The 57,671-nt window shown below is 47.1% G+C and carries 46 protein-coding genes and 2 pseudogenes (2 of these 48 cut by a window edge); 22 read left to right on the top strand and 26 right to left on the bottom strand.

The features are described 5' to 3' along the window. From LEPBO_RS0131860 to istA, 6 genes and pseudogenes are all read right to left on the bottom strand, one after another. Positions 1 to 588, bottom strand: partial view of an ABC transporter permease gene (locus tag LEPBO_RS0131860; RefSeq protein ID WP_017291657.1) — the 5' portion only. It extends 381 nt beyond the left edge of the window; 588 of the gene's 969 nt are visible here — the first part of the coding sequence; the start codon lies at positions 586 to 588; its stop codon lies off the left edge, out of view. Positions 589 to 599: 11 nt separating this feature from the next. Continuing rightward, complete coding sequence (locus tag LEPBO_RS0131855; RefSeq protein ID WP_017291656.1) at positions 600 to 1,646, bottom strand: ABC transporter permease; 1,047 nt, start codon at positions 1,644 to 1,646, stop codon at positions 600 to 602. Then, positions 1,633 to 3,141: an ABC transporter ATP-binding protein gene (locus LEPBO_RS0131850; protein WP_263970853.1), complete on the bottom strand. Its 1,509-nt coding sequence runs from the start codon at positions 3,139 to 3,141 to the stop codon at positions 1,633 to 1,635. Before LEPBO_RS0131850 ends, LEPBO_RS0131855 begins: the two co-directional genes overlap by 14 nt. Positions 3,142 to 3,214: 73 nt before the next feature. Further along, complete coding sequence (locus LEPBO_RS0131845) at positions 3,215 to 4,276, bottom strand: BMP family protein (RefSeq protein WP_202806927.1); 1,062 nt, start codon at positions 4,274 to 4,276, stop codon at positions 3,215 to 3,217. Between the two features lie 876 nt (positions 4,277 to 5,152). Beyond that, a complete protein-coding gene (gene istB / locus LEPBO_RS43735; protein ID WP_071596253.1) occupies positions 5,153 to 5,857 on the bottom strand; it encodes an IS21-like element helper ATPase IstB in 705 nt (234 codons plus the stop codon). Beyond that, positions 5,739 to 7,412 (bottom strand): annotated as a pseudogene (gene istA / locus LEPBO_RS44965) (IS21 family transposase); the annotation flags it as partial. The gene istB and the pseudogene istA, both read right to left, overlap by 119 nt. 250 nt (positions 7,413 to 7,662) lie before the next feature. Here istA and LEPBO_RS44165 point away from each other — a divergent pair. Together LEPBO_RS44165 and LEPBO_RS40540 are read left to right on the top strand one after the other, a co-directional pair. Further along, positions 7,663 to 7,899: a hypothetical protein gene (locus LEPBO_RS44165; RefSeq protein ID WP_017291653.1), complete on the top strand. Its 237-nt coding sequence runs from the start codon at positions 7,663 to 7,665 to the stop codon at positions 7,897 to 7,899. A gap of 75 nt (positions 7,900 to 7,974) precedes the next feature. Further along, positions 7,975 to 8,577, top strand: a complete 603-nt coding sequence (locus LEPBO_RS40540) for a transposase (protein WP_144056420.1) — start codon at positions 7,975 to 7,977, stop codon at positions 8,575 to 8,577. Here the strand turns inward: LEPBO_RS40540 and LEPBO_RS0131825 are convergent. The 4 genes from LEPBO_RS0131825 to LEPBO_RS38995 all read right to left on the bottom strand — a co-directional run bounded on the left by LEPBO_RS0131825 (position 8,554) and on the right by LEPBO_RS38995 (position 24,323). Next, positions 8,554 to 12,126: a PAS domain S-box protein gene (locus LEPBO_RS0131825; protein WP_017291651.1), complete on the bottom strand. Its 3,573-nt coding sequence runs from the start codon at positions 12,124 to 12,126 to the stop codon at positions 8,554 to 8,556. The genes LEPBO_RS40540 and LEPBO_RS0131825 overlap by 24 nt on opposite strands. A gap of 37 nt (positions 12,127 to 12,163) precedes the next feature. Beyond that, positions 12,164 to 18,184, bottom strand: a complete 6,021-nt coding sequence (locus LEPBO_RS0131820; protein WP_017291650.1) for an AAA family ATPase — start codon at positions 18,182 to 18,184, stop codon at positions 12,164 to 12,166. Positions 18,185 to 18,250: 66 nt separating this feature from the next. Continuing rightward, positions 18,251 to 21,985, bottom strand: coding sequence for a PAS domain-containing protein (locus tag LEPBO_RS39000; protein WP_017291649.1), 3,735 nt, complete (start codon positions 21,983 to 21,985; stop codon positions 18,251 to 18,253). Positions 21,986 to 22,049: 64 nt separating this feature from the next. Beyond that, a complete protein-coding gene (locus tag LEPBO_RS38995; RefSeq protein ID WP_172410517.1) occupies positions 22,050 to 24,323 on the bottom strand; it encodes a hybrid sensor histidine kinase/response regulator in 2,274 nt (757 codons plus the stop codon). Between the two features lie 47 nt (positions 24,324 to 24,370). Between LEPBO_RS38995 and LEPBO_RS0131805 the strand changes: the two genes are divergently transcribed. After that, a complete protein-coding gene (locus LEPBO_RS0131805) occupies positions 24,371 to 25,540 on the top strand; it encodes an IS701 family transposase (protein WP_036047094.1) in 1,170 nt (389 codons plus the stop codon). Between the two features lie 178 nt (positions 25,541 to 25,718). On the opposite strand, the gene LEPBO_RS0131800 is transcribed toward LEPBO_RS0131805, so the two are convergent. The 3 genes and pseudogenes from LEPBO_RS0131800 to LEPBO_RS38985 all read right to left on the bottom strand — a co-directional run bounded on the left by LEPBO_RS0131800 (position 25,719) and on the right by LEPBO_RS38985 (position 28,163). Further along, positions 25,719 to 26,612 carry a DUF4118 domain-containing protein gene (locus LEPBO_RS0131800; protein WP_017291646.1) on the bottom strand — a complete coding sequence of 298 codons (894 nt, stop codon included), beginning with the start codon at positions 26,610 to 26,612 and terminating at the stop codon, positions 25,719 to 25,721. 378 nt (positions 26,613 to 26,990) lie between these two features. Continuing rightward, entirely contained in the window at positions 26,991 to 27,410 is a 420-nt protein-coding gene (locus tag LEPBO_RS38990) for a DDE-type integrase/transposase/recombinase (protein ID WP_394368080.1), read from the bottom strand. Positions 27,411 to 27,451: 41 nt separating this feature from the next. Further along, positions 27,452 to 28,163, bottom strand: a pseudogene (locus LEPBO_RS38985) (IS6 family transposase). A 203-nt stretch (positions 28,164 to 28,366) separates the two neighbouring features. Between LEPBO_RS38985 and LEPBO_RS0131785 the strand changes: the two are divergent. Continuing rightward, complete coding sequence (locus tag LEPBO_RS0131785) at positions 28,367 to 29,413, top strand: fatty acid desaturase family protein (RefSeq protein ID WP_017291643.1); 1,047 nt, start codon at positions 28,367 to 28,369, stop codon at positions 29,411 to 29,413. 196 nt (positions 29,414 to 29,609) lie between these two features. On the opposite strand, the gene LEPBO_RS0131780 is transcribed toward LEPBO_RS0131785, so the two are convergent. After that, the gene (locus LEPBO_RS0131780; protein WP_017291642.1) at positions 29,610 to 29,900 is read right to left on the bottom strand and encodes a hypothetical protein; all 291 of its coding nucleotides are present in this window, start codon (positions 29,898 to 29,900) and stop codon (positions 29,610 to 29,612) included. Positions 29,901 to 29,921: 21 nt separating this feature from the next. Then, on the bottom strand, positions 29,922 to 30,503 hold the full coding sequence (locus LEPBO_RS0131775) for a hypothetical protein (protein WP_026149065.1): 582 nt from the start codon (positions 30,501 to 30,503) through the stop codon (positions 29,922 to 29,924). Between the two features lie 110 nt (positions 30,504 to 30,613). On the opposite strand from LEPBO_RS0131775, the gene LEPBO_RS0131770 reads away from it, so the two are divergent. Both LEPBO_RS0131770 and LEPBO_RS0131765 read left to right on the top strand, forming a co-directional pair. Then, a complete protein-coding gene (locus tag LEPBO_RS0131770; protein ID WP_017291640.1) occupies positions 30,614 to 30,937 on the top strand; it encodes a hypothetical protein in 324 nt (107 codons plus the stop codon). Positions 30,938 to 31,328: 391 nt separating this feature from the next. Next, positions 31,329 to 31,655, top strand: coding sequence for a hypothetical protein (locus LEPBO_RS0131765; RefSeq protein WP_225903985.1), 327 nt, complete (start codon positions 31,329 to 31,331; stop codon positions 31,653 to 31,655). A gap of 136 nt (positions 31,656 to 31,791) precedes the next feature. On the opposite strand, the gene LEPBO_RS0131760 is transcribed toward LEPBO_RS0131765, so the two are convergent. Further along, entirely contained in the window at positions 31,792 to 33,861 is a 2,070-nt protein-coding gene (locus LEPBO_RS0131760) for a TraM recognition domain-containing protein (RefSeq protein WP_017291638.1), read from the bottom strand. Between the two features lie 213 nt (positions 33,862 to 34,074). Between LEPBO_RS0131760 and LEPBO_RS0131750 the strand changes: the two genes are divergently transcribed. After that, positions 34,075 to 35,859: a protelomerase family protein gene (locus LEPBO_RS0131750; RefSeq protein ID WP_017291636.1), complete on the top strand. Its 1,785-nt coding sequence runs from the start codon at positions 34,075 to 34,077 to the stop codon at positions 35,857 to 35,859. Here LEPBO_RS0131750 and LEPBO_RS38980 read toward each other — a convergent pair. Next, positions 35,832 to 36,851: a pentapeptide repeat-containing protein gene (locus tag LEPBO_RS38980; RefSeq protein WP_081614819.1), complete on the bottom strand. Its 1,020-nt coding sequence runs from the start codon at positions 36,849 to 36,851 to the stop codon at positions 35,832 to 35,834. The genes LEPBO_RS0131750 and LEPBO_RS38980 overlap by 28 nt on opposite strands. A gap of 175 nt (positions 36,852 to 37,026) precedes the next feature. On the opposite strand from LEPBO_RS38980, the gene LEPBO_RS38975 reads away from it, so the two are divergent. The 5 genes from LEPBO_RS38975 (at position 37,027) to LEPBO_RS40530 (ending at position 41,088) form a co-directional block, all read left to right on the top strand. Beyond that, on the top strand, positions 37,027 to 37,851 hold the full coding sequence (locus LEPBO_RS38975) for an IS701 family transposase (RefSeq protein ID WP_017291634.1): 825 nt from the start codon (positions 37,027 to 37,029) through the stop codon (positions 37,849 to 37,851). Positions 37,852 to 37,868: 17 nt separating this feature from the next. Continuing rightward, positions 37,869 to 38,998 (top strand): IS3 family transposase gene (locus LEPBO_RS0131730; protein ID WP_096735604.1). Its coding sequence is split into 2 segments (ribosomal slippage): positions 37,869 to 38,142 and positions 38,142 to 38,998, totalling 1,131 coding nucleotides; the frame shifts between segments, so codons are not numbered across the junction. A 114-nt stretch (positions 38,999 to 39,112) separates the two neighbouring features. Next, a complete protein-coding gene (locus tag LEPBO_RS38970) occupies positions 39,113 to 39,577 on the top strand; it encodes a hypothetical protein (RefSeq protein WP_017291631.1) in 465 nt (154 codons plus the stop codon). Positions 39,578 to 39,845: 268 nt separating this feature from the next. Further along, on the top strand, positions 39,846 to 40,445 hold the full coding sequence (locus tag LEPBO_RS40535; protein WP_017291630.1) for a hypothetical protein: 600 nt from the start codon (positions 39,846 to 39,848) through the stop codon (positions 40,443 to 40,445). Next, positions 40,438 to 41,088 (top strand): hypothetical protein, encoded by a 651-nt coding sequence (locus tag LEPBO_RS40530; RefSeq protein ID WP_017291629.1) that lies wholly within the window; start codon positions 40,438 to 40,440, stop codon positions 41,086 to 41,088. Before LEPBO_RS40535 ends, LEPBO_RS40530 begins: the two co-directional genes overlap by 8 nt. Here LEPBO_RS40530 and LEPBO_RS0131710 read toward each other — a convergent pair. Continuing rightward, positions 41,079 to 41,540, bottom strand: a complete 462-nt coding sequence (locus tag LEPBO_RS0131710; protein ID WP_017291628.1) for a hypothetical protein — start codon at positions 41,538 to 41,540, stop codon at positions 41,079 to 41,081. The genes LEPBO_RS40530 and LEPBO_RS0131710 overlap by 10 nt on opposite strands. A 52-nt stretch (positions 41,541 to 41,592) precedes the next feature. Here LEPBO_RS0131710 and LEPBO_RS0131705 point away from each other — a divergent pair, with 52 nt between their 5' ends. Both LEPBO_RS0131705 and LEPBO_RS0131700 read left to right on the top strand, forming a co-directional pair. Next, positions 41,593 to 41,790 carry a hypothetical protein gene (locus tag LEPBO_RS0131705; RefSeq protein ID WP_017291627.1) on the top strand — a complete coding sequence of 66 codons (198 nt, stop codon included), beginning with the start codon at positions 41,593 to 41,595 and terminating at the stop codon, positions 41,788 to 41,790. Positions 41,791 to 43,184: 1,394 nt separating this feature from the next. Continuing rightward, a complete protein-coding gene (locus LEPBO_RS0131700) occupies positions 43,185 to 43,772 on the top strand; it encodes a hypothetical protein (RefSeq protein WP_144056419.1) in 588 nt (195 codons plus the stop codon). Here LEPBO_RS0131700 and LEPBO_RS38955 read toward each other — a convergent pair. Both LEPBO_RS38955 and LEPBO_RS0131690 read right to left on the bottom strand, forming a co-directional pair. After that, positions 43,769 to 44,671 carry a ParB/RepB/Spo0J family partition protein gene (locus LEPBO_RS38955; protein WP_017291625.1) on the bottom strand — a complete coding sequence of 301 codons (903 nt, stop codon included), beginning with the start codon at positions 44,669 to 44,671 and terminating at the stop codon, positions 43,769 to 43,771. The two genes, LEPBO_RS0131700 and LEPBO_RS38955, sit on opposite strands and share 4 nt — an antisense overlap. Before the next feature lie 182 nt (positions 44,672 to 44,853). Then, the gene (locus LEPBO_RS0131690; RefSeq protein ID WP_017291624.1) at positions 44,854 to 45,261 is read right to left on the bottom strand and encodes a hypothetical protein; all 408 of its coding nucleotides are present in this window, start codon (positions 45,259 to 45,261) and stop codon (positions 44,854 to 44,856) included. 358 nt (positions 45,262 to 45,619) lie between these two features. Here LEPBO_RS0131690 and LEPBO_RS0131685 point away from each other — a divergent pair, with 358 nt between their 5' ends. The 3 genes from LEPBO_RS0131685 to LEPBO_RS0131675 all read left to right on the top strand — a co-directional run bounded on the left by LEPBO_RS0131685 (position 45,620) and on the right by LEPBO_RS0131675 (position 48,151). Next, a complete protein-coding gene (locus LEPBO_RS0131685) occupies positions 45,620 to 46,447 on the top strand; it encodes a ParA family protein (protein WP_017291623.1) in 828 nt (275 codons plus the stop codon). After that, positions 46,416 to 47,606: a ParB/RepB/Spo0J family partition protein gene (locus LEPBO_RS0131680; protein WP_017291622.1), complete on the top strand. Its 1,191-nt coding sequence runs from the start codon at positions 46,416 to 46,418 to the stop codon at positions 47,604 to 47,606. Before LEPBO_RS0131685 ends, LEPBO_RS0131680 begins: the two co-directional genes overlap by 32 nt. Positions 47,607 to 47,908: 302 nt before the next feature. Further along, positions 47,909 to 48,151: a helix-turn-helix transcriptional regulator gene (locus LEPBO_RS0131675; protein WP_225903984.1), complete on the top strand. Its 243-nt coding sequence runs from the start codon at positions 47,909 to 47,911 to the stop codon at positions 48,149 to 48,151. A 47-nt stretch (positions 48,152 to 48,198) separates the two neighbouring features. Here LEPBO_RS0131675 and LEPBO_RS0131670 read toward each other — a convergent pair whose 3' ends face one another. Then, the gene (locus LEPBO_RS0131670; protein ID WP_017291620.1) at positions 48,199 to 49,404 is read right to left on the bottom strand and encodes a hypothetical protein; all 1,206 of its coding nucleotides are present in this window, start codon (positions 49,402 to 49,404) and stop codon (positions 48,199 to 48,201) included. A 697-nt stretch (positions 49,405 to 50,101) separates the two neighbouring features. Between LEPBO_RS0131670 and LEPBO_RS0131665 the strand changes: the two genes are divergently transcribed. Next, positions 50,102 to 50,956 (top strand): ParA family protein, encoded by an 855-nt coding sequence (locus LEPBO_RS0131665; RefSeq protein WP_017291619.1) that lies wholly within the window; start codon positions 50,102 to 50,104, stop codon positions 50,954 to 50,956. Further along, positions 50,949 to 51,464, top strand: a complete 516-nt coding sequence (locus tag LEPBO_RS0131660) for a hypothetical protein (protein ID WP_017291618.1) — start codon at positions 50,949 to 50,951, stop codon at positions 51,462 to 51,464. The genes LEPBO_RS0131665 and LEPBO_RS0131660 overlap by 8 nt, the downstream gene beginning before the upstream one ends. Before the next feature lie 88 nt (positions 51,465 to 51,552). Here the strand turns inward: LEPBO_RS0131660 and LEPBO_RS0131655 are convergent, their stop codons facing one another. Continuing rightward, positions 51,553 to 52,464 carry an IS982 family transposase gene (locus LEPBO_RS0131655; RefSeq protein WP_026148520.1) on the bottom strand — a complete coding sequence of 304 codons (912 nt, stop codon included), beginning with the start codon at positions 52,462 to 52,464 and terminating at the stop codon, positions 51,553 to 51,555. A 163-nt stretch (positions 52,465 to 52,627) separates the two neighbouring features. Between LEPBO_RS0131655 and LEPBO_RS0131650 the strand changes: the two genes are divergently transcribed. From LEPBO_RS0131650 to LEPBO_RS0131640, 3 genes are all read left to right on the top strand, one after another. Next, entirely contained in the window at positions 52,628 to 53,116 is a 489-nt protein-coding gene (locus tag LEPBO_RS0131650) for a hypothetical protein (RefSeq protein WP_017291617.1), read from the top strand. A gap of 25 nt (positions 53,117 to 53,141) precedes the next feature. Then, positions 53,142 to 53,963, top strand: a complete 822-nt coding sequence (gene radC / locus LEPBO_RS0131645) for a RadC family protein (protein ID WP_017291616.1) — start codon at positions 53,142 to 53,144, stop codon at positions 53,961 to 53,963. 241 nt (positions 53,964 to 54,204) lie between these two features. Next, a complete protein-coding gene (locus tag LEPBO_RS0131640) occupies positions 54,205 to 54,957 on the top strand; it encodes an N-6 DNA methylase (RefSeq protein ID WP_144056418.1) in 753 nt (250 codons plus the stop codon). A 293-nt stretch (positions 54,958 to 55,250) separates the two neighbouring features. On the opposite strand, the gene LEPBO_RS0131635 is transcribed toward LEPBO_RS0131640, so the two are convergent. The 4 genes from LEPBO_RS0131635 to LEPBO_RS0131620 form a co-directional block, all read right to left on the bottom strand. Then, positions 55,251 to 56,441 (bottom strand): hypothetical protein, encoded by a 1,191-nt coding sequence (locus LEPBO_RS0131635; RefSeq protein ID WP_017291614.1) that lies wholly within the window; start codon positions 56,439 to 56,441, stop codon positions 55,251 to 55,253. A gap of 6 nt (positions 56,442 to 56,447) precedes the next feature. Continuing rightward, entirely contained in the window at positions 56,448 to 57,071 is a 624-nt protein-coding gene (locus LEPBO_RS0131630) for a hypothetical protein (RefSeq protein ID WP_017291613.1), read from the bottom strand. Next, positions 57,061 to 57,423 (bottom strand): hypothetical protein, encoded by a 363-nt coding sequence (locus LEPBO_RS0131625; RefSeq protein ID WP_017291612.1) that lies wholly within the window; start codon positions 57,421 to 57,423, stop codon positions 57,061 to 57,063. The genes LEPBO_RS0131630 and LEPBO_RS0131625 overlap by 11 nt, the downstream gene beginning before the upstream one ends. Before the next feature lie 79 nt (positions 57,424 to 57,502). Beyond that, a protein-coding gene (locus tag LEPBO_RS0131620) for a type IV secretion system DNA-binding domain-containing protein (protein ID WP_017291611.1) crosses the window boundary here: on the bottom strand, positions 57,503 to 57,671 show its end. 1,742 nt of this gene lie beyond the right edge of the window; the window shows 169 of its 1,911 coding nt (coding positions 1,743–1,911); the start codon falls outside the window, past its right edge; its stop codon occupies positions 57,503 to 57,505.

Raw genomic sequence — 57,671 nt, 5'->3', positions numbered from 1 at the left:
TTCGGCTGCCGCTGGATTCTCGCCTACTGCTCTCAGAGAAAGCCCTGCATTGGTGCGAAACAAGAAGAACCAGCAAACATACACTAAGAGTGCTGTGAGGTAAACGATCGCGGTTTGATTAAACAAAATCTCACCGATGATCGGGAAGTTCGAGAGTCTTGGAATTGCCCAAGTTTCTAGTCCTTGTACTCGTGTTCCAGAGAGTCCAATCCGCGATCGAAATAAATAAGCCGTCAATCCTTGCCCAAATAAAACCAGCGTCACTCCTGTCACAACCTGGTCAGTCTTTAAGCTTACGGTTAACACTGCCATCAGCAAACCCATCAGCGCCCCACCGAACAATCCGGCAGCAAGCCCACTCCATGCCGCAAGACTCGCATTTCCTGTCGCTTGTTCAAGGCTGGCAGCCACAGCAAAACCCGCTAGTCCACCGACCAGCATTACACCTTCTAACCCTAGATTCATCACGCCCGATCGCTCTGTGATGATCTCTCCTAATACGGCTAGCAGCACTGGAATGGCTAATCGAATTCCTGCCGTTAGCAATGCGATCACAAAACTCCAGGTTAGAACTTGTTCCCAGGGCATGACTACCTCACTTACGATCGACGATTTGCCAATGCAGAACCCGCTAGTACAAATAGCACCACCAGCGCTTGAATCACTTGAGCAGCAGAAGCGGGAATCTGTAACATCACATTTAGCGACTGTGCCCCAACCATCAAAGCTGAAAATAAAATCGCGGCAATCAAAACCCCGATCGGATGAAGTTGACCGAGCAGCGCAACTAAGATGCCACTAAATCCATAGCTATCTGAGATCTCACCTTTCAACCGGGTATAGGTATAACTCACTTCGATGATGCCAGCCAGTCCAGCCAATCCACCGCTCATCATTAATGCCAGCAAAATACTCCGACTCGTATTGATACCCACACTTCGAGCCACACTCAGCCGCGATCCAACAACCCGAAGATGAAAGCCGATCGATGTATGCCACAGCAAAAGATAGACTCCAACAACGAGCAACAGTGCGAGCGCCATACCCCAATGCAATCGAGTTCCGAACAAAACGGGAATCTGAGCATTACTGCTAAATTGTGCGGATTCCGGTAAAAATCCATCGGGCTGTCTTAGCGGAACTCGCGCTGCATACTGAACCATGAGAATGCTGATATAGTTCAGCATCAAGGTGCAAATGATCAAATTCATGCCGCGCAGAAGATGAAGCAATCCAGCGATCGCACTCCACAATGCGCCACCAAAAACACCAGCGATTAACATCAATGGAATCAACAATCCCGTAGACAGATTGGGAAAAGTCAGCGCTACAAGACTGCCACACAAAGCACCGATATAGTATTGTCCTTCGGCTCCAATGTTCCAAACTCGACAGCGAAATGTGATCGTCATTCCCAATCCGATGATGAGGAGTGGCGTAGCTTTCAAAAGTGTCTCAGTCCACTGCCGCGTTCCTCCAAATGCACCCATGAACATCACTTGACAAGCCTGCACTGGATTTGCTCCACTCAATTGCAGCAGAACTCCACCCAGCAACAGAGCCAGCACTGCACCCAGGATCGGAGCGAGAAACTTCAGTCGTAGCCAAATCGAGGACTGTGAAAGCGCAGAACTAGGATTCAGCAAAGTTCCCTCCTTTCTTTCCTGCCATTAATAAACCTAAATCGTGTAAGTTAACATTCTTGTCATCGATTACAGCAATGATTTCTCCTTCGTACAAAACAGCAATGCGATCGCTGAGTTTCAAAATCTCATCGAGTTCGGTTGAAATCAGTAATACCGCAACGCCTGCCTCTCGTCGTGCAAGAAGCTGTGCATGAACAAACTCAGTCGCTCCGATATCCAGTCCTCGTGTCGGTTGGGCAGCGAGTAGCACTTGATGATCGCGACTCAGTTCACGCGCAAACACAACTTTCTGAGCATTGCCCCCTGAGAGCTTTCCAACCTGCATCTTGACCGAAGACGCTCGAATCAAAAAACGCTGAACCAGATCAGTGGCATAGTTGAAAATGAGTCTCCAATGCAACAATCCTTTCTGTTGAAAGGAGGGAGATTGAACATCTTTCAGCACTAAATTTTCTGCGATCGAGAAATCGGTTAACAATCCCATCGAATAGCGATCGCTAGGAATATGCGCAAGATTGCCGCTCATCCAAATTTCTCCTTGTTTGAGCAATCGCAGTCCGATGATCGCTTCTTCAAGTTCGCGCTGACCATTCCCATCAACGCCAACTATTCCCACGATTTCACCTTGCTCAATCGCAAGATCAATTCCCTTCAGTGCCGGAAAACCGCGATCGCTCATCACCCAAAGGTTCTTTAAAGCAAGTCCGGGCGTAGAACTGGTTGATCTCGGAAGTTTTTGCGTTGAATTAATGTCTCGACCGACCATCAGCTGCGCGAGTTGATGTTCAGTACAGTCTTGAGTTGCTATCGTTGCCACCGCTTGTCCGTCTCGCAAAACAGTCACGCGCTCGCACACTGCCATCACTTCATTCAACTTATGCGAAATAAAAACAATAGAAGTTCCTTGAGCCGCCAGATTCCGCAGGATCACCATCAAATCTTGGGCTTCTTGGGGAGTTAAAACCGCTGTTGGTTCATCGAAAATGAGAATGTTCGCCTCCCGGTAAAGGGCTTTCAAAATCTCAACTCGTTGTTGTTCTCCAACGGAGAGCTGCCAAATCTGAGCAGGGGGATTCACCTTCAATCCGTAGTCATCTGCGAGTCGTTGCAATCGAGGATAGAGTTGCTTGGCGGACGCTTGAAGAACGCTAGAAGATTGCCCCAGCACAATGTTTTCCGCCACAGTAAACGATTCAACCAGCTTAAAATGTTGGTGAACCATGCCGATTCCACAAGCGATCGCATCTCTAGCGGAGTGAAATTTTACAGGCTTTCCCTGCACTCGAATTTCTCCCTGATCCGGCTCGAACAGTCCACAGAGAATATTCATTAAAGTCGTTTTTCCAGCCCCATTTTCACCCAGCAATGCATGAATCTCTCCCGTTCTCACCCGAAAATCGATCGCATCGTTGGCAATCACGCCCCCAAATCGTTTCGTGATGCCAATCATGTCGATCGCTAGACTATCGTGTGAATCCGAGCTAGAACGCATCATCACATCCCAATACAATTCATTCGCAAAAAATCAATTCGGAACAGACGACCGTTCATCTAAATTGATCCTCAGTCTACTTCGGAACAAACGGAACTTTCAGTTCTCCAGAAGCAATTTTGGTGCGAGTGTCTTCGATCGATTTAAGCTGCTCCGGTGTGAGCTTATCTTTGAATGCCGATGGAATCTCTACACCAACGACCCCTTCTGCAACGCCCATTTTGTAAAACTGATTCGTGAACTGTTTGGATCTAGTATCCTCAATCATCTTGGTAAATAACGGTTCCATATTCCAAACCAGATTTGAGGCGACGACTTTAGGATCGATCGACGACATATCTCCAACGTAGCCCGTGACAAATCCACCCTTCGTTTTTGCCGCCTCAATTTGACCTAAAGTGGGTCCCTGTCCACAGCCAATCCAGAAATCAACTCCGGTTTCTGCTTGAGACAATGCTGCTTCTTTTGCTTTCGCCACATCATCCCAATTGCCCACTGCCGCATCGGTCAAGGTCGCATCAGGGCGCACTGTCTTTGCACCTGCCAGCATTGCCTCTCCCATCGAGTGACAGACGGGAATATCAAAGCCATATAAGGCTCCGAGCTTTCCAGTTTTCGAGAGCTTGCCGCCGATTAATCCGACCAAATAAGCACCCTGATAGAATGGCTGATCATAGTCCGCGACATTTACTCCAGTCTTGTTAATTCCGCCTGCCCAAGCAAAATTAATGTTCGGAAATTCTTTTGCCACTTTAAAGACAGCATCACCATAGTTAAACGAATGTGCCACGATCGGACTATAACCCGCTTCTGCATACTGCCGCAGCACCCGTTCAACATCGGCGGGAGAGATAGACTCCGACACCACGGTATCGACCCCCTTAGCTTTAAGCGCTTGGGCAGCTTCGTAAGCTTTTTGATTCCAAGATTTATCTGTAGGCGGACCATTCATAATCAGTGCAAATCGACCTGCTTTCCCTTCATTAGAAGCAGTTGAAGCTGGGCTGACAGTTGTACTGGGCGATTGAGAGGTTGTGGACGCAGAATTACAGCCAGACAGCGACAGAAATGGAACGGTCAGCAGCAGCACAAGGGATTGCTGAATGACTTGGAGAGATTGCTTTGAAGTCATAAACATTGGAAGCAGGGGCTGAAGTCAAATGATTTTGCCGAAAGGCTGATTTATTATTCCCTGTGAATCAGCGTTTGTAAAGCTTGTGGTGAGCGACAAAACTTGATTTGTGCTTCAACTCTAGTTGAAAGCGATTAGACTATGCCTGTCTAGGTGTTAATTAACCTGAGTTCGGGATAAGGAATAAGACAAGAAAGGGGCAAACTCAATAGGCTGAAAATACAAAAAATCGCGCCCAGTTTGCCCTCATGTTTAGTCTAGAAGAACTGTTCTGTTCCGTCGATGACTTCTGCACAAGCTTTGAACTGCAGTGGAAATAGGTATTGTCAGCTTAACCGTGAGGCAGAATAATTGTACTGCTTCGATTCGGATCGTTACCGCCCATGTATTCTCGTCATTGTTTCCCATCTGAAATTATTAGTTATTGTGTCTGGTTGGCACTGTCAACTTAATCGAGAATATTCAAAATTAAGCGCGATAATCCCCCAATTGTTAGTCTCGCTCAATTTACGCAGCATCTTTCAGACAAGTGATTTCTCGCCAATCTTCAAAGCGGTGGCAGAGTTGTTCTCGATATTGTTTTGCACTTAGTTCATGTTGCTTGGGATGAAAGTGTTCAGGGGGTGACAACGAGCTTAAAAGTTAGAAGCAATGCCGGATAGCAGCGATAGGTGTTAGATGTCAAGCACAAGTTCGAGTCGCGACAGTGACAAAGACGGGCTAGTAAGAACTAAGAACATTCTTGGTTAGTCGCGAGATCAAGAACAGTAATCGCTAAAGAATGACAGATTAAAGTTGTGCAGAATGCTCAAGGTAACTGCACGACAATGATGATCAAAATGACAACGAAGATCGAGACGACAATTAAGATCGAAACGACAGCTAGGAACGTTTCGGTTGAACGGTCTCTTTCTTGGCGGTCTTCGATGCTTCAGAACGAGACACTGCCGATTGTTTGCGGTAGCTCTCGGTCTGAATTTCAACAATCAAAGCATGATGCACCAAACGGTCAACGGCTGCGACTGTCATCATCGAATCGGTGAAGATAGCATCCCATTGGCTGAAGGGCTGGTTGGCAGTAATCAGTAAGCTTTTGCGCTCATATCGATGAGCAATTAGCTCAAACAGCACGGAGGTTTCCGCCTCAGTCTTTTTGACATAGCCCAAATCATCAAGCACGAGTAGGTCAAAGCGGTCTAGCTTCTTCAGCATTGCTTGCAATTGCAGTTGCAGCTTTGCTTGCTGTAATTGCTGGACTAGAGCTAAGGCAGAAAAGAACCTGACTCGCTTACCAAACTCCACCATGCGGCGCGAGACAGCGCTTGCTAAATGTGACTTTCCAACGCCTGAAGCTCCGAACAACAAAAGGTTTTCGGCGCGTCCGAGCCAAGTAGGATCATCCGCCATCTGCATCAAGGGAGCAGGGTTGAAGCTCGGACAATGGGAAAAGTCAAAGTTGGAAACCGTTTTTCCGCTTGGCAGTTGGGCTTCTCTCAGAGCGCGTTGGATACGGTTGCTCCATCGGTGTTGGACTTCCGATTCGCACAGAACCAGCAAGAACTGTGCGTAAGACCAGCCTTCCTGCATCGCTTGTTGTTCGAGTGTTTCCCAGTGATGCAGCATGTGAGGTAGGTGCAGTCGTTTGAGGTGGAGGCTGAGATTCTGATACGGACTGGTGGGCGGGTTCTCGGTGCAAGAGTTGGTCATAGTGTTCTAAATTGTGTTGAGTCGTCGTGAGATTGGGCAGGCTTAGATCGCTCAAGAGTTGAAACTGCTTGCGGAGTGTAGCCAGGGTCAGGCTATTTGCATTGAGTTGTGCTTGCAGGTAGCTTGCTACTGCGATTTCTTTGTCTTGCGTGGTCGCAATGTACAGAGCTTCTACCATCAGCACCGCAGCACTGTCGAGGTCGAACCGGCATTTGAGTTGCGACCAAAGCTCCCGCCATATCTGATTTGGCAGAAGTTCTTGTTGCCAGGTACAGTACAAGAAAGCTCTGGGCTTGAGACGTAGCCCTTCTGCAATATGCCGATAGTTGATGCACCGAGCGCGCCGTTTTGCTTTATCACTGACTCGAATGCGAGGGAGCTCCACGACTGAGTGACGATTGAGGTAGCCGATAATCCGGTCATGGTAGAGATGCAGTTCGAGTGACTGTCCAATCAGTCGAGATGGAACCGTGTAGAGCACACAGCGCACATCAATCGTACTGCGGCAACTGACCGTTGCGGTGAGCACCTCATAGTCAGGCACTCGATACTTAGGCAAGGGTTGCAAATATTGTTTCTCCTCCTCAATTTTTCTGGGATGGAGATCGTTCAATTTGGCAATCGCTCGATTGATCAGGTCTTGATAGTCAGCGATGCTGTCAAAGTCATGACTGCCTCTAAGTAAGAGCATTTGCTTGATGCGATTCTTTAAATGTCCGTGCGGTGACTCTATCCCTCCATTCTCATGAGCGATACCAGTATTGTTGCGCGTTGGTTGCATTCGGTAATGACTGCATAGGTCATCATACAAGCGCGTCAAGGGCTTATTTCGCGCTCCACCCATGTTGCGATAAGCCGCACTGAGACTATCGGTACGATGTTGCTTCGGGACTCCTCCACAAGCAAACAGCGCATTCTGTAATCCTTCCGACAATGCAATAAAGCTCTCACCGCCCTGAATGATCTGAGCGTACTGCCAGCCACTGTAAGCCAGTCGGTAATGATACAACAAATGCTCAAATGGCTTGCCCGCAATCCTGATCTCAATTCCTTTGAGTTCGGTGAAATCCGATAAGCCCATCATCCCCGGTTCATGCCGTAGCTCGAACATGATCTCTTTCGGTTCGCCATGCAAGGCTTTCCAGGCGGCAACTCGTCGTTGCACCGTGCGAAGCACTTGGGGATACTTGCCGGGATAGCGCTCTTGCAGCCATTCAAATAGCGTTGTCGGCTGAAGACCAGGATTTGCTTTGAGCATGGGTTCAAGTTCAGATTCCCAAACTTCTGCTAACGGATCAGGGGTGCTGCGCCAGTCACGGATGCGTCCTCGATTCGGTTGATGGTCGCCTGCTTCGATGCGCTGTCCGGTTCGGGCAGAAAAGCCAGCCAGTTCTGCGGCTTCTACTTGCGTGAAGCCTTTTTCTCGTGCGGTCATATACACTTGGACTTGATATATTTTGACTTTTCCAGACACTCTTCGCGTCTCCATGTATCGATGGAACTCTCTCAGAGTGTCTTTTTCTTGCTCGGCACTTGACTCGTCGAGTCAAGCAGTACGCAATCGTCCGGAGAAAGGTTTAGCTCGCCAATACCCTGACGTTCGTTCGCCAGTTGTATTGTCACCTAACAGATAGGCTCAGAAAAAAAGGAGTGACACCAATTGATTCACTCCTCTGATATCAAAAATGTTGCCTTCATTCTACCAATCTTGTTTGAGATCACAACTCTCGGATGCTCAATTCATCACGTTGGAAATCCTATTCAACCTATTACAGCAAGAGCGCCGAATTACCATCGAACGGTTAGCCACGCTATTTCCACAACCGATTCTGTTTGAGAGTAGACGACGGAATCTACAACGCTTTTTAAGCCTGCCGCAGATGACACCTGAAGCGTCATGGTTTCTCATCGCCAAACAGTAGATCAAACAACACATTCCGCGTGGGCAAATCTTACAAATCGTGCTTGACCGAACGCAGTGGAACTGACATAACCTGATGATGGTCAGTTTCGTGTACCAAAACCGAGCAATTCCGCTGTACTGGACGTGGCTCGATAAACAAGGGCGGAGTTCACTGAGAGATCAACAGAAGGTGTTGCGTCCTGTGTTTCGACTACTAAAAACACGTCGCTTTGTCTTGCTGGGCGACCGTGAGTTTCACAGTATCGAACTCGCTGCTTGGTGCGTTCAGAAAAATGTGATGTTTGTGTTTCGCTTGCCGAAAAGCACAATCGTTCAACCCCATGCAGATGAAGCCTTTTCGCGCCTTAACGACCTGCCGCAACCCCCTGGTATCCGCGAACAATATTTGCACATTCAAGTCACTCAAAAACACGGGTTTGGCAGGCATAATCTCGTGATTTATCAGAAACGCGCTTACGCTCAATCGACGACTCCAGAAGTGTGGTACTTGCTCACCAATCTTACCGATGTCAACCAAGCGCTGTTTCACTACGACTCCAGGTTTTGCATTGAACCGGGATTTAGAGACTTCAAATCCGGCGGTTATCACCTCGAAGATTGCCATACAGACCCTCACCGCTTCACTGCCTTGCTCGTGTTGAACCTTCTGATCTCATTGCTGCTCTACTTCGCCTAACCGATTCTTTAAGAGTTCAGTAATTGCCCGGATTAACGTTTCTGGATCTACAGGTTTCGGAATATGCCGCTGAAACCCAACAGCTAAAGCTCGGTGCTGATCAATTTCTCCAGCATAGGCAGTCAGAGCAATTGCTGGCATTCTTCCCCCTGCTTCCGGAGATCGTTCTCGAATCTGTCGTATCAGTACATAGCCATCCATTTCTGGCATCCCAATATCCGAGAGTAAAACATCAGGAACAGAGTGAGCCAGCGTTAACAATGCGTCTGCTGCAGAACTGGCAACTGTCACCTGGGCACCATGCTGCACAAGGATGAATTCTGCTAAATCGCGCATATCCGCTTCATCGTCCACAACGAGAATATGCAGCCCGGTTAAATCCTCGATTTGGATTGATGATTCTCCGGCTGTAGGACTTTCTGCTACAACCGTGGTAATCGGTAAGCGAACCGTGAACGTTGCTCCCAATCCTTCCCCTAAACTTTCTGCCTGAATCGTTCCGCCATGCAGTTCCACAATTTGACGTGCGATCGCCAGTCCTAATCCCAATCCCCCAAACTGACGAGTTGTGCTGCTATCCGCTTGGCGGAAGTATTCAAACACATGGGGGAGGAACCCTGGATGGATGCCTTTGCCTGTGTCAATCACCTGAATGTGAATGTGCTGTTCCGACTCTTCCATCCCAATGATGACTTGTCCTTCGTTCGGTGTGAACTTGATTGCATTGGAGAGGAGATTCCACAGCACTTGTTGCAATCGATTGGCATCTCCCAATACAGATTTTGAGTGCTGTTGTAACCTGGTTTGAATCTGAATCGATTTGGCAGAAGCTGCGAGTTGCACGGTTTCGATCGCACTGTGAATGACAGTAATTAAGTCAACTGGCACAATATTGAGACTGAGTTTTCCCCGCAACATCCGGGAGATATCGAGTAAGTCTTCAATAAGCTGTGCCTGAAGCTTGGCGTTCCGCTCAATGGTTGCTAATGCTTGATCGACCTTATCAGGCTTTAACTGTCCAGCTCGTAGAATTTTTGTCCAGCCCAAAATTGGGTTGAGGGGCGATCGGAGTTCATGAGAGAGCACAGCTAAAAATTCATCTTTCACTCGGTTTGCCTGTTCTGCTTCGGCTCTTGAACTGCGTTCTGCCTCATATAACTGAGCACGGGAAATGGCTTGAGCACATTGACGACTAAGGGCGAGAATAAACTCACGATCTTCCTGGCTCAGGTTCTTGAACTCCTTAAAGCTCAGTAACATTCCACCAATTGACTTGCCTTCAACCACTAAGGGAAGTGCAATCCAGGATTGAAAATCATACCGACTGTAAATCTCAGCGAGATGGGGATAGCGAGCAATTCGCTCTAACAGCGTTTCCACCCAAACGGGCTGTCCGGTTCTGACAGCTTCTGCTAGGGGAACATCTGTGTTGATCGGAAACTTGCACCAACTTTGTACTAAGTCTGCTTCATAGCCGATCGATTTTACAATCTCAAGTTCTGTTCTATCTTTACTGACTAAAACCACCAGTACTGCCGCTGCCTTTAGAACTGCTACACTCTGTTCGACGACAACCTCTATCACTTGTTCAGGTGTGAGGGATTCTGAAAGTGCGGCTGTCACTCTTTGCAGACGGGTAATACGATTGGCAGCTGAAAGTGCGTCTTGCTTTGCCTGTTGAGTCCTGTGATAAAGACGAGCATTATCAATGGCGATCGCGGCACGACGCGCTAAATCTTCAGCCAGATCTAGATCTGCCATACTGTACTGGCGATTTGATTCAGCAAACACAAGGGAAAGCGTGCCTACCACTCGTCCACGTGCTTGCAATGGAGTGATGATGCAGGACTTCAAGCCCAACTCTTGGATGATTTCCAAATACTCCGGAATTGGGACAGTGGCTGTGAGTTGCTCATCCGTAATCTTGATCGCAATTTCACTGTGCCCCGTTTTCATCACTTGAGAGATCCCATAGCCATCCTCTAAGTGTCTGGGAAAGCGTTGTGCGACCTCCCACGCAAACTTCACCTTGTTCGGATCTGCATGGGCAACGGCAACACGGCTAATAGACCCGTCATGATTTAGTAAATCAACCCCGCACCAATCTGCGAAGTAGGGAACCGCTAAACTAGCAACACTCTGGAGTGTTTGTTCGTAATCCAGGGATGATGCGAGTAAGGTACCCGCTTCTACAAGGAAGGTCGATCGTCGTAAACCTGCCTCTACTTCTAAACGGGCAGTTTGTTCTTGAATTTGTTGCCGCAACAGTTGAATTCGTTCGATTTCTGCCCGCTTGCGTTCTGTAATGTCCTTATTAATTCCAATCAGAAACAGCGGCTTCCCGGCTTTGTCACACACGGTTTTGATGGTGGTTTCGATCGGCACTTCTGAGCCATCTTTTCGCATACATAAAATTTCACGACTAAATTCATCCGTCTCTTGAACAGACTGCATTATTTCAGTGGTCATCGCTGCTCGAACATCAGGGTGATAAATAAAATTGATCGGCTGACCCATTGCTTCTGTTGCGCTGTAGCCAAAAATCTGCTCAGCATTACCGAGCCAGCGTTGAATCCTGCCTTCTAAGTCACTTAATAGAATGGCATCAGGCATTTGTTGTAGAGCAATTTCCGAAATGAAACGCTCTGCTTCGGCTGCTTTGCGATCGGTGATATCAAAAAAGGAACACACTACGGCATAGGGCTCTGTGTCGTTGGCTTGAAATAGGGGTCGTGCATTGATTGAGATCCAGGTCAAGGTATCATCGGGCTTGCAAATCCCCATGATGACGTTCGACTGAGGCTCTCCCGTTTGCAGCGTGATCATGGCTGGATGTAGTTTGCCGGGGAACGGAGAACCATCCTCGTAGATCGCACACCAGCGCGGATCAAGGGAAGAACGCCCCATCATCTGATCGGCGGTTAGACCTAAGATTCTCTCAGCGCTGGCATTACAGGTCGTGATCCGACTATCCCTATGCTGAAACACAATACCTTCGGCTGCTGTTTCAATCACCGAACGATAGCGTTCTTCTGATTCTCGTAGAATTGCATCTGCTTGCTTACGCTCTGTAATGTCGGTGATCGCAGCAATCACATTGGTGATCCTTCCTTCGGCATTGAACAATGGAGAAGCGTTGATCGACAAGATAATGATGGTGCCATCGGAATGAGCAATCGCATGCTCGACTTGATAAATTGGCTTTCCGGTTCGCATCACCTGCACAAACGGCAAATCTTCTTCGGGAAAGAGTTGTCCATCTACCGTTGTAATAGACCAAGCGGGGTCATTGTACACCCGTTCAGTCAGGTTACTACGAGTGAGCCTTAAAATCTGTTCTGCGGCAGGATTGGCGCTAACAATCTGTCCTGTCTGGTCAAGAATAACAATTCCATTGGGAATTGTCTGAAAAATGCTCGTTAATTGCGCTTCCCTTTCCCACAGAGCTTCTTCAATTTGTTTTTTTCGCAAGGTCGCTTCTTCCTTGCGGTCGCTTAGTTCTGGAGGCTGGGAGAGATCGCCTTTGAGGTTAGCCGAGTTAAGTTCCATAGGAGTATACTTCTATCAATTCAATCTAAGCAATCATTTAACGAACGACTAGGCTCGCGATCGTGGAGATCAGGCGATCCGGTTCAATCGGTTTCGAGAGATGCTTTTGAAATCCAGCTGCTAGCGCTTGTTGTTGATTCATTTCTCCAGCAAAAGCCGTAAGCGCGATCGCTGGGATAGTACTGCCCTGCTCTGGTGGCAAGGCGCGAATCTGACGAATCAGCATATAGCCATCGATGTCCGGCATTCCTATATCACTGAGTAAGAGATGTGGCTGGGATTGCATGAGTGTTGTGAAAGCTTCAGATGCTGAGGCAGCAGTTAGAATGCTTGCACCTGCTTGCTCTAAAACAAAGGCAACAAACTCCCGCGTGTCTGTGTCATCATCTACTACCAGAATCTGAAGCCCATTCAGGTTAGCAGCGATCGAAGGTTGAGTCTCCCCCTTCGGTATCAATGGAGTAGCCATCAGTGGAAGCCTCACTGTAAAGGTTGCACCTAGCCCTTCTCCCGGGCTGTCTGCTTGGACTATGCCCCCATGCAGTTCCACAAGATGACGGACGATCGCCAGTCCCAATCCTAATCCGCTAAATTTTCGAGTTGTTGCACTATCTGCCTGACGAAAGCATTCAAACACATGGGGTAGGAAGTCTGGATGGATGCCCCTGCCAGTATCCGTCACCGTGATTTGAGCGTAACGAGTGAAAGAGGACGAATCTTCTGTGTGATCACCCTCATTGCTTTCTAGTCGGACTTCAACCTTTCCACCAGCGGGCGTAAATTTCACAGCATTGGAAAGGAGGTTCCATACCACCTGCTGTAAGCGATTGGAGTCACCCAGTACCTGACTAATCTGAGGTTCGAGAGTCACCTCAATGGCAATAGATTTAGCCTCTGCTGCTAATTGCACGGTCTCAATCGCGGCTTGAATCATAGTGGATAGATTCACCGGCACTGTATTGAGGCTAAGTTTTCCTTGTAGAATTCGCGAGACATCTAGCAGGTCTTCGATTAGTTCCGATTGCAGTTTAGCATTGCGCTCGATCGTCTCCAAAGCCTGGGCAGTTTTTGATTCACTCAGTTTTTGAGTTCGTAACAACTTTGCCCAGCCTAGAATAGGGTTGAGCGGCGATCGCAATTCATGGGACAGCACCGCTAAAAACTCATCTTTAATTCGATTTGCAGATTCTGCCTCAGCCCGTGCCGTTTGTTCTCGCAATAGCTGTAACCGTTGTTCTTCTAATCGTTTGCGATCAGTAATATCGAGAACAATTCCTCTCAAAAGAATCGGCTCACCCATTTTGTTGAAAAAGGGACGACCTCTCGCTGCAATATCGTGAATTGTGCCATCTGGAAAAACAACCCGATATTCTAGATTATGTTCTACGCCCTCACCGAGAGTTTGACTTAGAGCTTGAGTAAAATTGTCGCGATCGTCAGGGTGAATACAATTGATCACAGATTCTAACGTATGGTCAAATGTTTGAGGGCTGACTCCAAACGCTTGATACATCTGGTCATCCCATTCTACCTGGTCGTTGACAATGTCCCAACTCCAAACCCCGATTTGTCCTGACTGCAATGCTAGATTCAGTTGTTCTTGGCTTTCAGCAATGTCTTTGTACAGTTGAGCATTCTCTAAGGAAATTGCAATTTGGGCAGACAGAATCTCCAAAGCGGAAAGTTGGGTCTGTGTAAAGGCTCCAGTTGCTAAATTATTTTCCAAATATAGAATCGCAATCAGTTTGGTCTTGTGAACAATAGGCAAGCAGAGGATCGATTTAGGTTGATTCTGAATAATATATCGATCTTCCGAAAATAAATCAGAGGCTACAGCATTGTCTAAGATGACGACTTCTTGGGTTCGTTGCACATAGTTGAGAATTGATTGAGGAACCGACAGGGAGGTTTCAGCATCTGCAATCAATTGCTGAATTTTAAGTTGCTCCTGGGTTTGATTTGCTTTAGCTTCAACTTCAATCACTAATCGATCGTGTCGAGACAGCAGGATATACCCAACCTCGGCTCCTGCTTGTTCAATCGCGATTTGCATCAAGGTTTTCAACAGGTCAGCCAGTACAATTTCGCTGGAAATCGTTTGTGATGCCTTTATTACTGATAGGATGTCAAGCTGTTCCTTGCTGCTTACAAACGTTGTGCTAGAGGAAGCAGCAGGATTTTTGGGAGAAACAGGTTGGAGTTGGGGAAGCAAAGCTGGATAGTGGATTTCAAGATGCTGCACTTTACCCAAGGCTCCCCAGCGCAGATAAGCGTTTCTCGCTTCTTGTAAATAGGTTTTGGCAATTGCTTCAAATTCTCGATTCAGGTAAAACTTTGCTGCTAGTTCATATGCCAATGCTTCATATTGCACGAACTCATACTCATAGGCAGATTTAATCGATTGCTCATACAGACGCATTGCTTCTAAATCACGTCCTTCAATCCGAGCAATTTCAGCCGCAACTAACACTGCTTTGTGTAAAAAGTTAGCAGAACAGTGGTCTGCCCAATATCGAAGTTGCTGCTGATGCTGGTGCAAGGTTTCCAAAAACTTAGCTTGGATTTCCCTAGATTCATGAGGGTAAAGTGCAGCTAAAACCAGCGCATGATGCAATAGATAATTGGCTTCAATAGGTAGAGACCGTACCGCTCCTAAAATCCCGAATGCTTTTTGAGCGGATTGGAGTGCTTCTGGATATTGCTCATAAGTAAAAAGGACAATCAGCTTGATGACGTGATAGAAAACAATACCACTCGCAAATTCTGTTTGTTGCAGAATCGCCAACGCTTTCGCTTCATTGAATTCATCATCATTGAGTGTCTGACAATGGCGCGTTTGTCCCTGCAAATTGAGGATAAATTGCTGCTGCAAGCGGATGGTTTGGTAAGCTGCTTCATGCTTCGACTGTTGGGCAAAGGCAAGATATTTTTGAATGGCGCGATCGGCATCTGCTAGTGGCGTAATGGCTTCGAGCATCTGCCAGGAACCTTGGAAGCCATTGTAATTTGCCATTGTGATATCACCTGCTTCCACACAGCCAAGGAATCCTTGTTCTAAAAATGGCAAATCTGTTGTCATGGGGTGGCACCAAACATTGATGTGGCTGCCATGAATGTGAAGAACCGTGCCTTTGTACTTTGGATCATTTAACTTCTGATTCAACCGGATTGTCATTTCGGAAAAAGCATAACCCGATGGAATATCGCGAAACATCGACACTAACAGCATCGAATACATACTGTAAGCAAAACAAGATTCTTCTGTATTGCCAAACTTTAATGAGTAGTTAAGGGCTTTGAGAACAACTAGGGGAAAGAGATTGGGCTTGCTGAGGTATGCAGGAGGACCCATTGAGGTGAGAAGACTGATGATCGTTTTTAGGGTCGGATCTTCAAGAATGGGAGCATGAATCAGATCGGCAATTTGACGATCGCCAAGGTTTTCAACCGCTTGCTGTCTTTCCCAACTCACGGCTGCCTCTACCTGCTCATCCGTTTCGGGAAACACCACTCCAAACAGTCGAAGAGCAGCCAATCCAAGATTAAAAGCTTCATCAAACCGCCCTGCAACTTGGTAAAGCCTAATTTGCAGCATATAAATCGTTGTCTGATCTAAAGCGGTTTGAGCTTTGTCGAGAAGCAACTGGAACAAGGATTCTGCTCGCTCTAAATTTCCGGTTAAATACTCACATTCTGCAAGTTCAGTAAAGAGATTGAACACTTGATCATAGTCGGACTTCCAAGCATCGGACGGCAATAAACGGCTAGCAGTGTCAAAAAATCTCAGTGCTGGAACATAGGCAGTAGAGGCCTTTGCTCGTTTACCAGCCAGAACGTTGAATTGCATCAGTTGATGTTTTTCAGCCTGCTCAATGATGAGTTCTTGACCCAAATTGAGATGATTCACAACATCGAATAGCTGGTCTTCCAGTTGCTCTGATTTCAAGTGCTTCAGAAGTAATCGTCCGATCTGAAGATGAACTAATTGTTTTTCAGCATCGGGAATCAGTGCATAAGCTGCCTGCTGAATGCGATCGTGAGCAAAAGAGTAATACTCTTCAGCCGCTTCGGTTTGCTCCTCTCCAAGGATTAAACCCCGTAAAACAGCTTCTCGCATGGCATCTGCGACGGTATGAGTAGCTTGCTGGGCAACGATCGCTAAAATTTCTAAATCAAATCGATTCCCGATACAAGAGGCAAGTTTTAGAAGCTGTTGAGTCTTTGGTCGCAGTTTCTGCATCTTCTCGATCATGAGATTGACCACATTATCGGTAAACCCTTTTGCCTCAATCTGTTTAATGTCCCATTGCCAAACTTTTTCAACCGCATTGAAGGTTAGTAGGTTTTCCTGACATAAGGTTTTGAGAAATTCATTCACAAAAAAAGGATTACCATTTGTCTTGTGCAATACCAATTGCGCTAGTGGTTCCGATTGTTCTAGTGAACATCGTAACGTTTCTGCAATCAGTTGGCTAACACAACTCAGATCCAGGGGTGCCAATACAATTTCTGTCAATGGAATTTCCTGTTGACGTAGTTTCTCTACCATCAAACTAAAGGGATGAGAGATATCAACTTCATTGTCTCGATAGGCAAGCAAAAAGCAAAGGAATCGCAGAGTCGCACCTGTTATGAGCGTTTGAATGAGATTGAGGGTAGCGCTGTCTGCCCATTGCATATCATCCAGAAAGATGGCTAGCGGATGATCAGATTGCGCGAAGGCTCCGATAAAGTTTTGAAAGACTAGGTTAAAACGGTTCTGCGTTTCTGCTGCGCCTAACACTGGAATAGGAGGCTGCTCTCCGATAATTAACTCTACTTCTGGAATGACATCAGTAATCAGCTTGCCATTTTTACCAACGGCTGATTGAATACGATCGCGCCAAATCACTAACTTTTCTTCTGGCTCTGTCAGAAGTTGGCGCACTAATCCTTGAAATGCCTGGACAATCGTACTGTAAGGAATATTGCGTTTATATTGATCAAACTTGCCAGAGATAAAGATGCCTTGCGTTTGTACGATCGGCTTATGCAATTCATTCACCAATGAAGATTTGCCGACTCCAGAATAACCAGATACTAGAATCAGTTCTGGCTTTCCTGTAGTCACAACTTGCTCAAACACGGTTAGCAGTTGGGTGATTTCTGGCTCGCGTCCATATAGTTTTTGGGGAATCTGGAGGCGATCAGAGATATCGTGTTCGGCGATCGTAAATGATGAAAGCTGCCTCGCTGTTTCCCATAACTGCAAGCAACGCTCTAGATCTGCCTGTAAGCCAATTGCACTTTGGTATCGCTCTTCTGCTACCTTTGCTAGCAACTTCAAGATAATCTCAGAGAGTATTTGAGGAATAGCTGGATTAACGACAGTCGGAGAAATTGACGTTTTGGCAATATGGCAGTGAATCCACTCCAAGGGATCAGCACCTTGAAACGGCAATTGCCCAGTTAGCATTTCGTAGAAGGTTACGCCCAAAGCATACAAATCGCTGCGCTGGTCAATGCCGCGATTCATCCGTCCGGTTTGTTCTGGTGACAAGTAGGGCAGACTGCCTTCGATCCGATTGGAATGGCTCACAATCTGACTTTCGTAGGGGAGAAAGGCTGCTAAGCCAAAATCGCCAATTTTAATCTGATTGCAGTCTAAGTTAACGATGATATTTTGCGGTTTGATGTCTTTGTGAACAATGTGACGCTGGTGAATTTGTGCCAGTGCATCCACAATTTGAAGTGCAATGTTGAGAAAGGCAGCAGGTTCACGAAATTGACCCAAAAGTTGATCGAGAGATCGACCTCCAAAGTCTTCCAAAATTAGATAGGGCAATCCTCGATCGAACTCTAAGTCCAACGCCTGCACAGTTCCCGGTAAATTAAGCTGTTGTGCAATTGTATATTCATGCTTGAGTTGTTCAACATTGCGAGCAGTACAGACTTCTGGACGCAACCCTTTAATCACGACAGAGCAACCATCCGCATCTCTCACGCCCCGGTAGATCAGCGATTTTGTTCCTTCTTGGAGTAAATCAGTAATTGTGAATCCGGATAATGAAAGTGCCACTCTAATTGCTCCCTTGCCATCGCGATTGTGAATAATAAAACCCTTGTGAATTCTTCTTAGCCTTTACTAAGAAGAAGGTTTAAAGGATGAACCTATAGCCTGCGAGACGCACTTTACTAACTGCTCTGGATCGACGGGTTTAGCAAGGTGAAGTTGAAATCCAGCCGCTAGAGCTTGGCGCTGATTGACCTCTCCAGCATAGGCAGTCAGTGCAATTGCCGGAACAGTTTTCCCTTGCTTTGATAAAACTGTTCGGATCTGCGCTATTAACGCATAACCATCCATGTTGGGCATGCCGATATCGCTAATTAACACATCTGGCATTGATTCGGTGAACTGTTGTAATGCCTCCGCTGCGGATGCTGCCACCCGAACCGTTGCTCCTTGATCTTCTAGAATGAAACGAATCAAATCCCGCATATCTGCTTCGTCATCCACAATCAGGATGCGAACACTTTTCAGATTCTTGGTTTCTTGACTCGGCGCAACTGCTAAATCAGGCGTTAATGCCGATACCATCAGCGGCAGTTCAACGGTGAAAGTCGCTCCCATCTCGCACCCTGGGCTTTCGGCTTTCACCCTGCCGCCATGCAGTTCCACAAGATGACGGACGATCGCAAGTCCTAATCCCAATCCACCAAACTGTCGAGTCGTACTACTATCCGCCTGACAAAAATACTCAAACACATGAGGTAGGAAATCCGGACGAATCCCCTGCCCGTTGTCGCTGACCTGAATCTGAGCGTAGGCTTCGCTCTGCGTGAGTCGAACCTCGATACGACCACCAGACGGTGTGAACTTGATCGCATTCGAGAGCAAATTCCACACCACTTGTTGGAGACGATTCGCATCCCCGTTGACTTGCCCAACCTCTAAGTGCAAGATTGTTTGGATTTGAATACTTTTTGCTTCAGCGGATAATCGTACGGTTTCGAGGGCGGCTTCGATCGTCGTCACTAAGTTCACAGGAAAAGAATTCAATCTCAGTTTGCCTTGCAAAATCCGAGAGACATCGAGCAAGTCTTCGATGAGTTGAGCCTGAAGTTTGGCATTGCGCTCGATTGTTTCTAGAGCGCGATCGGTTGCTTGGGGATCAAAATTGTGAGTCCGTAACAGTCTTGTCCAGCCTAAAATCGGATTGAGTGGCGTTCTTAATTCATGGGACAGCACTGCGAGAAATTCATCTTTAATGCGGTTCGCGACTTCTGCCTGCTCACGGGCAATCTGTTCTCGCCTCAGGAGTTGTTCACGTTCTACCTCGATGGCTTTGCGCTCTGTGATATCAATTGTTGCACCCAACATTCGCGCTGGGCTGCCTTGTTGATCAAAAATCACGCCGCCTCTGGTCGAGAGCCAGCGAATTTCACCAGTGGGATGGACAGCCCGAAATTCCATTTCATAGCCTGATCGCTCCCTTAGAGCCTGATCGATCGCTTTTGACACTTTTGCCTGATCCTCGGGATGAATCAACTCGGCAAAATCCTCGACTTTGCCGCTAAAGGTTTCGGATGTTAAGCCGTGAAACTGATAGATTTGCTCAGACCATGTGATGTGATTATGGGCAATATCCCAATCCCAAATCCCTGATTGACCCACTAATAATGCGAGACGCAACCGTTCTTCACTCTGCCGTAAAGATTCTTCTGCTTGCTTACGGCTGGTCACATCTTGAAAAATCACAACCCCAGCAATAATCTCTCTGTGGGAGTTGTAGACAGGCGTTGAACTCACATTGATCACACCTTTAAGTCCATCTCCCCGAACAAAGCGAATCTCCTCTTGATCAACAATCTCACCAGTCATCAGAGAACGTGCTAAGGGCCATTCTTCGGGTTGATACAATTTTCCATCGGGGTGGAAGCCCTGATATACACCGTATTCATTAATATTATTGGCAGAGAGAAACGGTTGCCGCCAGATCTGTTCAACTTGCTGATTTCCCAAGATCAATTTACCGGAAGGAGCATGGGCAATGATGACACCCGCAGGCATTTGCCGTAGCACTGCTTCAAATTGAGCGCGTTCGGTTGACAGTTCGTGCAATAGTTGCTCTCGGTCAGCTTCTACCTGTTTGCGATCGCTAATATCAAACAAAACGCCAATAGAACGAATGGGCAAGCCATTCGTATCGTAAGTAAAACTTCCTAGTGCGGCTAACCACCTGATCTGCTGATTATCTGCTCGGATGATGCGATATTCAGCACGGTAGAGCCGTTGTTCCTCACGTGCTCGTTGCCATTCTGCTAACACTCGTTCTCGATCGTCCGGGTAAATATGGCTACTCCACATGTCCTCACTGGCTTCCCCCGTTGCTACAGGTTCATAACCCAGCATCGTGAAATGTTGGACTGACCAGATGGCTTTTCCAGTGTTCAAGTCTACGTCCCAGGTGCCCATTTGAGCACCTTCCATGGCTAATCGCACCCGTTCTTCGCTCTGGCGCAGGGATAGCTCTGCCCGTTTGTATTCTGTTACATCCGTAGCAACTGCGAGAACGGTTGTGACTTGCCCTCCCTGAATTAATTCAGGGACAAAACGAACTCGGTACGAACGCAACTCGTTGCATGAATTGGGAAACTCATATTCGATCGACTGACGCTGCCCTGTTTCAAAGACCTGCTGTAAGATGGCGTACCAGCGTTGCGATCTCTCATCTGTAAAGCCCAGTTCAAAACCTGTTTTACCAATGAATTGTTCTGGTGGAATCCCCAATGCCCGCTCAACACTAGGGTTAATGTAGAGATGGCGGAGGTCACGATCGTAGCGAATGACGATATCTGGCGTATTTTCAACGAGCGTCCGAAACTCCTGTTCTCGGTTGAGCAATTCTGCTTCTGCTTGCTTACGGGCAGTAATGTCATACACGGTACCGACGACTTGATGCGCTCGTCCATCGGACAATCGGGTCGAAACAGTATTCCGGCTCCATAGCCAACGCCACTCCCCATTAGCATGGCGCATCCGATACTCGTGATCGACAATCTCGTCATCTTGCGCTTGATCCAATCGTTGAATCTGAAGACCAAGATTCGCAAAATCTTCAGGATGCATCAGTTGCGGAAATAGCTGATCCCCTAACCTCTGGATGTCCTCGGGAGTATAGCCCAACAGTTCACCAATCTGGCGATTGACATAGACATTGCACTGCTCGAGCATGTCATAAACATAAAGGGTTCCCGGTGTTGCATCGGCGATCTGCTGAATGAATCGTTGGCTTTCCTGAAGTTGCCGTTCAGCCTGTTTTCGATCGCTAATATTCGTGGTACTTCCTACGATTCGTGTGGGATTACCATCCGAGTCTCGCACTACGACTAAACCCTGATCCAAGACATCAATGTACTGATTCGACTTGTTGAGAACTCGATATTCAGCAGCAAAATAATCGTGCGTAGTCAACGTCACCAGGGCTTGTTCTTGAATACGTGATAAATCACTGGGGTGAACGCGATCTCGCCACCATTGACCCGTGGGTTCAGCTTCTTCCAGCGAATACCCCAAAATCCGGGTTAATCCATCGGTTCGTTCGACTCGATCCCGTTCTAGATCCCAATCATAGATCAAGCAATTGACGGCTTTTGCTGCGAGTTGAAAGCGTTCATTCGCCACACTTAACCGCTCTTCACTTCCCCGCAGTGCCGCTTCAGTTTGCTTTCGCTCTGTTCTTTCTCGGCTCAACTGTTGCTGGAGTTGCTGAAGTTGCTGCTGACACTGGTTGTGAGACTGCTCCAAATCTCGCAGGCGTTGGCGAAGTGCATTGACTTCGTCAAGATGGGGATTTGTACGGATGCTAGGGTCATTCATTGTCACTAAGAAATTCAGGAGGTTGAGTAATAAAGCAGAAAAGCGTCAAAAATCTTTGGATGCACTAGGTCTGATGGAGTAATTCAGAGATCGCTTGCACTAACGCGTCTGGATCGACAGGCTTGGCAAGATGCCGCTGAAACCCAACGGCTAAAGCTTGTTGTTGATTCACCTCGCTAGCATAAGCCGCTAGTGCAATGGCTGGAATTTGTTCACCCTCCTCGGGAAGAAGTTTTCGGACTTGCTGTATCAGCGTATAACCATCTACCTCCGGCATCCCAATATCTGCAACAATCAAGTGTGGTTTTAACTGACGGACTTGATCTAGTGCTTCGGTTGCCAAAGATGCAGCTATTATCGTTGCGCCTGCTTGCTCTAAGATAAATTGAACGAGTTCAAGATTATCAACTTCATCATCAACCACCAAAACATTAGCGCCTTGTAGATTCAGATCACTCATCGGTAGTGCCTCCTCTAAAATTGAAGGGGATGAGGGCATCCGGGGAAGCGTTACCGTAAAAGTTGCGCCTTGCCCTTCTCCAGAACTTTCTGCTCTAATCTGACCGCCATGTAACTCTACAAGATGCCGCACAATTGCGAGTCCCAATCCTAACCCACCAAAAGTTCGAGTTGTGGTGCTGTCTGCCTGCCGAAAGTATTCAAAGACATGAGGGAGGAAGTCTGGATGGATGCCCTTGCCAGTATCCGTGACTTGAATCTGAGCCTGAAACTGCGTTGTTGACAGCCGAATTTGAATTTGTCCGGTTGCAGGCGTAAATTTCACTGAATTGGTCAGTAGGTTCCAAGTCACTTGCTGTAACCGACCACTATCTCCTAGAACCGTCATAGCTTTGCACTCAAACTGGATTTGAATGCTAATCGCTTTTGCTTCAGCAGCAAGTCGAACCGTTTCGATCGCAGTTGCGATCGTTGCGTTCAACTCCACCGGGACAGATTTCAGGCTAAGCTTGCCTTGCAAAATGCGAGAAATATCAAGCAGGTCATCAATCAGTTGAATTTGCAGTTTGGCGTTCCGTTCAATGGTTTCCAAGGCTGTGGTTGTCCTACTGTTGTCGAGTATTCCTTGCCGAAGCAAACGCGACCAGCCCAAAATTGGATTGAGGGGTGTTCGGAGTTCATGAGACAAGACTGCCAAAAACTCATCTTTAATCTGGTTTGCAGCTTCTGCTTGTTCTCTCGCTTCGCGTTCTTGTTCTAGAAGTTGTAACCGTTCCGCTTCGGCTCGCTTATGATCGGTAATATCAAAAAACAGCCTATCCCAAACTTCTCTCTGCTCGGTATACTGAGGACGCGAACGTCCCTGCACCCATTTGTGCTGCCCAGAGGGTGTAATTAGCCGTCCTTCCCAACGCCAAGGTGCAGAGTTTTGAACAGCTACGTCAGCAGAATTTTGAAAAGACGATTTATCGTCGGGATGAATCAATTGCAGGAAGTCGTTTGCATCCTGAAGAATTGCTTCAGGCTCTAGTTCAACCAATGCACGTGAACCTGAGCTGACATAAGTAAACTTAGCTTTGGTAGAAGCAGCATTGCCATTTGCACAGGGAGCATAACGATAAACCATGCCCGGCATATTGCTGACCAGTACCTGAAATCGGTCTTCACTGTGACGGAGCGCTGCTTCTGCTTGCTTGCGTTCGGTAATGTCTAACGCAATTCCCAGGCAACCGGGGCTTCCCTCTGCATCATGGGTTAAATTCGCCCAGATTTCCAAATCCACCCTCTGTCCATTTTTCCGCTTATGCTGAGCTTCATATCCATTGAGGGATTGCCCACTCAACACGGTTTGAAGACTGGCAAGAAACTCCGCTTGTCGATGAGGGACTGTTGGCCAATTTATGCCAACAGTCTCCTCGGCACTCCAGCCAAAAATTTGCTCTGCTGCACGATTCCACAATTTAATAGTTCTCTCTGAATCAAAAAATGCGATCGCAACGGGACAGAAATCGAGTAGGGTTTGTAGCGTTTGATTTGTGCATTGCAGTTCTTCTTCTGCTCGTTTGCGTTCTGTAATATCAGTGACAAGAATTGGAACTCCGGTGGTAGACGGATAAATATGGTTCTCAAACCACCGATGCCAGGGGGCATAAAAGTATTCAAATTGAAGATTTCGCTGCTCTGCTGCGGCTCGATGCACCTTAGTATAAAACTGGCTATCAACGAGATCTGGAAAGAGATCCCAAATACATTGACCTATGAGTTCTTCTTTAGATCGGCCCACAACTTTTATCACTCGATCGTTGACGTAAACATAACGCGACTGCTGATCTAGTACTACAGTTGTAGATATTGGGAACCCTAGAAATGTCGTGAACATTTTGGGGCTGGTGGTCGATGCTGAGTCATCCAGGTGCATTGCTACAAATGAGGACTGAGGTGCAGACATGGCTGCGTGAATTCGATGCACTGATTGCGCGAGTCGGGTATCAGTTCGGACGAGTCGAAGCCAGACAACGGATGCAGGAGTACGTTCAAGGGTTGCTGAGTCCAATTGAGCGCAAGAACGGTTGGCAGTTGTCAGAGCAATGTGGCGATGAGACACCTTATGGCATCCAACATCTGTTGAATCGGTCAAAATGGAGTGCAGATGAGTTGCGGGATGATGTTCGCAGCTATGTGGTGGAACAGATGGGAGATCGTGAAGCTGTGCTTGTGATTGATGAAACCGGATTTCTCAAAAAAGGCAAGCATTCCGTTGGGGTACAGCGGCAGTACTCTGGAACCGCAGGACGAGTCGAGAACTGTCAGATTGGCGTGTTCCTAGTCTATGCAACTCGTCAAGGACATACATTTCTTGACCGAGAATTGTACTTGCCGAAAAGTTGGACAGACGACGCGGCACGTTGTCGAGCGGCGCATATCCCCGTGGAGCGCAAGTTTGCTACCAAGCCAAAACTGGCACGTATGATGCTGGAGCGAACGTTTGAAGCACAAGTGCCCGTGGGCTGGGTGACAGGGGATAGTGTGTATGGCAGTGACTACCACTTGCGCGATTTGTTGGAACAACATCAGGTGCGCTATGTGCTGGAGGTCGCGTGTGATCACTCGGTCAGTTTCAAGTGGGAAAAACAGCGGATTGACCAAGTTATTGCTGAACTTGACTCCAGTGATTGGTCACGCCTGAGTGCAGGCAGCGGTGCAAAAGGACAACGCTGGTTCGATTGGACAGCGATTGCTATCCCGCATCCTGAGCGACCAAACTGGCAGCGTTGGGTGGTGGCACGCCGTTCTGTTGACCAACCCAATGAAGTTGCCTACTTCTTAGCATTTGTTCCGACGGGAACTCCCCTCGAAGCCGTCGTCAAGATCGCAGGCACGCGCTGGACAATCGAAATGTGCTTTCAAACTGCCAAAGGGGAAGTCGGCTTCGACCAGTATGAGGTCAGAACTTGGCAAGGCTGGTATCGTCATATCACCTTATCTTGCCTCGCTCATGCGTTTTTGACGATAGTCCGCTCACATGCATCTGAATTAGAAAAAGGGGGGCATCTATCGCGTCAGTTCTCCGCATTCAAGCGCAAGCGTGGTCTGTAATTCCAAACTCAATTGCTGAGATTCGCCGCTTGATCTGGCATTTAGGTTGGGAACTCAAACAGTCGATGTTGTTTCGATTGCATTGGTCGATGTGGCGACAACAGCATCAAACAGTGGCACAGTTCCATCACTACAAACGCCGTCAGGCTATATATTCCCAAGACTTATCACGATAGATCTACAACTGTAGTACTAGAACCAGAAATTGATCGTTAATACTGGCTAGCACCGTTTCAAGCTGAGCATTTGCTGCTCGCTGAGGTGCAAGCAGCAAATGCTCTCGGCGCATGGCTTCTTGTTGAATCGCGGTCACTCGTTTGTGTTCGCTCAAATCCAGCACAAAATCTGTAACCGTTACGTCTCCAGTCATCACTGCACCATGCAGGACAGGAACACGAAACCCATCTTTACGGGGGTACTCCTTCTCAAGCGGGGTACAGCCTCCCGTTAACAGTAGTTGAGCGACTGCTCTTTCACTGCCCCCCACAGATTCAGGAGGTGTGATCATGCGCCAATCTAATCGACCAGTATGCAATTCCTCTTGGCTGGAGCCCACAAGCTGTAGAAAGTTTTGGTTCGCGTCAAGGATTACGCCATCTATTCTGGCGACTAACGTTCTAATGATGTTAGATCCTGCTAAACAGCCAAATTGGGCTTCACTTTCCTGTAGAGACTTGAACTTTATTTCTGCTTTATGACGAGCAGCTCGCTGGGCTTCGGTTAATGAATTAATGAAAAGCGCTGTCATCACGAAAGGACCGAGGCGCGCAAAAGTCCCCAAATCAGGCATACCAAGCTCGTAAATCGGCTCAACCAGGAAAAAGTTGATGACAAGCGTAGGAAAGACTGTTGCAGGGATTCCTGAATCTAACCCACCATACCATGCACTCAGCATGACAGCAGCAAAAAAGAGAGGAGACGGTGTTGATGCGAGATAAGCATTAAGTGCAAGGATGATTCCTAACGCCAAAGTAACAGAAACGATCGCCACACCATATTGTGCAATGTAAGATGGTGAACCATTCTGCCGCGTTTGAGCATTCCTTAACCATCTTGAATTTTTCTTGCCCATCGTCCTTCTAACTCCAGGCTGATATTGAAGAATTGATTTGGGCGAATTTTAGACCAGATGCTTCTAACATAGATACGGGTCTTACATCAGTAGATTTGGGAGCGTAAAATGCGCTGTAACCGATTATCCTACTTCAGGGGTATGTAACTATCTATCTAGTGGTAGAACTGCAAAATTTGTTCTCTGCTGTTTTTATCTTTGGCATTATCATGAAGAACATATTCGCCTTGTGGCACTGTTGCAAAGGTCTTAAAGTGACAAACGAATTGGTCTCGTTCGTATTGTTTTAGAGGATGTTTGAAAAAACGGCACTGTCAACTTAATCGAGAATATTCAAAATTAAGCGCGATAATCCCCCAATTGTTAGTCTCGCTCAATTTACGCAGCATCTTTCAGACAAGTGATTTCTCGCCAATCTTCAAAGCGGTGGCAGAGTTGTTCTCGATATTGTTTCGCACTTAGTTCATGTTGCTTGGGATGAAAGTGTCCTCGAATTAGGTCAAACGTAGAAAGAAATCGTTGGGCTTGCCCTAGGGATTTGAATCGCCGCATTCGTCGCTCTCGCACTCTGGTTGGTTGATGCGAATTCTCCGCTCGATTATTTAACCCCTTGTGCTGTCGATGTTCTACACTCGGCATCACTCGTCTCTTTGCCGCTTCGTAGCTCTTTAATGTGTCGGTGACCATCACCCGTAGCACAAAGCCCTGTTTCTTTAGCAATTTGCGGAAGAATCGCTCTGCTGCCTTTGTGTCTCGTTGCCGTTGCAGCAAGACATCCAGCACGTGGTTCTGTCGCAAAGCTTTTAAAGTGACAAACAAACTGGTCTCGTTCGTATTTCTTAAGCAGTAACTCCAAAGGTCTCATTGATGAATGCTGCTTGAGATACACTATCCCCTCGACTAATTCCCTTTACCTGTCCTTTGCGGATCATCGCCATTGCCTCAATCCCACGAAGAGTTCTTCTCACCGTGTTGAATGATTGAAATCCCATCATCGGTTTGACAATCCGTTTCACATTCCGATGGTCCCGCTCAATCCTGTTGTTCAAGTACTTGCTCTGTCGTAATTCGGTCTCGGCTTTCAATGTTTTCTCCTGCTTCAATTCATCCATCGCAACTAGATACGCGGCATTTTTATCCACGGTAATCACTCGGGGAGTTTGAGTATGCTTGGCTGCCAACACTTTACGGAAAAATCGCGCTGCTGCCTTACCATACCGTTTCGCGCTCAGCATGAAGTCCAGCGTATTGCCCTCTGAATCCACTGCTCGATATAGATATTTCCACGCACCTCGAATTTCGATGTAAGTTTCGTCCACCCGTCATGAGTCATTGGTTGGATTCAGAAACGGACGAATGCGCTTGTCGAGTTTGGAGGCGAATTTCAAAACGAGCGCGATTAAGGGTGGAATGATCAACTGCAACACCCCTTTCCGCCATCATTTCCTCTAAATTCCGGTAGCTCAAAGAATAGCGACAATACCAGCGCACGTTCAGCAAGATAATTTCAGGCAGAAAGTGATGCCATTTGAACAGCGAGTCGGTCGTCATTTAGGGCAAGGCTAAAGAAAAATTGAGCTTCCCTACCTTATCATCTTTGCGACACAACCAAGATACAAATGGTGCAGCACATCGAAATAATAAATTTTAAGATTTTATAGCTCGCTCCAACGATCGCGATAAGGTGTGTAAAGAGCGTCTCCCCAAAAGTTCCACTGTTTGTACCATTCATCTCCGAGGGATGGAGGTGATTTATGAGCACCGATGATTTGCCGTTGAAGAATTTGCAATTGAAGCAAGTGACGCATGACCTACGATCAAGCGTTGCTGATCTAAACACAGTCAATCCTTGGATAGGTTTACTGCGGTTTTGTACTTTGGGATTTGTTTGCTTGAGCTTGATAGTTTTAGCTTGGTTGTCCCAAACCTCGTGGGGCTTTGTCGGTTATAGCGCGATCGCTGGATTTGTGTATGCAATCTGGTTTATCTGCACTCACGATGCGACTCATCATACGCTCACGGGTTGGGTCTGGTTTGATGAGGCACTGCCGCGCTTGATGTCTTACCCAATGCTTTGGATGCATAGTGTTTATGCACAAATACACCGCCTGCATCATGGCTGGAATGGTACCAATTTGCAAGATCCAGAACGAGTCCAGTGGACACTCGAAGAGTATGAGAATGCGAGTGTTTGGATGAAGTGGTATGTGCGGCATCAATGGCAAGTTGACCTGTTCGTGCTGGGTGGACTGGGCATGATTGCTAAAACAATTCGCCATGGATGGCAGTTTGGTAAAACGATTCCGGCAGTTCGCCGAGCACTTTTATTTGATGCGATCGGCATTGTTCTGGTTCAAGCAAGCTTTTTAACCGTGGCACTGTTTACACAGCATCTATGGCAATACATTATCTTTTGGTGCATTCTGGAGCGAGTGATTGGCGTGGTCGTTCAAGCACGAGATCATCTTGAACATTACGGAATGTGGAGCCAAGCACCCGGACATCAACTGACACAGCTTTACAGCAGTCGTAATCTGACTGTACATCCGATCGTCGGTTGGCTTGTGGGCGGATTGAACTATCATTCTGTTCATCATGCCTTTCCAAGTATTCCCTTCGATCAACTGCCTGAAGCTTTCAGAAGAATTGAAAGCGTCTTGAAACAACATGATCTACCGCCAATGACTGTAGGATGCGGGTATGTCAAGGAGGTAAGCCGTTTAAGTACGCAACCCTCGGCGATTGGAACAGATCAAGTGGATAATTTAACAGGTCGTTATCAGATGTTGAATTTGTCGTGAGAGCAGAAAACTTCGGAGTGATTGCTTAAAACAATACGAACTAGACCAACTCGTTTGTTACTTTATTAATTATCTTTGCGACAGAACCCTGCGACAGTGCCTTAGCGTTTGCACACCTGAATTTTACTGCTGACGATCGTGACTCTAGAAGAACGTTGCCTTCTTACAAGGTGAGTCTGTGTGATCGAGCAATTGCTCAATCCACAGGTTCAGATGGTGCCTCAAAGATTTGAATCCCAGGCTGCTCCAGCACAAACCCCACGTCCGTCAATTCCCCCATTCTCCCCGTGATAATCGCACTCCAGTTCTGGTACTGTTTCGTTCCTTCGACCCAGTTGTTCCAGATCCTCGGTCGGACTGTGACACTCACAATTGCACTCCCAATATCGATGGTAAAACTGCGCCAGTCATTCTCCACAACCGTCACGTTTGGCAGTTGCGTGATCTTGATGGTCAAGGGACCGAGTACCCCTGAAATTGAAAGCATTAATACACCTCCATCAGCCCCCTAACGGCTGAGTTTATAGTGCGGTGGCTTGTCTTGAACCTTCTCGGCTTTGCCCGCTCGAATCAGGTGCATGAATGTCGCTCCCAGCGTTCTTCTGGCTATCGGCAGGTCAGCTTCCTCGAACGGGTCGTACAGAGCTACAATGAGTTCATCAGTTGCGTAAACTCGTGCTGCATCTTGCTGCATCACTTCGAGAATGGCATCACGAAGACTCTTGCCGTTGAAGCTGCCCTTGAGGTGCTTAGCATCAAACGCTTGCGATTGACTCGTTTTTCCTTTCCCTTTCGGCTTTGCGGTGCTCTTCGTGCCTATTTTGCGAGGACGAGGAACAGATTGAGTTGGGACTTCAGTCGTCGCGTGCTCTAGGATGTCAGGCACAGATTCAACGATGTCATCTACAGCAGGCACTTCGACTTTCGCGAGTACATCAAGCAGCGCATTGAGAGCTTGAAGGGTGCGATCGACTTGAGCACTGACTGAGGACTCGATTTCGGACACAATCTTGCGGCGATCGTTCACTAAGCGGGATCGCTCTTGTTCGAGTTGTTGTTTCGTTTCATCGCTTAACATTGCAGAGGACATAGGGGCTGGCTCACGAACTGGATTGCTCTGATTGTAGTGCCAAGCCGAGCCCATGAACGCTAGCAAAGCATTAAAATGGATGAAACCCGCTGTTATTCTTGCCAAGCCTGATGTCTCATTCACTCGACCCTACCGAAGATGCAGAACTCGTCCAAGCTGTTCAGGAAAGTCTACAGCAGATGTCAATTGAGCTTGAACACCCACAAGATGCAGAAGCGATTCAACAGCTCTATCAGAAAGCGCAAAGGCTGCTCAGCCATCTTGCTCCTGACCCATTGACAGTAGCACGAGTGACGGGTGTATTGCTGGTCTATCAACTGCCAGGGACAGAGCCGGAAGAGGTGAAATGGTTTGAGGGTGAGCTACAGAATTCTTCAGACCTAGAATCGATTGAGGAGCTCGTCGATTCAATCTTCCGCCCCGATGCGTTGTAGTCCTGAAGAACCTGCAGCCAAGAGATTGCTTCTGCCAAAGATTGAATCGCCAGATATTAGAGAGCTGTACATTCGTCCAATTCACCCGTACATGCGCTGAATCGTTAGCTCAAAGGGTTTGTGCAGTGGGCAAAGTAGCGTCTTTGAGCGAGGTGGACTCAAACGGCAAGGTCGTGTCCTCAACCACAACCGAGTAGCAAGATTTATATGAAAGCTCGGCAGTCTTAGCAAACTGCATTCAAATTCAAACGCTTCGATTGCAATCCATCATGACTTTGTGTTACTTTTGGCGCTCTTTATCGACTAAGCAATCAGGGCAACTATGGAAAGTCAAAGAACTCGTCAAATACAAACAACCCCAAATGATTTCTACTCATTGTTCATCAAAAAGTTGAAATCTAAGGGAATCACCCTGGACAATGTTTTGCAGTTTGAGCAAAAGCCCACCTTTAAGAAAGGCGATATTGCTCAAAGATTTGAAGCGTATGTGCAAAAAGATGAGCATCTCTACCGAATAGACCAACAAGGAAAGAAAATTCCGCTCGCCAAACGTTACATCTTTCAAAAATTCGCGAATCATTATGCACATGAAATCATTCAAACTCTGGGATTAGAAGTGAAGCCTCTAGCACAGATGCGGAGTCTTTCTAAAGCCGATCGATTAATCCAGTTCATCCGCCAATCGCCCCAAGACCTTGAAGAACAAATTCTCCTTTGATTTGATATTTGATCTGGAAGCACCTCGCTTGCAGGCAAGATCAGATTTTGGAACTCTGATAGATCTTGCTCAGTTGCCATCCAGTAAAATTCATCTCTTCAATCAGCAACTCGGCAGACAATTGTACTTCCAGAGATCACCGCTTGCGAGGGCTTTTCTTTGAAGACAGACGAAAGAATGATGGACGAGACTCTGAACCGACCATCGTTTGCCTCTGAAGGTGCGTTGGCACAACGACACTACTCTCGTAGCGAGAACTCCGATGCTGATCGTTATGCAATAACTTAAACGTCTCTTGATGTTTAGATCGCGATGCTTCAATTCTTGTCGGAGTGGAGACCGAACTCACAATGCTTGTACTTGCAACATTCGTTTGCCGTTGTTGATTGATGATTTCAGATTCAAGTACGGCACGATCGACGATCTTGCCCAGAGCCAGCGGATCTGTTTCAGTGATTTCCAATTGAGGAACTGTACTGCGCCCCTTCCAATCTTTGGGAAGGTCAAAATCAATCCATAAAGCCCGCATCTTCGTCAGCTTTCCGCCTAAATCGACCCATGCCAGTCCCTTCTCTGCGAGTAAGCCATACTTCAATTCATCAGCCGAAACAGAATCCACTTCTTCTTCGTAGAAGCTCTCAGTTGAAGAACGCCCAGTCTGCCGCTTCGCATTCGCATCGAACAACAGTGCGGAGCTCGCACTCCCTTTCGACTTCGATCGACTGACAGACTTTTTGATCACGGTTGTCTTTCCCAACCAATGTGAGAGATCCATTGCCGTTTTATTATCTCCCAATCGCATGGCAACTTTCAGATTCACATTCGCCATCACCCGTTCATAAAATGCTTGGCTTAGTCCCAATGATTGATCACTCAATCCTGCTGCGGACTGCGCTCCAAAAAGCAACGCAAACCTTCCTTTTCTGGCTAATTCAAACAGATTTGCCCAAGTGGGAGAGAAGGTAGATGCCCCTTCATCCACAATCACAAGATGTGGGTCATCCAACCGAAAGTCCTGATTTGAAGTAATTTCACCGATCGACACTTCAAGATCCTCGCGGAATACCTTCAACATCCGTGATGCTCCTTCAGATTCCTCCAGTCGTGGCAGCATAAAATACACAATCTTTCCCTGCATGATTGCTTCGGTCAAACGTAGATCCGAGTGAGTGGAACAGAATACATCTCCCGCATCTCCGGCTGCAATCGAGTGCAGTTCAGAAGCAATCCCTCGCAAATTATCGGTGAGTTTCTGAATATCCAATGTCCCTTTTGCGGTACGGTATGTCGTCGCAAAATGACTCAGTTCTAGCAGTGCCTCTTGAGCATTCACGGATTGCAGCACGTTATGAAGATAGGGATAGGCGATCGCAAAAGAACTCAGCGCAACCGCAACATCTTTGATCGACCAAGATAAGCCGATGCTATCCAGCGCACGAACAATGCGGAACACAGAGTCAGCCGCTAAGCGATCATAGTGTTTCGCCGTACTCGCATCCGCAATGGGGGGTAACCCTGCTCGCAACACTTTACGTGCTTTCACATCCGCTCGCTGAGTGGTCGCAACGAAGTTATAGGAATGAATGGGACTGAGTGGATCAATGACGATCAAATCCTCGATGCGTCCCGTAATGTGTGCCATGTAAATGATATGCGCTAACGTTCCAGAATCTCGTTTCGCATCGATAAAAGTACAACCACTGGCACGACCGCGCAGCATTTGTTGAAACAGCAATGATTCGAGCCACAATGTTTTCCCAACCCCAGTTTTAGCAAACACAGCGGCATGAGTGCAGAGATCATCGTCCGATACCCAAAGCGGTGCTCCTGTTTCTAGCTCAAATCCAATCAGGTAACGGTCTAATATCTTCTTCCCAGCTTGTCGCGATTCAAAGAGCGCCTTTGCAAAGCAATCTCGTTGGGGAGGAGCGCCCAGTACTTTCCTCCCTTTACGTAAAGCCTGCTCTTGTTGACGAGCTCGCTCGACGAAGAAGATATCGCACCCCACTCCAAGAACTCGTAAATAAAAGACAAAGACAGGACATCCAAGCAAGTAGCAAAGCAACGGAGAACGAGCAATCTGAGGAAATAAAGCAAGAAGTCCAACAATCACTCCAGTCGCGATCGCGCTGTGGAGAAGTCCAACTTTGAGCGATCGCAATCGTAGCGTTTTGAAATCGGTGGGACGGGTGCGATCAAGCGCCATGCAAATACACTGCAAAATCAATACAAAAAGCAATCCACGCCGAAATTCTCATCAAGAAGGGATCGGCAATGAAAGAACCATCTGACCACCGACCTGCGATTCTTTTTGGATCAGAAAAGATTGAAGCAATGCATGGCTGATATACATAAATAAAGATTGCATTGTTATGCATATCAGCTATGATATTGATACACGACTTCTTGGACAGATATCATGGCTAGTAGAAAGTGGCTTGCCGAGCTGATTCAATCTCAATACATCCCCTTCATCCAATCCGTGAAGAATACGGCGGCTGGTCATAAGAAGCTAGAAAAATTTACCGAAGAACTCCGTCAAAGTTGGGCAGAGCGGGGGCTAATATCTCTAAAACAGCAACAAGGTTGCATGGATCAAATCCGCAGAGCGATCAAGGATGGGCTGGGCGAAGATCACTTCTCTCTCGACTTCATCGCGTTCTCTACCGAAGAATATACGGCGCTTAATGATGAGAAGCAGCGTAGTGTCGCTGAACGCAATGAAGATGTGAAATACATTCATGATCCGGACAGAATTGTCGCTCAAGCCGTTCGACTCCTGGAACGCCCAGATTGGGCTGATGTTGCCGCAGGTCTAGCCGTACTCACTGGACGCAGAGTGACAGAACTTCTGGCAACCGCAAGGTTTGAGCCAAAAACAAAGTGGAGTGTCACCTTTACAGGCGCATTAAAACGACGCCAAGAGACGCAAACGCTGAGTTTTGAGATTCCGACGCTGACCACTGCTGATAAAGTTTGCAAAGCGCTCACCAAGATTCGCCAACAGCTTCCAGAAGCTCAATCGATGAGCGCAAACAAGATCAATCAAAAATTTAGTCAAAGAGTTGCCGTCGCTTGCGATCGACATTTCGAGAATCTGGTTCCATCTAGAGCTGGAGGCAATCTATATACTCATCTTTTTCGTGCGGTGTATGCGACCATCGCCACATTTTGGTATTGTCCTGCCAATATCGATACAGTTGAGTTTCGGGCAGCAATTCAGGGACACTATCAAATTCTGGACAAGAAAAGTCCAACGCTGAAGCGATCGCTAGCGGCATCTCGACATTATGCCGATTTTGATATTGCTGACTCGGTGATCGCGCAGCATCATGGGAAGCGCAAAGGTATCAAATTAGGGCATGGAGGTATTGAACCAATTGCAGCCTTCAAGCAGGAAGCATCCGTCGAACAGTTAGAACAACCAAAACGGACAAGCAGAAAAAGAAGTACGTTGAGCTACTACACTCAAGACCACGATCGCTGGATCTCGATTCTGCAGTTGATCGCACCTGATGCAAAGAATCAATCTGAACGGACTGCCAAACTACTGGAGTGGATCGAAGCCCAATTTCAGCAAACACCCGTTGAACCTGCGTCAAGTCAACCGCAAGAGCCATCGCCTATAGTCGAAATTGAACCTCCGTCTTTAGAGATCCAGCCGATCGAAGACACACCGCCCAAACTTGATCCCACCGTGCAGCTTTTAGTCGAGCAAATGGCTCAGGTTATGCAGTCTGTCGCTAAATTGACCGATGCAATCAGCGCAGGACAATTAGAACGCACCTCCCCTCAAAGGCAACGTTCAACCCCATCCTCGACCCAAACACTTCATTCAACTCAATCGTCAACAGCATCAACAGAGAATCCTCAACCCGCTCGTCCCCGTGGACCTAGAGGAGCATCAGGAGAGATTGTCGATCGGGCGATCGATGCGATGATGGCTTACAACGATATGGCAGAGCGTTTGCATCAAGATAAATGGGCAATTAGCATCAATATCCTCAAGGAATTTGTGTCTTCTCAACCCGCAATTCAAAGAGGATTAGAACAACGTGAAGCGGAGATCAGAGCGCACCATGAACAACACCAAATTGACCCGAAAAAACACAATTTCTTCCATAGAGGAAAGCATAAAATTACTGATTTCATTCAGATCGAGACTGAGCCTCAGAATCAAGAATCTGATGCCATTCCCAACTGAGCTGCCAACTCAGGATCAAACACGGCGCTTTCCCAGTGATTTGCCATTCTTACTGCCTTTGCAGTGAGACCCTTCACTCCCTTGAAATTCGCTCCTGTTAGATTTGCCCCTGTCAAATCAGCTTCGGTAAAATTGGCTTCTGCGAAATTGCCTTGACTCAGATTCGCCTCATACAATTTTGCATAGTAGAAATTGCTACCGACTGCCTTTACTCCGGTCAACGTTGCGCCCGTGAACGTTGATCCCGACAAATCAGCATATGCCAATTGAGCGGATGTAAATTTCGCACCGGTCAGATTAGCGTTCATCAATTTTGCCTGCGTCAGAATCGCTCCTTCCAACTCTGCTGCTGTGAGATCAGATCCATTTAATTTGGCTTGCTTTAATGTTGCTTGCCCCAAACGAATCTTCATCGAGACCGTATCCGTGAAATCGGCAGCGGAGAGATTCGCTCCAGCTAGGTTCGCTTCAGTTAAGAGCGCTCCTCTCAGCGCAATGCCTTCTAAATTAGCATTCATTGCTGCAATGCCTTCGAGCGATACTCCATCTCGATTGAGATCTTCTAATGCTCGAATTCGCGCATAACTTACAGACACATTTGCAGCTGCATCAACAACCTGCCACGCTTCGTAGTGCTTCTGCGCTCTACGCTCAGGAATTTCTTTGAAATACAAAATCACTGCGGCAACGACCGCGATCGATTCCGCATTCTTGAATATGACTTGCACAACATCCCGAATCGATGAGATCGAGGTTTCTTTCTCAACCCACAGAGCAATCAACGCCAGAATGACGACTGCACCTGTAACAAACCAAGCCGTTGGAATGCGTTCGAGTGTCAGGCTCAGCCAGCGAGTCATATTCTGATACGTTTGCTGAAGACGATTGGAAATTTGATGGTGACGCAGAACACCCATCAAAAAGCCTACCAATAATAACCGCGCCATCCATTCTTTCATGGTTAGAGCCGATACTCGAAAACGTCTCATCATCTTTCACCCAGGCAATGTTCGCGATTTTACTCGACAAGCCAGGTGAATTGATCGTCAGGAGAGGCTTGAAATTCGTTACCCTCTCCGTCACTAGAAATGTCGATACAGAAACCCTCTAAGTATTACAGTTGTAGATAGCTTAGACTGAAGAGAACTATCTGGAATATACCGTTGTATGGATAGGCTCTCGATTGACCCTTCCCAAGTCTTTCTAACTGGACAGGCATTAGAAACAGTCTACGAGTGGAGTAACACGCTGAAATCGTTTCAGCAACGACTGAGTCCTTACTTTGCTCGAACTGAAGCGCGTCAAGCAGCTTTCAATTACATTCAAGCCTTGCTCAGTCCCGTCGAGCGGAAAAATGGTTGGCAAATTGCTGAACAGGTCGGGAATGAGAATCCTTACCGAGTTCAACATCTGTTAGGGCGTGCCCAGTGGGATGCGGAAAAAGTCTGTCAGGAAGTGCGGCAGTATGGGGTTGAAGGTTTGAGCGAATCGGACGACATCTTCGCAGTGGATGAAACAGGATTTCTCAAACAGGGACACCAGTCAGTCGGGGTGCAGGTTCAGTATTACGGCACAACCGGACATCTGGAAAACTGTCAGGTGGGTGTCTTTTTAGCCTACATTACTGGCAAAAGTCATACCCTGATTGACCGTCGCCTCTATTTGCCGAAATCCTGGGCGGATGATGCAGACAAGCGATCTAAAGCAGGAGTACCAAAAACAGTGAAGTTTGCGACCAAAGCGCAACTCGCTCAACAGATGTTGCAAGCGGCATGGGACGCTGGGCTTCGTTCTGCTTGGGTAGTTGCCGATGAAGTGTATGGCAACGATGCTGGTTTCTGGTGGTGGTTAGAGAAGACTGGACAACAGCCTTACGTACTCACCGTGAACAAAAAACAACCAGTGGTGATAGGTTGGCAACCTAATCGAGCCGAAGCAGTGAAATGCCCCCCAAAAACTAGACCACTCCAAGAGCGACAAGAAACCGTTTAAGGAGTAGGATCAAGTGCATGTCAAATCAAGCCAAGAAATACAGCCCGCAATTCAAAGCCAAAGTCGTCCTCGAACTGCTGCGTGGAGAAAAGACGCAAACCGAGATCAGTCGAGCGCACGGGGTGCATCGCAGTGTATTAACGCGGTGGCAAAACGAATTTGTCGAACGAGCGTCGTCTGTATTTGGCGAAGTTGGACAAGTTTCGGAAGTCGAGTCGCGGATAGCCGAACTCGAACAGATGGTGGGAAAATTGACGATGCAGTTAGAGATCGCAAAAAAAGCATCGAGCATCTCAGTGATGAAACAAAGCGGCAAATCGTAGCTGAACTTGAACCGCACTATTCAGTGCGGCAGATTTGTGAAGTACTATCAGTGAATCGGAGTAGCTTGTACTATCAGCCCGTTGAAGAAGAACTTGCAACCGAAACAGAATTGAAAAGCGCAATCGACAAAATTGCAGGGGAGTTTCCAAGGTATGGATATCGACGGATCACTCAGCAACTGAAACGGCAAGGCATCGTCGTGAACCACAAGCGGGTGGCGCGAATGATGAAAGAGATGGGAATTGCAGGCAAAGCCCCAAAACGGCGATGCCGAACCACGAATAGCAATCATAGCTTTGCACGATATCCGAATCGCGTTGCAGGACTGAAGATTGAACGCCCTAACCAAGTTTGGGTGAGTGATATCACCTATATTCGATTGGGAGAAGGCTTTGTTTATCTCGCTGTGTTGATGGATGTATTTACTCGGTGTATTCGGGGTTGGCATTTAGGGCGAGGCTTAGATCACAGCTTGACCTTAACTGCATTGAACAAAGCGCTCGAACATTACCAACCTGAGATTCATCACTCCGACCAAGGAGTGCAATATGCAGCGACAGGCTATGTCGAGGTGCTCAAGCAACGCAAGATTGAAATCAGCATGGCAGAAGTGGGAGAGCCAACGCAGAATGGCTATGCGGAGAGATTGATGCGAACCATCAAAGAGGAGGAAGTAGATTTATCAGAGTATCGCAACTTTGCGGAAGTCTACATGCAGGTCAAAGTGTTTTTGGAGGAAGTGTACATGAGGAAGAGGATACATTCATCAATTGGATATCTAACACCGATTGAGTTTGAAAGTGAATGGAGAAGCAATCAATAAAACAAACACGAAAAAGAATAAGCAATAGCAGTATACTAGCTCGTAGCTAATGCTGCTTTTATCGACAAAGGAAGTGGTCTAGTTTCAAGGGGTCATTTCACAGTCTGTCTGTCTGTGCCACCGGAGCAATGGCAACGCCTGAGTTGTGGTCAAGGCAGTAAAGGAGAACGAGAGTATGAATGGGCTAGGGTCGCAATCAATTGTGGCGATTCCGGAAGGTTTCAGCGGTGGTTAGTGTTTCGTCGTTCTCTGGAACAAATCGACCCACCGCAACACGTTAGCTATTACCAAGTCTTTGCGCCTAAGGACACATCATTAGCAACGATCGCGAAAGTAGCAGGAAAACGGTGGGGTATCGAGGAGTGCTTCAAGTTGGCAAAGAGTCAGTTGGGCTTGGCAGATTACGAGGTTCGTTCTTGGGTGGGTTGGCATCGGCACATGACGTTAGTATTAGCCGCACAAGCATTCCTGACTGTACTGCGCGCTCAAGTAGAACCGCTGATACAATGCTCTCATAGTGCCTCCCCCCCTTTGGCTCTAGTTGGCTCTCCGGTTGCGTTCAAAGTGTTCAGAGGGTAATCATCAGATTGAGTTCGTGGGAGATGCAGCGTTGGATATGGAGACTCCTATTTCCAAAGGTTTGGTCACTTGAATCCATTTTGCATTGGTCTTACTGGCGCAGAGTGCATCAAGCAGTCGCTCGATACCATCACTACCGCAAACGTTCTCAATCCTAGATCTACAACTGTAATACTAAGAATTGATGATTACAATTCCAACGATGCCTATTTTTGTCTGTTTGTAAGTTAAAAGAATTCTTACTAAAATTCTTACTAAAATTGATGTTATGCTGTGGGCAGTCAGCAAAACGTGGCAAAATGCCAGACAGGGCAATCGTTCTATGGCTCGACCCATTAATCCAAAATGCTTAGAATGCTCAGCCTATTCCGTTGAATGGGCGCGTGTGGAACATGGACCTAACGGCGATGGCTGTTGGGTTGAGGAAGAGAATCGTTGTGAAAAACTGCGATGGCAATATCAAAATCGAGCAGAACAGAATGCTAAACGTCGATTAGAGTATCGCCTCCGACAGCAGGCAAAACAAACTGTTGCTCAGGTCAGCTTTCCGGTTGCTCAACGCCCAACGCCGATTCGGATCATTTTTTCTGAAGAGCCTGATAACTTTAAGAAGAACGTTACTTTGGTTCATGCGATCGAGTTCCAGCTTTGGGTGGGAACAGAATGCTATACAAAACGTGAACCCATTGCCTGTTGGGGAATGCGGGGAGATGAAGTAGCAAAACTCATGGAAGAGATTCTGACTGAATTTACGGCTCAATATAGTGCCACGCTCAATCAAGGAAAGCACTTTAAGAAATTTGTGACGATTCACAAGCATATTCGGGAGTGCAAGATTAATCATCCCTGGAGTCTTCAACATGGATGAGCGGCAAAGACTTCATGCCGCACTTCAAGAGGCTCTTGTAGCACCTGTTAAGGCTGACTGCCGTTCGCTCTGTCAGTTGCTAGAAGATGCGATCGCTTTGCAGCCGGATGCAGTTTGTCTCCAAATCGGAGGAGATGCGATCGCACTAATTGCCGAAGTTCTCTACCTGAAGATGATGGCTTATCAGGAGGTGAATAAAACGGATGTGCCTGACGAGGAAGACTCCGGATTCCCAGTCCTCGATGACGATGATCATGCCTATGAACGACACACGATGAGCCTGGATCTCGAAAGCGATGAGGAGGAATGGGGAAAACCTAAAAAAGTTGCTTCTCGCAGAGCACCAAACGATTCAGTTGCCGCACCTGTTCCGCCGAAGCGCGTCCTGAAAATGCTACAGGATCTTGCAGGGGATGAAGACCCAACTGGATGGAGCGTTGCGATCTCAGCTTGGCTCAAGCGTAAGAAGATTAACGAGCCCATCCCAATTGCGCAGATTCATCAGTCGATGAGAAAACTTTCGATCGTCGAGCTTTGGCTAGGACTTTTACTCGGCGGATTTCTAATCGAGGAGAAACCTAATACAGATGAGACGTTCTATCACGATATCTCGGATGGAGCAGTCTGGTTAATTCAGCAATAGGGCGTTGAGTTCATCATGTTGAGTTGTCGATCGAGCAGTTGGAGACGTTCTACAACATCAGCTCCTGTCACAATCTCTACACCGTCGATCGATGAAACTTTGAGATCCATTACAGCATTCGCAAAGCAGAGAATTAGATATACATTTCTGATACGATATTGAACCCGGATTGCTTCAGCTTGTCCCCGACATTGAAGCAGCAAGTTCCGACCTCCAAAGGAACGCTCTCTGATTGAATTCGGTAAAACAAACAATCGCCCTCCCTCACAGTGAACTTTTCCCTTTATTGCTTTGACCTTGATCGGATAAAGGTTGCCATTCGGCGAAATCGCAAAGACATTCACATCGCCGTATCGAGGCACAGGCTGATTAAACTTAAATTTCCACCTTTGCTGCACTAAAGGAATGAGCTTTGCTGCGATCGCTGTTTCGGCTCCGGCTCCTTGCACCACTTGCTACGATCTCACTTTCCAGTAATGAGCACGTCCAGCAACAAGTACCACGATGAAGCAGACGGCAAGCATCACAATTCTGAACGCCCCAGACAGCGCAAATCCTCCAAGCACGATAGCTACTCCAATCCCAACCCCAGCAGCACGGAGATATGTCAAAGACTTTGCGCGTCTTGCCTTTGCCAGCACCCAAACTGTTGCACCTGCTTGTCATCGACCCTGTGCTAAATCAGAAGATTTCGGAAAATAGTTCTTCCTTTTCATTCTCATCTCTCAAATACTGAATCCCAAATCGCGCTTCTTCTAACTCGCTGAGAGGAGCAGATTTCTAAATGTTACCGAGCACATCTAGTGCCGCTAAGGTTGATCACGGACGGTCACAACGCCCGTGGGACTTTTTTTTACCTCCACGGGCATTGTTGACCGTCCGTAGGAGGTTTTTTCTTGATCTTTTCCACACTCGCCTTAAACTTCCGATTGAATTGCACAGGCAATTCATGATCGAACACGGATAATTGTTGATGAGACAAGGAGCTGAGCTACATCCTCGGTAAAGCTTGGAGTCACGTCCAAGCCTAAGAGACCATGTAGGTCGTAGCGCCGGATGCATTGAAAGGTGCTCGTCCGGTGCGATGAAGGCATGTAGGCGCAAAATTCTAGCAATGGAACAATTCCTACATTTCTATTCAATCTCAATGAAACAGGGCGACCGTGACAGACTTTAGCAAAGAATTGCTAGAGCCGTACTAAGAGAATGGGGGTGTAAATCCTACTGAGGGGATGAAGTCTGCCAGAATGAACGCATTCAGACACATAACCTCAGCCTGTGTCGGGAGTTTCCAAGATGGCGACATCTGGAATCGGAGAGTCGCTTTCTCTCCGGCGAGTCTGCAATACAGAGTCGATGAATAGCTCAACGATGATCGGCGGTTTAGTTCTGGAAACTGCTTACAGGTGAGAAGTTCTAGGGTGCCAGGGCAAAGCGCGAATCGGGTCGGAGCGAGTAAGGAGGGTTTTCTGGTTTCTACCTCCCCAAACCTGCAACGGGAAAGGCTAAGCCTTTAGCGACGATTCTTGTGAGTAGTAATTCACTAGCAACACCTACGGAAATTTCGACTTTTAGTGCTAAACGGGCAACATCTACAGATACCGGATCATCAATTCGGCTCGTTGCAAAGCACAACGGACTTCAAACTCTGTAGATCGATGAGCGGGGTCTGATAGGAGATCAAAGGGCTGCCAGTCTTAAGATCGCTCGAGAGTCACCGTGAATGGCTCAATCGAAAACAAAAGGACCGACGACATCTCAGTTTCACATTGTCAAATTCAAAGCTGGTGTAAGCTTTCTCAACGATAAGACGTGGAGCGATTCGAGGAATCTGAAATACGATTTTTCGACCGTTCATCGATTTCCGTATCCCACGGGTCAACACAAACCTAAAAGTCGAAAAGTTGAAAACGTCAAATTAAAGTCGTTTTTGCTGCGTCGAAACGGTTGCCCAATGCTGAAAAATCCTTCCATGTTCCGTCTAAATGGAAATTGGAAAGTATGCAGATGGCAACTGGATTGGTGCTCGGTTTTTGAGAATTGAACCGAGGGGTTTTACCCTGAATCAATTCTCTTTTTTCCGTCGAGTAATCGCTATGTCTTACTCGTTTGTCGTCATTGAACTCCATGTGCTAATTCGTCGCGTCGCGATCGACTATGTGAGATTCGGATATTACCGATATGCAATGAGAGAGATTCCAGCTGGCAAAGATCCATTACACGTCGATGCCAAGCTCATCGAAACCTATGACATTACACAATGTCGCATGACTCGTACAAGGCGGAAACGTCAAGGACTGGCAAACGTTGTTTTTGTGCGGCAAGGGCATCGCTTTATCTTGCTCGCAACTGAAGGGAAACATCCCGCGTTTGATCGAATCTGCTGGCGAGACATCCGCATTGCTCCGATCCATTTTGCAGGATACTCGATCGGGATGAAAGGTGGAGTGCCCTGCGTACAAGTTGCGCGTCGTACCTGGAAACCGATCGAGCGCTATCTTTTCGCGATCGCACATCGTCCCAAATCAGAAGTCGAAGCTGCCATGAACAATCTTCGGTTCTATTCGTTCCCAGGGGTGATTCGGCAAAAGCTGAAGCTCGTCAAAACGATGAATCGAATGCGTCGTAAATCTCATCGCCCCCGCGTCGAATTGCATCTAAGACTCGAACGAAAAGCGGATTAGGAAGCGCGATCCTTGACAATCTCCTCGAGCACATCAATGAATTGATCAATCACTTGATCCAGCTTCACTCGATCTCGAATAGAGGCTTCTACTTTTTTTAACCGACGCGCGATCGCATGAACCCGATCGCTCGGTTTTAATGTCTCACGAGAAGAAGGTTGAGCGACCTGTTGAACGATGCTTTGCACATCTCGGACTGAATATCCTTGAGCTAATGCTTCTTGAAGAACATTGGCACGGACTGTCGGATCTTTCACTTTGCCAATCTCTAACGCTGAGGAATATGGTAATCCTCCCTCTAAATGAGCTTGGCGAATCTCATAGGGGAGAGTGAGCGTTCGCAAATTCTTAGTCCGAAATGTCTGAAGCTCAATTCCAAACGAGCCGAGCAACGATTCAATCTGCTGCAACTCTGTACTTTTAGGTTGATTATTTTTCTGTCGGTCGAGATGCCCTTCTTTATTAATCACCTCGATAATGTGCGACTGCTCTAGCTTGAGCTTCAAAGACAATAGTGCTAGCAGAGCTTCGGTTTCTTCAAGTTTACTGAGATCCTCGCGCTGAAGGTTTTCTCGAAGTGCAAATTCTAATGCCTCTTCAGGCGTAAAGTCTCCGACAATGCACTGAACAGCCTTTAAGCCCGCAAGCTTAGCGGCTCGTAAGCGGCGCTCGCCTGCTACGACTTCATAGCAATCTCGATCAATATAACGGACATTAATCACACCTTGAAATCCATACCTTTGAAAGGATTGCGCAAGTAGATTTAAGCTATGTGGCGAAAAATAGGTTCGGGATTGCTTGCCAACTTGAATGCAGTTGAGAGGAATTAGCTGAACGTTTTGTTTTGTATCGACATCCTCGACCAAATTGATTGCGACAGCGTCGTTTTCCGCCTTCATACTCAAATATTAGGTTTAGCAACATGCTCAGAACTGTTCGGCTACGGAAATCACGTTGGAATACAATCGCAAATTTCAACTTTAAATTAAAGAGAAATCTTTCCGTTGCGACGTTGCAACAGAATTTTGAGGGCAATACACAGAGTCTGAGTCATTCTCTATCGGCTCTAAGAGATAACCTGCTAAGCCAGCACCATATTGAGTTCACGACAAATTTCTTCTAATCGCTTCTCTTGATCTGACGTTCTTACCAAATAAGATCGCAGAACTTGAAGTTCATGTATCAATCTGAGGCGCTGAAGTCGCTCCTGCTCTTCTCTAACCCACTCTTCCTCCTGATCATCTAAATAGCGAGCAGTCCAAGGTATAGGAGGGCGACCGCGTGGGATTCGCGTTGTTTGTAGAACAACTTGTCGTACTTGCTCATGAGAAGCAGCAGAGCCAATTGAGATCGCAAGTCGAACCGTTTCGCTTGTATTGATGTTCGACTTTAAAATAGTGGCAAAGCGTGATCGCAACTCTTCAAGTCTTGCTCGATCAGCAGGTTGAAGAGAGATTGGAACAACGATGCGTCGCCGAGAAGAATCCATCGAATGGTATTACCATTATTCCGTCTCTGATGCTAGAGCAAGAAATTAGGCGAGCAAGCCACTTATTAACGGTAATACCATTAATCCGTCGATACAGTGAACCTATGCTCCAAAGTCGTAAGTCGCTGTTTTCTCGACCTATTTTCGGCAAACTGCGTAATCGAGCATTGTTGGTTGAGGAAACCTCAGTCCACAAACATCTGATAAATTCAAGCCAGGTTTCGCGTACTGTAGTGCTACGGTACATACCTCATTCATAGAGAGCTTAACTGAAAATGGAGGACTTAATCTGATTCAACAAGCTGAATTTCGTGTACTGTAGTGCTACGGTACATACCTCACAATTATAATGAGGCCCATGGCAAAGCAAATCAGATTGGCAATTATGACGGGGGCTGGGGGCGTGGGTAAGACCACGTTGGCAGCAAACCTGGGGTACGAAATTGCTCGATTAGGATACAAAGTCGGGCTGTTTGATCTCGACCCTCAAGGTTCGCTTAATGTTGCCTGTCGCCTAAATAAGACCCCTGCACCGAAAACAACTTGCGCCTGGATCTTCTCAGGCTTCTTTGATGGAACGTATTCATTTGTCCCCGTTTGGAGCAATCATGTTAAGACCCTTGAGGTATTGCAAGGAGGAAATGCCCTTTTCAAAGTGATGCCAAATTTGGCGCAAACTGGGGGAGTTGACCTGCTCAAGGATGCGATCGAGCAATATCCCTTGCCACATGATCTTATTATTTTTGACTGCCCTGCAACGCTAGAAACAATTCCCAAAGCAGCTCTGGTTGCTGCAACTCATCTGCTCATCCCGTTAGTGCCTGATGCAAAGGCGATTGACGGAACAAGAGTACTATTAGACTGGTATGCTGCGAGTATTCAAGAACTCAAACTTGATTCGCCACCTAAAATTCTAGGTTTTGTCATCAATAATGTTGAAAATGGGGCGGAACATCAGCGATTGTCCCAAGAGCTACCGCCCTACTACAAAGCGCGAGGCTATGAAGTTTTTCCGATGATCCGACATTACACCGCATTCACAAATGCGTGGTCAGAGGGGGTGCCATTAAGGGTACATCGAACGAGCCACCCAGCTATCGAGCCGCTTGAGGCGATCGTTAATAATATTGTGAAAGAATTGGGAGGAAAGCAACGTGGCAAAGCGAGATCGACTCGACATAGATAACTTTTTTAGTGAAGTCGATCAGAACCAAGAACTTCACAATCTGCGAGGCAAAGTTCAAAGTCTAGAAGAAGAGTTGAGCCAGAACGTAGAGCGGGAACAACAGCTTGTTAGTGAGATTGAACATCTCAGATCACAAATGCTGGATCCAAAAGAGCAAGCGCAACTTGAAACGCAGATCGGGGTATTGCGAGATCATCTCAAAGGCACTCAGGGAGTCGTTAAATACCCAGTCAACAAAGTTCATCGAAACCCGAACCAGCCCCGTCAGACCTTTGATGAAGAGGTCGAAGCAATGCGGCTATCTCTATTAAAAGAAGGGCAACTCGATCCAATCATCTTGTTTGAAGATGGAATGTTATTTGATGGAGAGTGTCGCTGGCGCTCGGCTGAAGCGATGGGGTGGGAAACCATTGATGCTGTCTTCACAGCCCGACCTCAAGATGATAAAACACTTCGACGCAGAGCTTATCTGACCAGTTTGCACCGTCGAGGATTAAACGCACTTGACAAGGCAGAAACGCTGGTTGCGATCGCGAGTGATGAAATTCCAGATTTACCCCAAGAAGATGTATCCCGCATCGTAAATCGAGTATTGATTCGGCTGAAGCGTAAAAATCAATCCCTTGGAGATCGTTTACATCTTCAACCCCAGGAAGAACAACAGAGAGTACTGGAAGAGCTTGGGCTTGAGGAAATCGAAGTTCAAACGTTTTTGGTCTTTCTTGGTCTACAGGAACACCCAGCTTCTCTCAATCGCAACATTTTTCCTACACTCAACCTGTTTGATGACTTAAAAGCAGCAATCCGAACTCAACGGCTAGGCTGTCCTCAAGCATTACTTCTCAATGGGCTGTCTGCTCAAAAGCTTGGAATCACAGAAAAACAAGCTTTAAAGTTGCGACAGAAAGCAATCAAAGAAGTGACCTCTCGGAACTTATCGACGATCGAAACAAGACGATGGGTAGCTGAACAAAGAAAACAATCCTCTAAAAGTGGGGAAGCAGAAGATTCATCCGGCGAACATCGCAATGAACAGGTTGACCAAGTGATTCACGTTATCCGCGATTTAAGCCTTAAAGATGCACTTCCTGTAGAGCAGCGGAACGAGCTTAAAACAGTGTTGAAAAATGTTTTAGCGCAATTAGAAAAAATGGTCTGATATGCTCTGAAGGAGTTTTGATATCTCTTCAGGCAAACCCGATGCTGCAATTGCAGCATCGGTATCTATTGGCAGCTTCTATTTTAATCCTTTGAGCTGCTGCGATCACGGGTTACGAAAGTAATCCTAAAGCGGACAAATCCATAAATCCCTGTTTTGATCCACACAGCCAGACAAAGAATGATTTTCTGGACTTGTCCAGTGGATCAGACAGCTCATCTTGAAAACGGTCAAGAAGTTGACCTACTCATCTGAAATTTGAGGTATTCTTATTCCACGTCTTTCGCTCAGTGACTCCAGCTATGACCCTTCCTGGATCTACGATGACTTTTAGTGAGTGGCTCTGTTTCAAACGAAAACGGAGTCAAATTCGACAAAAGGATTTGGCATCAGCCTTGGGTTTAAGCAAGCAGACCATTAGTTCCTGGGAAACAGGGGAAAGCTTTCCCAAACTGACTCCACTCCAGATGCAGATTCTTTGTGAGAAGCTGGACTGTTCGCTCAGTGAGCTTGCAAGTTATCAGGCAGTTGCGGAAGCTCCGTAGCGATGTAGCAACGAAATGTAAATCTCCTAAAATTGAGTCAGAAAAGCTCAAACAGAAATCCTGCGATCGCTCTCGCTCCTGTGACGAAAAAGTTGTGGACAGGTCTCTCGAAATCGAACCAGGCTTTTGCGAGCGTAGTCTTCCTGCGTTCCTGTAATTGTATTCCAGAGTTTGCGGCGGACAATCGTGACAAAAACTTTGACGGCATTGCCGCCTGAACGCTTGACAACTTCTCGCGCCCTGACTGCTGCACAGATCCAATTGAGTGTACTCGCTTCAGAGTGGATCAGCCATTTCGCCGCAATCGCTTGCCAATACAGAAGCTCCAAGCGGTGAAAATGATACAGGTCGTTTGCCTGGATGTTGTGGAGTATCGGTGGCGAAATTTTTTGAGTTTGTTGATAAACACCAGGAAGTGATTTGGAAGATTTCTGGTCTTTAGAGTTCGTAGAAGTTTTTAAGTCTTGTATTGGGGGTGCAGATTTACTCCCCAATTTTGCGATCAGGGGTGCAGATTGAGAATCTGAAGTTGTCGAGTTATCCACAGCCCGAGGTTGCTTCGTTGTAGAAGACGATCGCCTCCATTGAGTATTGATGCGGAAAAAAGCACCTGTAGCATTGAGCTTTCGCTGAGTGGAGCCAGTATCTTTGGTTAGCCACCCAATCTCAATCAAATGAGCACGAACTGATTTCGCTGCGCGAAGGCTGATATGAGCAATCTGAGCGACCCAAGAGGATTTAACTGAGCCGCAGGCATAAACAATCCCTTGACGAAGCGTGAGACCTCTGAGCACATAAACGATGATGCCACGCAGTACGGAAGGACTGGGACATTGGGCGAGATATTCTAGAATGCGCCGGGGAACTGGAATGAGTCGTCGCATCGAGCGACCTAGATCGAACGATTGCGTGAAGTTGATTGGAACGGTCACAACCTCGATCGCATCTTGAGTAAAAGAGAGAAGGCCCGATCGCTCAAGCTGCTTTAAATCCGCTCGAATCAGTTTCTCAGATTGAGTGCCGACACGTTGGCGAATCTCGTCGAATCGAAACTGAATCTTCTGGTGCTTTCGGATCTGACAACGAGCCGCTGCTTCTCGAATCGATCGCATCGAACAGCAGGCAAAAAAGACTCGTGCCGCTCGATAGGAAATGGCGCGATCGATGAGTGCGCCCAAGACATTCGTAAGGGTCGCTTGGGAAAGCAGGCAGTATCCCCCTTCAATGGGCGAAGAAGATTGAGTAGAATGCATTTCGATACCTCCAAACGTGGAGATCGAAAATCAAACCGCACAAACCCACTCAGAGTTAATCTCTTGACGAACCAAATGTGTCGTTCTAGTCTACCTAGAAGCTAACCGGAGAAATTCATTCTGAACCTTCAGAGAACGAAAGAAGCAGATGCGGGCTAGGCATTTGCTTTCTTCTTTGGAATTGATTTTCGATCGTTAGACCTGACTGATCTTTTTGGCTCTCTCATTTTCATCGAATCATCTTTGAGTGCGGGAGCCTTCTTTTTTCATCACAAGCTCACCCCTGCACTGCTCGTTTCTCCTGATCTCAAGAAAGGTGAAACCGGCGGATGCTTTGTCATCAAAGCGTCATCTTAGACCTGAGCGTGCCCTATCATCATTCGACAATAGCTTAGAAGAGTTTGCAATATCGCAGTATTAGCTCAATCGATCCCCGAAGAGCGTCCTACATCGTCGCGACGTAGGAACGTTCCTACATGCCTACATGCCTACGTAGGGACATTGCGGAGCATCACCACGCGAGCGCGATAGCAAGAGGATTAGATTTTTCACTGTTTTAATGGGCTTTTGAGCTTGTCTAAACTGAAGCCGTTTGAGAGAGTTCCGGTAACAACATTCCTACGTTCCTACATCGCGACGTAGGAACAACGTCAGTTATCGCTGCAAGATTTTATCTACTTTTTTTGCATAACACCGTATGAAACGCCAACATCAAACCCTTGTAATTGGCATCGGCAACCAAAAAGGAGGAGTCGGCAAGACCACCATGACCATTCAGCTTGCCTATGCGCTCGCAGAGCAGGGACATAAGGTGCTGATCATTGACCTGGATGTAAATGCGGGCTCAACAAAGCATCTAGGCATCGACCCTCGTGCTTATCTGGGAACGTTTGAAGTATTGCTTGGAGATGAAGATCCACTAACCGCGATCGTGACGCATGAAGATGAAGGTCATTCCCTACCAGAGTCTCTTCATCTTCTGACGGGCTCACGCAAGCTAGAAGAGCTAGAGGAGCGGCTTCGAGCCAAGAAGTCAAAGTTTGACGATACGCCTCTTCATGATGTCCTCAAGCCTGTGATCAAGAAACTACGGGGTTACTACGACTTTATCTTTCTTGATACGCCTCCTAGCGCTCCACTACCCATCGTGGCGGCCTATAAAGCAGCGGATGGTTTCTTGCTCGTTGCCATTCCAGAAGGGCTGGCAATTCAAGGTCTGCAAGAAGCGCTGCATGACATTGAAGAAGTGAGAAAATACGGCAATCCAGATTTACAGCTCGTAGGGTTAGCGATCGGAGCAGTCGATGCCCGCACTCGGCTAAGTCGGGAACTCATTGCCTATGTGGATAAGGAATTCAAAGAATACGTCCTCAAACCTGTCATTCAGCGCTCTACCATTATCCCCACCGCCCAGACCCAACAGAAGTCGATCTTCCAAACGCATCCTGATCATGCCATTACTCAGTGCTTCCGTGATATGGCGCAAGAGTTTAAGGCAAAGATTGCTCGTTTTTTCGATCGTCAAACTTTTGATGAGGTTGATCATGGGTAAGCGAGCAACAGTCCTCGATGTTAACTACAATCCTGTTGGCTCACGCTTGCAGCGGGTCATCTCCCCACTCAGCGATTTAGATCAATCCTTAACCGTTCCTCAAGATTCTGAGCCCCTTGATCAGAGCAAGCCAACTGAACTTGATGAAGGGGCAGGGAATTCACAAAGTTCACTCACTGCGATGGCAAGATCTCAGCCCAAAGCCGGAGAACGCCGAGAAATCATGTCGAGTGAAATCCGGGTTCGCTGCACAAATTCAGAGCGGAAAAAATGGCAGGACTTTGCATACCGCCTCACAGGTGAACCCAATACTTTTAGTCACATTTTTCGAGCCTTATTAGTTCTGCTTGAACATGCAGAGGAAGACTTTGGAAGAATGAGTGAGCTGGTTCGCCTTCTCACAAAACCACCTAAAAATGATCCACTTCAGGTCGCTCTTTTCGAGCATAAGATAGCTCAGATCCTTTGGGAATCGATGCGCCGTTCAGGACGAGTAGAGCGAAAATAAGCGCTGGCAAGAAAAAGTACGGCCCTAGTCAACCGCGATCGCAGTTTTTGCTAGGTTTCGAGCGTCAGATTGACGTGAGTTCGACACGCTAAAAGATGGCAGGAGGCAAAGCAGGCAACCCTTTCGGTTGCAAATCGAGCGACGGTAACTTGGGCTGATAGGTGTAAGCAATCAACCCGGCCATCAGGTTGACCAGAAAATTCCAATAACTGCGATGACGAGAATGCTCAATCTGACAAATGTTCTTCAATTGGTCATTCACTGACTCAATGAGGGAACGCTTTCGCAGCAGAATCTTATCCATCAGCGTGACGAGCTTCTGTTTCATATTGCGCTTGCGTTTGGTGATCAGTTTCAAGCCGCGCTCGTACAGTTCCTCAAACAACTTCTGTGAGATATAGCCCCGGTCTCCAAACAGCTTGCCGAAGATGCCTTCGGTCATTTCAGCCACAGGAGCACGGTCGTCAGTATTGGCAGGAGTCAGCTTGAACGCCAGGAGTTCTCCGTGTTCGTTGATGATCAGATGCAACTTGAAGCCGAACTTCCAGCCCGTTGAGCTTTTGCCCCAACCCACTTGATGTTTGAACACCTTGTGACTGTGGGCACGGGCGGGATGGCACACCTCAATTGGAGTGGAATCGACAAAGGCAATCCCCGTCATCTCGCCGCGTCGGGTCATCAGGAAGCAACACAACAGCATCAAGCACCAAGGCATCAGTTCCACAAATCGGGTGTAGCTCACCAAATTCGGAAACGCTTTGCGCCAATGCGGTAGAACGGTCAGGGTATAGAAATCCTTGAATGTCCTTGCACCAGAAGCATGAAAGGCAATCACGATGGTCATCACTTCACTCAAGCGCAACCGGGAACGACTGCGTTTCTCTCCAGGCATCGACGGCAGTTGGGGCTGGTGTGCCCATGCCCATTCAAAGGTCTGGCAGAAGTCGTCTACGTCGCAGAACAAAGCTGTCAGGTCGAGGCGCGATACGATAGGTTCCATAAGCTGAGACTCGAAAGATTTTGATTACTCTTTCAAACGTAGTCTCAGCTTTTCTTTTGCGCTACTTTCCCTCGTCGAACTCACGTCAGATTGAGTAAGATCGGGACTGACAGAGGCGAACGATTCGTAGAAAGTTGTAGAACATGCTTGAGCCACTGGCACGATGAGTAGAGACCAATTTGAAGCGATTGTGATCCGCAACTTTTTGAATGCTGAAACAATGAGCCGTTATCTCAAAGTTGATGTCAGCGTTATCGAAGCGTGGATCAATGATCAAGCTGCAATTCCTGATGCTGCAATCATGCTATTGATGCAGCTTGACTCATTACTTTCGCAAGCATGTGAGCATGTCATTCAAACAGCGCGATCGCAGAGTACAGCCACAATGCCGCTATCTACGATTCCAATCATTACCTACCTGACCGAAAGCGATTTTCAGATCTACTGTGAGGATGCCCAGATTCTCGGATCAGTCGGCATTCATCAGGGCTTTGTGATGCGCGTCATTTCAGAGCTAAGGCATCTTGGCTTCAATGCTTACCGAGTGCCATTCGATCAACATCAATATCTCAGTTGGTTGCAGTCAGAAGGATACATCAATTCCAGTGCATCTCGCCTGCTTTGGGCAGCAGAACAGCGATTCGATAATTGAGGGCTTGCATAGTCGTACTTCAAAAATGCGCGAAGAGATTCATCATTCATTAGAGACTGATTGGGCTGACTTCAGCATTTCACCGACACTCAAGTCTTCGTATGCCGCAGCAAAACGATCGTCAGATCCTACCCTGACGCTTCGTCATTATCCACAGGGTGAAACACCACGGGAGCGCTTACTCACCGAAGGAGCAGGACATCTTTCAAATACAGAGCTACTCGCAATTCTACTGGGAAGCGGCAATGCCTCTCAAGGAGAGTCCGCAGTCGCTCTCGCTCAAAAGCTGCTCGCTCATCTACAAAATCATCTAGATGATGCAACGCGATCGCTGAGAGAGGCCAAGCCGGAAATATTAATGCAGGTCAATGGCATTGGAGAAGCGAAGGCGGCGACGATTCTTGCCGCGATCGAGCTAGGACGACGATTATTTCTACAGTCACCTCCCATTGGAACAGTGATTGATTCGCCTGAACTCGCAGCCCAAGCTTTGTCGAAAAATCTAATGTTTCAACCCCAGGAGCGGTTCGCTGTTCTGCTGCTCAATATCAAGCATCAGCTGCTAGGGCAGCAACTGATCGCGATCGGAAGTGGGAATCAGACTTGCGTACATCCGCCGGATGTATTTCGAGAAGCGATTCGACAAAACGCGGCCCGCTTGATTATCGCCCATAATCATCCGTCTGGAAATCTTACTCCTAGTTCAGAAGATATCGCACTGACAAAACAACTGCTCGATGCGGGACAGCTTCTCATGCTGCCAGTTCTAGATCATCTTATTCTTGGAAATGGCGATTTCTTGAGCCTTCGGACCACAACAACACTATGGAGCGAAATTTCATCGTAGGTTGCGCTCTCCGCTTTCCCACATGACGATTTTGATTGACCTGAACGGTTGCCTTTGATAGCGATACTCCTCGCTGAATTGAGGTTGATCAATTTTGAGTGGGAAAAAGCAGAAGGTTATTGCGACGTTTGAGGACGCGCAGCGGTCGTTTCGTTCAATTCTCGAAGAGGTCTCCGCACATCGGGCACCGAGGGATTTATTCAGGGATTTTTTAGAGGTTGCTTCGATCGTGGTTTCGCAAATGCCTTACAACGCAGGGGCGATCCCGAAAGATGAAAGGTTCAATGAACGCGAAGCTCAATACTTTGCGATCGCGAAACGGCATTCCGAAAAAGAGATGAATGCATTTGCATCACTTTTAGGAATGACAACATTTGCGGTGCAAACCTTTGAGAGGGATTTTCTGGGTCCAATCTATATGGACTTTGGAGCAAATGAGCGAAATGGAGAGTTTTACACACCTGAGTCGTTAGGAATTACAATGGCTCGGATGACGTTAACTCGATCGTTTTTAGAGTCTATTTTGAACCAAAAGAAACTAATTACGATTTCTGATCCAGCTTGCGGCTCTGGTGGACTTTTGATCGAGGCGTACCAGGTCATCAAAGAGGAGCTTCAGATTGATGATGCGAGCGATCGCGTCTTGTTTCACGCGGTCGATGTATCGCGCAACGCTTTTAATATGTGCGTGATCCAGCTTGGATTGCTTGGAGTGATGGCAGACATCTACCACGGCAATACATTAACGCTGGAAACGTTCGAGCATCGAGATACACCTGCATTAGCCCTCTGGAGACACCAGTGCCGAACTGATCCAGCACTTCGGATGCTATTGTTTCTACGGCAGTTAGAGCAGGAAACTTGCGCGAATCGCTTAATAGAACAACCGAATGATGGAGATGCGATCGCGGAAGAGGCTGTGGCAGCATCGAAATTGGAAGCATCTGAAGCTGATGTTACCTTTACTCCACAACAGCTCAAGCTGTTTGAGTGAGTCAAGCAATCCCGCTCGAAATCTATAATGGTTTTGATCGCGGGACTGCTTCTTTATTAAGCAATTGCCTCATAGAGAAGCAGTCCCCTCGAAGGTTTGTCCAGATGAAAAGTACGCCTCACATCGCTGAAGCGTTGATTCCATTTAGCCCCACTTTACAATAAGCGCAATTTGCGGGACGCTCATTGCCACTTCATTAACGAGCGTTCCTCCGCAGACCAATCGAGTTCCTAACTCCTGTGAGATGGGAACTCGATTAGACAACGGGGCAGAGCTAAAGAATCAGAACGCAATTAGGGCAAGGGCGCATTGCCTTTAAGATCATTAAAGAATGACACGAATCGGCGCATCCGTTTAAGAAAGCGATACTGCCTGAAAAACGAATCGAGTTGCAAAGCAGCCTCACCTTGAGCTTTCTTGAGAGCAATCATTGCTCCATTGAGCTGACGAGAAATCTCTGCAATTTGGCTGGTTGTATTGGCCAGCTCCTGCTTCCAAAATAGAAAGTCATTCATGGGAATGAGTTGTCCTGAAGCAACCTCAGACGGTGTAGAGTCATTGTTTGAAGAGCGACGATCGCGAATTTTCAGCACCGCTCGATAAATTCGTTGACGAGCTTCATCGCTAGCTTTGTAATCGTCTAGGGAACGAATCGTTGAATTCGATTGCAGGTTTTCTTCCACGATCGTTACCGTTGAATGAGATTTCGCTTTTTTAATTCGATCCAGCGTAATTGCAGCTAACCCCGCACTCATGATCCCGCCGAACATTGAAAACGCAATCGCAGCAATGTGCGTTGTGATCTGCTTCTTCTCAAGGTAGCTATAGTGTTGCAGCGAACCTTGATAGACCAGGAGGACTTCGATTGTGATTAAAAAGCAAGGCACCAGCCAAGCGAATTTCGGACGGAGATAGGTGAATGCGAGAACTTGGAGCCGCTTGCTAACAAAGGCAAACGCAATCGCACCTACTAGTCCAATTCCAATCCTTGGAATTAGTTGTAGCTGTCCATCAATCACACCGTCAAGCGCCTTACGAAAAGAAATACCTGCAAGGAATGGCAGAGTCCCACTTAGTAACCAAATACTAACTAGTAACAGCGATAAAAGTTCTTTTATCGAGGGTAAAATGTCATGCAGCCCGATTACATCTGAAATCATGGCTCTTTGATTCTGACTTTTTCGCTTAGCCTGCTTGGGAAGTTCTCCAATTGAAATCTTACATTGATCGCGCCACGCACCCAGAACCTCACGATCCGATCGAAGCTGCGCGATTAATTTCATCATTGCGGCGCAGTGTCGTAAGAGCGGCGCAATGTTTTGGGTAAATTTGAAGACTAGTTCATTCTCGTTCCAATTCCTCAGTTCATCGAGCAATTGTTTAACATCGGGATCGCTCAAAAAAGCTTCTGGGTCTTGAAGTCCCAAGCTGATAAGATAAGAAGGTTTGATACCCAAAGCGGACTTGATATTACGCAAAATCATAGGATACTACTCCAAAGTGTCGTGGATTGCGGTAATTGAGTCACTCATTGATTGCCCAGCTTTTCGACCGCTCTTGGCGCGATCGGAAATTGCATGAAGGGGACTAACTGTTGCATCGCTCAGATCAGGAGATAACCCGACAAAAGCAACCACCAGCCGTGGGCACTGCACCAAGTCTTTCTCAACAATGGCTCGCATCTGTCGCAGGATCGTCGGATTTGCCGTACCCTCAGTGATGACGATGGCTCGAACCTGCGTATTCCGAGTGTTACGGCATTTTTGACTAATGGAAGCAAGCGCATCAACTAAAGCACGTTCATTAGTTGATTTACTCGGCTGTAAGTCTTGAATTGCGTCTTGAATATCAGACTCAACAACTTTGTTGGAATAACGCTTTGCGATCCCATTACCCTTAACTTCGCCAAGCGTTAGTTCATCAGTTTCAGTAAGCGTTTTCAGAGCATCATCGATCGCAATCTTAAACAACTCAACTTGATCAGCCGTTTTGTTTTCTGAGACGATAATGACGCTCTTGGGTAACTCTTGGGCTTTTCCAATTGATCGACAAGCCGACAGTCCGAGCAGGCAAAGCATTCCTACAAATAAGACAGCAGACAATTTAAATTTCATGGTCAATGACCTCTTCATCATCAAAAAAATTGAGGAGATTGGTGAGTTCGGTAAATTCGGTGTCGTCAACTTCAACAAAGCGATCGAGAAACGTTTTCCAAAGCAACTGAAGCGCGCTCAAAACCAAGTGAAGCAATTGTCGAATTTGAACTAGCTCTGCTTGAGTAGAAGCAACCGTTTGTCTAATTTCTGAAAGTTGCGCTTCTTGAGACTGAGTTGCTAAAGCATGAAGCGCGAGCCGACGAAAGATAGTGTTAATGCTGGCATTATCGTTTGGATTGTGATCCTGAAACGATTTCAAAGCTAATTTTGCGGTCTGATCCGAAACGCGAAAAGAAATGACTTTGGACATGCTTTGATGATAGTAAACGGCAAACTAATTAGATACATCCGTATCGGGATATAAATCACTGTAAGAAACGAAACTGAACTTACTGCTCCGGAGCATGTTGACGTTTTACTATCCCTAGCCTTTTAGACTTGGACTGGGAATTCTGAGCACGATCGCGCTTGCGCTGACTGGGTTGATAGTTCACCTCATGCTGACTATCAGCAGGGGGATAGCATAAACGAATGCGCTCAGCATCGGTCATTTTCGGA

Origin of the sequence: Leptolyngbya boryana PCC 6306, assembly GCF_000353285.1 — a bacterium.
Classification (GTDB): domain Bacteria; phylum Cyanobacteriota; class Cyanobacteriia; order Leptolyngbyales; family Leptolyngbyaceae; genus Leptolyngbya; species Leptolyngbya boryana.
The sequence above is the reverse complement of the archived record's forward strand: the minus strand, read 5'-3'. Positions and strand labels throughout refer to the sequence as shown.

Bases quoted from the DNA above. Each gene is read 5' to 3' on its own strand.
- LEPBO_RS0131770 (WP_017291640.1), top strand. From the start codon at position 30,614: ATGTCTCATTCACTCGACCCTACCGAAGATGCAGAACTCGTCCAAGCT.
- LEPBO_RS0131785 (WP_017291643.1), top strand. From the start codon at position 28,367: ATGAGCACCGATGATTTGCCGTTGAAGAATTTGCAATTGAAGCAAGTG.
- LEPBO_RS0131660 (WP_017291618.1), top strand. From the start codon at position 50,949: ATGGGTAAGCGAGCAACAGTCCTCGATGTTAACTACAATCCTGTTGGC.
- LEPBO_RS38955 (WP_017291625.1), bottom strand. From the start codon at position 44,671: ATGAAGGCGGAAAACGACGCTGTCGCAATCAATTTGGTCGAGGATGTC.
- LEPBO_RS0131655 (WP_026148520.1), bottom strand. From the start codon at position 52,464: ATGGAACCTATCGTATCGCGCCTCGACCTGACAGCTTTGTTCTGCGAC.
- LEPBO_RS0131850 (WP_263970853.1), bottom strand. From the start codon at position 3,141: ATGATGCGTTCTAGCTCGGATTCACACGATAGTCTAGCGATCGACATG.
- LEPBO_RS0131805 (WP_036047094.1), top strand. From the start codon at position 24,371: ATGAGGACTGAGGTGCAGACATGGCTGCGTGAATTCGATGCACTGATT.
- LEPBO_RS40540 (WP_144056420.1), top strand. From the start codon at position 7,975: ATGATGGTCAGTTTCGTGTACCAAAACCGAGCAATTCCGCTGTACTGG.
- LEPBO_RS0131625 (WP_017291612.1), bottom strand. From the start codon at position 57,423: ATGTCCAAAGTCATTTCTTTTCGCGTTTCGGATCAGACCGCAAAATTA.
- LEPBO_RS0131670 (WP_017291620.1), bottom strand. From the start codon at position 49,404: ATGCATTCTACTCAATCTTCTTCGCCCATTGAAGGGGGATACTGCCTG.
- istB (WP_071596253.1), bottom strand. From the start codon at position 5,857: ATGCAGGAAGGCTGGTCTTACGCACAGTTCTTGCTGGTTCTGTGCGAA.
- LEPBO_RS0131690 (WP_017291624.1), bottom strand. From the start codon at position 45,261: ATGGATTCTTCTCGGCGACGCATCGTTGTTCCAATCTCTCTTCAACCT.
- LEPBO_RS0131825 (WP_017291651.1), bottom strand. From the start codon at position 12,126: ATGGAACTTAACTCGGCTAACCTCAAAGGCGATCTCTCCCAGCCTCCA.
- LEPBO_RS39000 (WP_017291649.1), bottom strand. From the start codon at position 21,985: ATGAATGACCCTAGCATCCGTACAAATCCCCATCTTGACGAAGTCAAT.
- radC (WP_017291616.1), top strand. From the start codon at position 53,142: ATGCGCGAAGAGATTCATCATTCATTAGAGACTGATTGGGCTGACTTC.
- LEPBO_RS0131685 (WP_017291623.1), top strand. From the start codon at position 45,620: ATGGCAAAGCAAATCAGATTGGCAATTATGACGGGGGCTGGGGGCGTG.
- LEPBO_RS0131700 (WP_144056419.1), top strand. From the start codon at position 43,185: ATGTCTTACTCGTTTGTCGTCATTGAACTCCATGTGCTAATTCGTCGC.
- LEPBO_RS0131650 (WP_017291617.1), top strand. From the start codon at position 52,628: ATGAGTAGAGACCAATTTGAAGCGATTGTGATCCGCAACTTTTTGAAT.
- LEPBO_RS44165 (WP_017291653.1), top strand. From the start codon at position 7,663: ATGTTGCCTTCATTCTACCAATCTTGTTTGAGATCACAACTCTCGGAT.
- LEPBO_RS0131640 (WP_144056418.1), top strand. From the start codon at position 54,205: ATGCCTTACAACGCAGGGGCGATCCCGAAAGATGAAAGGTTCAATGAA.
- LEPBO_RS0131635 (WP_017291614.1), bottom strand. From the start codon at position 56,441: ATGATTTTGCGTAATATCAAGTCCGCTTTGGGTATCAAACCTTCTTAT.
- LEPBO_RS38975 (WP_017291634.1), top strand. From the start codon at position 37,027: ATGGATAGGCTCTCGATTGACCCTTCCCAAGTCTTTCTAACTGGACAG.
- LEPBO_RS0131775 (WP_026149065.1), bottom strand. From the start codon at position 30,503: ATGTCCTCTGCAATGTTAAGCGATGAAACGAAACAACAACTCGAACAA.
- LEPBO_RS38980 (WP_081614819.1), bottom strand. From the start codon at position 36,851: ATGATGAGACGTTTTCGAGTATCGGCTCTAACCATGAAAGAATGGATG.
- LEPBO_RS0131750 (WP_017291636.1), top strand. From the start codon at position 34,075: ATGGCTAGTAGAAAGTGGCTTGCCGAGCTGATTCAATCTCAATACATC.
- LEPBO_RS0131665 (WP_017291619.1), top strand. From the start codon at position 50,102: ATGAAACGCCAACATCAAACCCTTGTAATTGGCATCGGCAACCAAAAA.
- LEPBO_RS0131780 (WP_017291642.1), bottom strand. From the start codon at position 29,900: ATGCTTTCAATTTCAGGGGTACTCGGTCCCTTGACCATCAAGATCACG.
- LEPBO_RS0131845 (WP_202806927.1), bottom strand. From the start codon at position 4,276: ATGTTTATGACTTCAAAGCAATCTCTCCAAGTCATTCAGCAATCCCTT.
- LEPBO_RS0131705 (WP_017291627.1), top strand. From the start codon at position 41,593: ATGAAGCAGACGGCAAGCATCACAATTCTGAACGCCCCAGACAGCGCA.
- LEPBO_RS0131760 (WP_017291638.1), bottom strand. From the start codon at position 33,861: ATGGCGCTTGATCGCACCCGTCCCACCGATTTCAAAACGCTACGATTG.
- LEPBO_RS40535 (WP_017291630.1), top strand. From the start codon at position 39,846: ATGCTGTGGGCAGTCAGCAAAACGTGGCAAAATGCCAGACAGGGCAAT.
- LEPBO_RS0131800 (WP_017291646.1), bottom strand. From the start codon at position 26,612: ATGGGCAAGAAAAATTCAAGATGGTTAAGGAATGCTCAAACGCGGCAG.
- LEPBO_RS40530 (WP_017291629.1), top strand. From the start codon at position 40,438: ATGGATGAGCGGCAAAGACTTCATGCCGCACTTCAAGAGGCTCTTGTA.
- LEPBO_RS38995 (WP_172410517.1), bottom strand. From the start codon at position 24,323: ATGTTCACGACATTTCTAGGGTTCCCAATATCTACAACTGTAGTACTA.
- LEPBO_RS0131675 (WP_225903984.1), top strand. From the start codon at position 47,909: ATGACCCTTCCTGGATCTACGATGACTTTTAGTGAGTGGCTCTGTTTC.
- LEPBO_RS0131630 (WP_017291613.1), bottom strand. From the start codon at position 57,071: ATGAAATTTAAATTGTCTGCTGTCTTATTTGTAGGAATGCTTTGCCTG.